Genomic DNA, 56614 nt, shown 5'->3' with positions numbered 1-56614 from the left:
GGCCGGGCATCATGCTGGCGGGTGCCGCGCGCACCTATCTCAACCACTATGGCGTCGCGGTCGGCAGGAATGTCGGCGTCTACACCGCCAATGATTCTGCTTACGCGGCGGCGATCGACCTGAAGAAGGCCGGCGTCAACGTGGCGGCGATCGTCGATCTGCGCGAAAATCCGACCGGACCGGTGATCGACGAGGCGAGGGCGCTCGGCATCGAGATCAATTTCGGCCGCGCGGTGATCCGCGCTGGCGGTAAGCTCAGGGTGTCGTCGATGACCGTGCAGCCGAAGAATGGCGGCGGCGAACGCACCATCGCGGTCGATGCGATCCTGATGTCGGCCGGCTGGACGCCGTCGGTGCATCTGTTCTCGCAGTCGCGCGGAAAGGTCGCCTTCAACGACGAGACCAAGCGCTTCGTGCCGGGCACCTATGCGCAGGACTGCGTCTCGGTGGGCGCCTGCAACGGCACCGACGGGCTGTCGGCGACGGTGGACGAGGCCTATGCGGCGGGCGCCAAGGCGGCGAAAGATGCCGGCGCCAAAGCCGCCAAGAGCAGTAAGCCGAAGGTCGATGCGTCGGAGAGCTGGTCGCGCGGTATGTTGGGCGCGGCGCCCGGCGCCGGGCCGGACACGACTGTGAAGGCGTTCGTCGATTTCCAGAACGACGTCACCGCCAAGGATATCCGCCAGGCGGTGCACGAAGGCATGCGCTCGATCGAGCACGTCAAGCGCTTCACCACCAACGGCATGGCGACCGACCAGGGCAAGACCTCCAACATGCACGGCCTGGCGATTGCCGCCGAGACGCTGGGAAAGCCGATCCCGGAGGTCGGCCTGACCACGTTCCGTGCGCCCTATACGCCGGTCACCTTCGGCGCGATCGTCAGCCATGCGCGCGGTCCGCTGTTCGACCCGACGCGCAGAACCGCGATCCATCCCTGGGCCGAGGCGCAAGGTGCCGTGTTCGAGGATGTCGGCCAGTGGAAGCGCGCCTGGTATTTCCCCAAGGCGGGCGAGGACATGCATGCCGCGGTCGACCGCGAATGCGTCGCGGTGCGCAAGACGGCGGGCCTGTTCGATGCCTCTACGCTGGGCAAGATCGAGGTGGTTGGGCCGGATGCGGCCAAGTTCATGGAACTGCTCTACACCAACCCATGGGAGAAGCTGGAACCCGGCCGCTGCCGCTACGGCATCATGCTGCGCGAGGACGGCTTCATCTATGACGACGGCGTCGTCGGCAGGCTGGCCCCCGACCGTTTCCACGTGACGACGACGACCGGCGGCGCGCCGCGCGTCATGAACCACATGGAGGATTATCTCCAGACCGAGTTCCCGCATCTCAATGTCTGGCTGACCTCGATCACCGAGCAGTGGGCTGTTATCGCCGTGCAGGGGCCCAAGTCGCGCGACATCATCGCGCCACTGGTCGAAGGCATCGACATGTCCGACGAGGCGCTGCCGCATATGTCGGTGCGTGAAGGCAAGATCTGCGGCGTGCCGACGCGGTTGTTTCGCATGTCGTTCACCGGCGAGCGCGGCTTCGAGGTCAATGTGCCGGCCGACTATGGCCAGGCGGTCTGGGAAGCCCTGTGGGCCGAGGGCCAGAAGCATGGTGCGGCCGCCTACGGCACCGAGGCGATGCACGTGCTGCGCGCCGAAAAAGGCTACATCATCGTCGGCCAGGACACGGATGGCACGGTAACGCCGAACGACGCCGGGCTCGACTGGGCGGTCGGCAAGAAGAAGAGCGATTTCGTCGGCATCCGCGGCCTGACGCGGCCGGATCTGGTCGCCAAGGGCCGCAAGCAGCTGGTCGGCCTCAAGACCAGGGACCCCAAAGTGGTTCTGGAAGAAGGCGCGCAGATCGTCGAGGATCCCAAGCAGGCGATCCCGATGAAGATGATCGGCCATGTCAGCTCGAGCTATTGGTCGGAAAATTGCGGCCGCTCGATCGCATTGGCGCTGGTCGCCGGCGGCCGCGACCGGATGGGCGAGACCCTCTATGTGCCGATGCCGAATGGGGTGATCGAAGTGGAGGTTACCGGCATGGTGTTCTTCGACGAGACGGGAGGGCGCCTCAATGGCTAAGGCCGCTGCAAGGAAGACGGCTCCGGCCGCATCGCCTTCGGTCGAACGCCGTCCGGCGCTGGCTGGGCGCAGCACCACTGCCGCCGGCGCCAAGGTCGAGGTATTGCCGCCGGCCGAGCGCATGTCATTGCGTGCGCCGGAAGCCTCGGCCGCAGCGCTTTCGAAGGCGCTCGGCGTGACCTTGCCGAACAAGCCGAAAACCTCTGCCGCGAAGGGCGGGCGCACCGTCTTGTGGCTCGGTCCCGACGAATGGCTTGTGATCGATGAGGCCGGCAACGATCCGCTCGCCGATTGCGCCAAAGTATCCGCGCTGCATTCGGCGGTCGGCGTCTCGCATCGCAACATCGCGATATCGGTGACGGGCACTGGGGCAGCGGCGACGATCAATGCTGGCTGCCCGCAGGACCTGTCGCTCGACGCCTTCCCGGTGGGCGCAGCGTCGCGCACCATCCTGGGCAAGACCGAGATCGTGCTGCTGCGCACAGCCGCCGATGCCTTCCGGGTCGAATGCTGGCGTTCCTTCTCGGACTATGTCTTTACTTTCCTGTCCGAGGGATCGCGCGACGCGGCGGTCTGAACTCGGAACGTTTTGCAGGGCACGCTCGTTCTGCATCCGCACGCCGAGGGAGAATGCCGATGCCGTCGAATTCCGCACCGAAGTCGCCGGTCATAAAGACATCGGCCGTCCGCTCGCTCGAACATGAGCGACATGAAGCCCCGAGCGCCGAAGAGGAACTCGAGGAAGGCCTCGAAGACACGTTCCCGGCCAGCGATCCGATATCCATTACCGGAACCGCCATCCCCGGCGCACCGGCGAAACCGGGCAAGGCCAAGACCGTGCCGGGGCGCAAGAAGCGCAAGACGTAGTATTCCATCGGGCCAGGCGGCATCGGGACCTTCTCAATCCCTTTTGACATGCTATTTAAAGCGCTTTGGGAGATGAAAATGCCGACAAAAGCGATCGTTTGGGGCGAGAATGTCCACGAGCAGACCAATGAAGCCGTGCGCGACCTCTATCCCTTGGGCATGCATGGCACCATTGCCGCCGCCCTCAACCAGGACAAGGGCATCGAGGCGACCACCGCCACCTTGCAGGAGCCCGAGCACGGCCTGAGCGAAAAGCGCCTGGCGGCCACCGACGTGCTTTTGTGGTGGGGCCACGCGGCGCATGGCGAGGTCAAGGACGAGATCGTCGAGCGGGTGCAGAAGCGGGTGTGGGAAGGGATGGGCCTGATCGTGCTCCATTCCGGCCACTACTCGAAGATATTCAAGCGGCTGATGGGCACGCCCTGTTCGCTGAAATGGCGCGAGGCGGGCGAGCGCGAGCGCGTCTGGGCGATCAACCGCGGCCACCCGATCGCGCAAGGCATCGGCGAGTGCCTGGAGATCGGCGAGACCGAAATGTATGGCGAGCCCTTCGCCGTGCCGGAGCCGCTGGAGACGGTGTTCGTCTCCTGGTACGAGGGTGGCGAGGTGTTCCGGTCCGGGCTGACCTACCAGCGCGGCGCGGGACGGATCTTCTACTTCTCGCCCGGTCACGAGACCTATCCGATCTATCACAATGAGGGCGTGCAGCAGGTGCTGCGCAACGCCGTGCACTGGGCGCACAACCCGGCGCCGGCATGGTCCGGCATCACCAATGCGCCGAACGTGCCGACGGATGCGGCCAAGGAGAAGATCGTGCAGAAGGGGCTGCGCCTGCATGCCGACGGCGACAAGGGCCTGAGTTGATTCGGGCCTGAGTTGATTGGGGTGTGAGGTGGCTGGGGGCCTGAACTGATGCATCGAATTCTTCTGCTCGGCACCGGCGGTATCGCCGGGCATCATGTCGAGGAGTTTGCCGGGATCCCGGGCTGCAGCATCGTCGCTTGCGTCGACCAGGTGCCTGGCCGCGCGGCGGCGTTTGCCGCCGTCAGCAAGATCGGCGAATCTTTCGAGAGCCTGGAGGCGGCGATCGCCTGGGGTCAGTTCGATGCCGCCATCAACGCGACGCCGGATGGTGCGCATATGGCAACGACGCTGGCGCTGCTTGCCCAGGGAAAGCATGTGTTTTGCGAAAAGCCGCTGGCGCCGAACCACGCCGACGCGCTTGATATGACCGAAGCGGCCGAGGCTGCAGGGGTGGTCAACATGGTCAACCTGACCTATCGCAACTCACCGGCGATCCATGAAGCGCGGCGCATGGTGCTGGCCGGCGAGATCGGCGTGTTGCGCCATGTCGAGGCAAGTTACCGGCAAAGCTGGCTGGTCAGCCAGTCGTGGGGCGACTGGCGGGTCGAGGACAAATGGCTCTGGCGCTTGTCGAGCCGGCACGGTTCGACCGGTGTGCTGGGCGATGTCGGCATCCATATCCTGGACTTCGCCACCTATGGCGCCGGTCAGGATATCGTCAGCCTGCATGCCGATCTGGTGACGTTTCCGAAGGCCGAGGGCGAGCGCATCGGCGACTATGTGCTGGACGCCAATGACAGCGTGGCAATGACGGCGCGGCTCAGTTCCGGTGCGCTCGCTACGATCGTGGCGAGCCGCTACATGACCGGCCACGCCAACGATCTGTCGCTGGCCCTGCACGGCACCAAGGGCGCCATCAGGGTCGAAACCGACGGCAAGGCATCGAACCTGTCGGCCTGTCTCGGCGGCGATGTCGATCTTCAGCGCTGGCAGATCTTGGCGCTGCCCAGTGTCAAGCGCAATGCGCGACGCTTTGCCGATGCGCTGGATACAGGCCGGAATGGCGATCCGTCGTTCCGGCGTGCCGCGGACATGCAAAAGCTGATCGACGCGGCCTTCGAGAGTTCAGCGGCGAAGCTGCCGGTTTCGGTCGGCTGAAGCTGGCCGGCTTGTGCCGGCCAGACGCGATCTTTGCTGATGTCAAAATGCGCTTGGTACAATCCACGGATTGATGCTGATGCCGAGCCGCGGGCCCTTGCCTTCAGCGGTATTTTGCGTGGCACCCTTCTTCTCGACCGAACCGGTCGAAGCGCAATCGAGCTTCACGTTGGTCCTGGTGTCAACGCAGGCCGCCACCGGCGCATGCTTGACGGGATGGGTGGTGTTGGCGGCGAAGGCCGAGCCCGAAAGTGCCAGCACGGCGGCGAGGGTGAGGAGTGTCTTTTTCATTGTCAGTCTCCGGTTTCCAGGTCGAATTCAATTCGTACCGACGGGTGAATTTCTCTCGTACATGTACGATACGCTGTACATATACGCCCGTCGATCGCGAAGTTCAAGGAAAACCGTACGCGTACAATAAATTTTTGTTAACCAAGACCCCCCAGGTCTGGAGGGGAATACACAAAACCAGGAAACGGCGTTCAGCAGTTGACCGGTGTCTCGGTCAGCGGCGGGACGTTTTGCGTGCTGAGCGTGGCGAGCGTGAAATCGCACATCCGCTTCACGAAGACCTGCGGATCGCCGAAGGGGTAAAACGGAAAGGTGATGAGCAGCGAGATCGTGCCGTGTCCGACCGCCCACAGCATGGTGGCGATGGCGCGCGGATCGCCCTGCAATTTGCCGGCGGCGACGCAGGCCTCGACCCTGCTGATCAGCACCTTCATAGCAGGGTTGCTCTCCTCCATTTCATTGTAGCCTTCCGGCAGCTTGGTCTTTTCGGTCATGAACACGGTGCGGTATTCGTTGGGATTGCCGAGTCCGAAAGCGGCATATTCGGTCATCACCGCCTGCAAGGCCTCGATTGGATCATCGGATGGATGCTCCTCGATGCGGCGGGCCAGCGTCTCGAACGCATCCTCGGCCAGAGCGAACAGGATGTCCTGCTTGTCGGCGAAGTAGGAATAGACAGACATCGGGGCGTAGCCGACCCGTTTGGCCAGCTTGCGGATGGTCAGGCCTTCATAGCCTTCTTCCTGGACGAGCTTGTGCGCGGCCTCGACAAGTTCGGAGCGCAGTTCTGCCTTTTGCTTCTCGCGGCGTGTCTGGACGCTCTGCGGCAAGATCTGGTGCCTTTGGTTGGTTGGTGGCTGGCTAAATTATATACGCTGTACGGAAACGGACAAGGGCACGGGAAGTTCCCAAGCGGTATACTTCGGATCGTGCCGACGCTTGTCGAGGTTGGCGGCACCCGTGGTCAGCACCTTTGCTCCGTCAAAGCGGCCCATCACGCCTCCTTGTCGATCAGCTTCGCGGCAAGGCGCGAAAGCAGCTTTACCGCCTCGCCATAGGTCCGGGCCTTTTCCGGATTGGAGGCGTTTCCGTCCAGCGCCCGCTTGTAGACGCCCTGGCAAATCGCGGCCAGCCGGAAGAAGGAAAAGGCGAGATAGAACGTCCAGTTGCCGATACCGGTGAGCCCGCGCCGCCGGCAGTAGGCGGCGACGTAGTCCTCCTCGGAGGGCAGGCCGAGTGCGGAACGGTCGACGCCGCCCAGGCCGCGAAAGCCGGAAGCGTGCGGCAGCCGCCATTGCATGCATTGATAGGCGATATCGGCGAAGGGGTGGCCTGATGTCGACAATTCCCAGTCGAGCACCGCCAGCACCTTCGGCCGGTCCGGCGCGAAGATCAGATTGTCCAGCCGGTAGTCGCCATGCACCAACGAGATCCGGCCGTCATCGGCGGGCATATGCGTTTCCAACCAGGCAATCAGCCCGTCCATCTCGGCGACTGCGTCAGTCTCCGAGGCGCGGTACTGGCTGGTCCAGCGCGCCAGCTGGCGCTCGAAATAATTTCCCGGCCGCCCGAAATCGCCGAGCCCCACTGTCCCGACATCGATCTCGTGCAGCGCCGCGAGGGTTTCGTTCATGGCATCGTATATACCGGCGCGTTCTTCGTTGTCGCGAGCCTCCGGCAGCGCCGGATCCCAGAAAATGCGGCCGTCCAGGAAATCCATCACGTAAAACATGCGGCCGATGGGCGAGTCTTCCGCCGACAGGTGCAGCATGGCAGGCACGGGCACGGCGGTGCCGGCAAGCGCGCTCATCACCCTGAATTCGCGGTCGACCTGATGCGCCGATTTCAGCAATTGCCCCGGCGGCTTGGCGCGCAGCACGTAACGGCCGCTTGCCGCCGTCAAAAGGTAAGTCGGGTTCGATTGGCCGGATTTGAACTTCTCGACTGCTGCAAGCTCGGAAAAGCCCGGTATGTTCGCCTCGAGGTAAGGCGCAAGCGCTGCCTGGTCGAGTACGGGATCACTCATGCCGTCTCGGGCTGGCGTTCGATCAAGGTCAGCGTCAACCAGCGCGCGGTCAGTGCCGGCTTCTTCGAACCTTCGATTTCGATCGTCACGTCATGCGCGGTCTGCACCCAGCCCGACGGCCGAACCTTGACGTCGGCCAGCACGAAACGCGTGCGGATGCGCGCGCCCGTTTTCACCGGCGCCAGGAAGCGCAGCGAATCGAAGCCGTGGTTGACGCCCATCTTGCCGTTTTCCAGCGGCGGCATGGTCTCGAAGGTCATCGCCGACAACAGCGACAGCGATAGGAAGCCGTGCGCGATGGTGCCGCCGAACGGCGTTTCGCGCATGGCCCGCTCCGGATCGCAGTGGATGAACTGGTGGTCGTCGGTGGCGTCGGCGAACTGGTCGATCATGCGTTGCGTGACCGCCCGCCATGGCGACACGCCAACCTCCTTGCCGACACTGGCCAGAAGCACATCGAGACTGATCGGTTCCACGCTCATGTCCTCCAGTTCACCCCCGGCTTCTGTGGCCGGAAAATGTCATTCCTTGAACAGGGTCAGCCCATGCTGCACCGACTGTCCGCCGTCGATCGGCAGGATGGCGCCGGTGACATAGCTGCCTGCACGGCTGCACAAATAGAGCGTTGCGCCGGCAATGTCATCCGGTGCGCCGATACGGCCGATCGGAACATGGCTGCCGACGTGCCTGGCCTGCTCATCCGTACTGGTGGCGAATGCCGTCATCCGGCTCTGGAAGGGGCCGGGAGCGAAGGCATTGACGGTGATGCGGCGGCCGGCGAACTCGAGCGCAAGGGTGCGGGTCAGATGATGCACGGCTGCCTTGGACGCCGTGTAGGAATAGGCGTCGTCGGCCAGCGGCTGCGTGCCCATCACCGAACCGAGATTGATCACCCTGGCCGGATCGGCGTCGCTGGCGGCGGCATCAAGCAGCGGCAGCAATTCGCGGGTCAGATGGAAGACCGCGGTGACGTTGACGCCAAACACCTTGGCCCATGCCGAATAGGGGAAGCTTTCCAGCGGCGCGCCCCAGGAGACGCCGGCGTTGTTGACCAGAATATGCAGTTTCCCGGTCCGTGCTTTGACCTCGGCGACGAGTGCGGCAATGCCGGTTTCGCTGGAGACATCGCCGGCGAAGCCTTCGGCCCGGCCGGATGCGCCAAGCTCGTTCAGTTCTTCGGCGACTTTGATGCAGTCATCGCCCTTGCGCGACGCGATCATCACGTTGGCGCCGGCCTGCACCAGCGCGGTCGCCGCCATGCGCCCGATGCCGGTCGCGGCACCCGTCACCAGCGCGGTCTTGCCGGCCACCGAAAACAGCTCGTCCAGATAGCTCATCACAATCCTCCGCGCTCGGCATGCGGGCAAACAGTTCGCGTTGACAAGGCTATCCGAAGTACGGTCATCCTTGCCACTGACAAAATGCCTGGCATGCATGAAGGGTTAGCGACCGATGACGGAGATGAATCTCGGCATGACCGAGCGGCTGAAGCCGATCCACGCGCGCGTCGCGGCCATGGTGCGCGACGAGATCATGCCGCTCGACCATGAATTCCTCAGCGAAGTGGGCAAGACAGGCAACCGCTGGGTCTACAGTGCGCGCCAGAGCGAGATCCTCGAAGGGCTGAAAAAGACCGCACGAGAGCGCGGCCTGTGGAATTTCTGGCTGACCGGTTCGGAACGCGGCTACGGCCTCTCCACCGTCGAATACGCCTATCTGGCCGAGGAAATGGGAAAGGCGCATCTTGGTGCGGAGACCTTCAACTGCTCGGCGCCCGACACCGGCAACATGGAGGTGCTGGAGCGGTACGGCTCGGCCGACCTCAAGAAAGCATGGCTCGAGCCACTGCTCGACGGCAAGATCCGCTCGGCCTATCTGATGACCGAGCCGGATGTCGCTTCGTCCGATGCCACCAACATTGCCATGCGCTGCGAACGTCAGGGCGACGACTATGTGCTCAACGGCGAGAAATGGTGGGCTTCGGGCGCAGGCGATCCGCGCTGCGCCATCTACATCGTCATGGTCAGGACCGGCGGCGATGACGAGCCGCAGCACCGCCGTCATTCGATGATCCTGGTGCCATCGGACACAAAAGGCGTGACCAAGGTGCGGGCCATGCAGGTTTATGGCGATGACGACGCGCCGCACGGCCACATGCATCTTCGCTTCGACAATGTGCGGGTACCGGCATCGAACCTGATCCTCGGCGAAGGCAGGGGGTTCGAGATCGCGCAAGGGCGGCTCGGCCCCGGCCGCATCCATCACTGCATGCGCGCCATCGGACAGGCCGAGATGGCGCTCGAGATGCTGTGCCAGCGTTCCTTGCGCCGCGAGGCCTTCGGCCAGAAGCTGGCAAAGCTCGGCGCCAATTTCGACATCATCGCCGAATGCCGCATGGAGATCGAAATGGCCCGGCTGCTCTGCCTCAAGGCGGCGTGGATGATCGACCAGGGCGACGCCCGCGCCGCGGCCCCCTGGATCAGCCAGATCAAGGTGGTGGCACCCCGCGTCGCGCTCAAGGTCACCGACGAAGCGGTGCAGATGTTCGGCGCGCAAGGCATCAGCCAGGACACGCCGCTGGCGCGGTCGTGGACGCATCTGCGGACCTTGCGCCTTGCCGACGGGCCGGACGCCGTGCATCGCCGTCAGGTGGCGCGCACCGAGCTGAAGAAATACACGCAGGAAAAGGTCTGAGCGCCGGCATCGTCATCCGGCGATGCCGACAGCCCAAGCACGGAGTGTTCCAATGGCCGTCCCCTCCGAAATGAAGGCGCTGCTGCCGGTCGGCGACGGCTACACCAGGACGCCGAGCGGCAGCGTGCTGGAGGCGATGGAGCCCTATCTCGAGCCGGGCAACATCGCGGTGCCGACACCCGGACCGACGCAGGTGCTGATCAAGGTCAGTCTCGCCTCGATCAATCCGTCCGATGTCGCCTTCGTCAAGGGCCAGTACGGCCAGCCGCGCGCCAAGGGACAGCCGGCGGGCTTCGAGGGCGTCGGCATTGTCGTCGCCAGCGGGGACGAACCCTATCCCAAAGGCCTGATCGGCAAGCGTGTCGCTTTTGCCACGGGCGTCACCAATTGGGGCTCTTGGGCCGACTATGCCGTAGCCGAGGCCGATGTTTGCATCCCGCTGCTCGACACCGTTCGCGACGAGGATGGCGCGGCGATGATCGTCAACCCGCTCACCGCGCTCGCCATGTTCGACGTCGTCAAGGAGGAAGGCGGAAAGGCCTTTATGATGACCGCCGGCGCCAGCCAGCTCTGCAAGCTGATCATTGGCCTGGCAACGGAGAGGGCTTCCGGCCGATCGTCACCGTGCGCCGCGACGACCAGATCGCGGCGCTGAAAGCGCTCGGCGCGGCGCACGTCCTCAACGAAAAGGCGCCGGATTTCAAGGCGGCGCTACGCGAGGTGGTGAAGGCCGAGCAGCCGCGCATCTTTCTCGACGCGGTGACCGGGCCGCTGGCTTCCGCCATCTTCGACATTATGCCGAAGCGGTCGCGCTGGATCATCTACGGGAAGCTCGATCCCGAAGCCACTGTTATCCGCGAGCCCGGCCAACTGATCTTCCAGCATAAGCATATCGAAGGTTTTTGGCTGAGCGAGTGGATGCGCCAGTTCCGCGATCGCCGCGGCCCGGCGATCCTGGAAGCGCAGAAGCGTTTTTCCAATGGGCGCTGGTCGACCGACGTGACGGCGGTGGTGCCGCTTGCCGAGGCGATGGCGCGGGTGCCAGCGGAACTGGCTAAGCCGAACGGCAAGGTGTTCATCCGGCCTTAGGCCAATTCGAAAGATTCGAGAAGCTTGGACGCGAGGGGGCCTCGGAGTGCTTTGCGTCAGAGATTGCCGGTTATCCGCCGCCTCGGGACCGTCAGGCCGATATCCGCGTCCATCAAGCCCCCTATGCCATGCCGCTGCGTCCGTGATATGCCGCCGCCATCGAATGCCGGGACAGGCTGGACTGAGCTTGTTCCGGGATTGTGTGGGGTGCCTTGATGACGATTTCCAAGCCGGTTTTCGACCGTTTGGGGTTTGGCCTGTGGATCGGAGCGTTCCTGGTCGTTCTTGCCATGGTCCTGAGGTCGCCGTACACGCGGACGGTGTGGAAGGCCTATATAGATGGCAGCGAGGCGCTTCTGGCCGGTCTGCCGCTCTACGACACCCAATCCGAGATGGGGTATCTCTACGCGCCGGCCTTCGCCGCGCTCTACACTCCGATAGTCAAGCTCGGTCCGCATCTGGGCGGCGTGGTGTGGCACTCCCTCGGGTTTGCGGTGCTGACCTTTGCCGCGATGCGGCAGGTGCGCAAGCTCGGTGGTGGCGAGTTGATGTGGCTGCTTTCTTTCGGCCTCTTCCTCGCTTTGCCGATGGCGCTCGGCGCGATCCGCAACGGCCAGGCGACGATCCTTTTGACCGGCGCTTGCTGGCTTCTCACATTGTCGGCGCTGGAAGGGCGACGGGCGGAGACGTTCTTCTGGGCTTCGCTTGCCATCATCGCCAAGCCGACCGCGATCATAATGCTGTTGTTGGTAGGAGCCCTTCGGCTTCGGTTGATACCGGTGCTGGTGCTGGCGGTGCTGTTCGTGCTCGCACTGCCTTACGCTTTTGCTCCCGCCGGCTATCTCAACGATCAGTATCGTGTCTTCGCCCAGATGTTGACCTCCATGGCCGTCGACAATACCAGCCATTTCGTGTCCACCGATTTCACGGCACCGTTCACCACGGTAGGGCTGCCGATACCGGAATTCGGCGCAACGATCGTGCGCATGGTCATGGCCCTCCTTACGCTTTCAGCCGTCATCTGGTTCGACCGCAGGCTCGAAGGGGGAAAGGCAGCGCTGGCGATCTTCCTGACGGCCACCTTCTACATGTGCGTCTTCAACCCGCGCGTCGAGCCCAACACCTTTGCCATGATCGCGGTACCAGCCGGTCTTGCCATCGCCCTGTTGTGGCGCGAAGAACGAGGCGGCGTCCTCGCCTCGGTGCTGTCGATGACGCTGTTCGTGACCGGCCTGAGCGGCGTCGAGCGCCATGTGCACGATTTCCTCTTCCCCTGGTTCCGGCCGGTCGCCATCACTTTCATCGCCGGTTTGCTGATCTGGTGGTTCTGGGCCAAGGCACGGGAAAAGGTGGTGAATGCGGGAGTCGCGAATGGCTGAGTTGCGACAGAGCCTCGATATCGTTGCGCCATTCTTCAACGAGGCGGCTTCGGCATCGGCCTTCGCGCGCCTGCTCGGCGAGCTCGAAGCGGCCGTGGCACAGCGCTTCGGCATGACCGTGCACAAGATCCTGGTCGATGACGGCAGCCGTGACGATGGCGCCGGACGATTTTCGCAGGCGCTGACGGGATCGTGGGAGATCGTCCGCCTCAGCCGCAATTTCGGCAAGGAAGTCGCTGTGCTCGCCGGCCTCGACCAGTCGCGCGGCGACATGGTGCTGATCATGGACGCCGACCTCCAGCATTCCCTGGACATCAGCCTGAAGCTGATCGCCGAGCTGGTGAACCACCCCGACATCGACGTCGTCTACGCCCAGAACGACCGCCGCGAGGCGAGCTGGCGGCGCAGCCAGCTTGCACGGCTTTTCTACAGCCTGATCAACAGCAGCCAGCGTTTCGACATTCCCGAAAATGCCGGCGACTTTCGCGTCATGCGCGGCGCCGTGGCGCGCGCACTGACCAGCCTGCGTGACAAGCGTCGCTTCAACAAGGGCCTGTTTGCCTGGGCGGGCTTTCGCCAGAAAGCATTGCCCTATTCGCCGGAAGGCCGCGCCAGTGGCACATCGAAATGGAGCCGGCTCAACCTGATCGCCTTCTCGCTCGAAGGGTTCACCTCGTTCTCCGTCATTCCGCTGCGCCTGATCAGTCTTAGCGGGCTGCTCGCGGCGTTGGCCGGCGCGCTCTATGGTGCAAAGGTGTTCTTCGAGGTGATCTTCTACGGCATTGCCGTTCCGGGCTACCCCAGCCTGCTGGTTGCCGTCGTTCTGCTCGGCGGCCTCAACCTGACCCTGCTTGGCCTGATCGGCGAATATGTCTGGGTGACGCTCAGCGAGAGCAAGGATCGGCCGGTCTATCTCGTGCGCGATGTCGTGCGCAGCGATGCCCCCGCCGACCGGCCGGAGCCGGGCTCTTCGAACAGATGACGCGGCGCATTCGCCTGATCGCCGACGATTACGGCCTGGCGCCTGGCGTTTCCGCCGGGATTCTCGATCTTCTCGATCGGGGGCGCCTGACCGGCACCAGCTGCATGACCGGCTTTCCCGAGTGGGCAAAGGAGGCAGAGCGCATAAAACCGCTGTGCGGCCGGGCTGCGGTTGGGCTGCACCTCACCTTGACCGACCAGTTGGCCGTCACCGGCCGGTCGGCCCTGGCGCCGGAAGGCCGGCTGCCACCGCTCCGCGCACTGGCCTTGCCTGTTCTGCGCGGCCGCATCGGCGCCCGCCATGTCCATGCCGAGCTTGACGCCCAGTACAGCCGCTTCGTCGAGGCGCTTGGCCGCCGCCCCGATTTCGTCGACGGGCATCAGCATGTGCATTTCCTTCCCGTCGTGCGCACATGGCTGTGCGCACGGTTTCCAGAAGGCGCCGACAGGCCGGCCCTGCGCGGCGCCCCGACGCTGGCCGCGGGAGCGAAAGTCGCTGCGATTGCCGCGCTCGCCGCCGGGTTCAACCGCTCGATGCAGCGCGCGGGCTTCACCGTTTTCCAGCCGCTCGCCGGCATCTATGACTGGCGGCAACCCGAAAAGTTCGCTGCGGTTCTGCAGGCCGCCGTCGAAGGGTTGCCAGAGCGAGGGCTGTTCATGTGTCATCCCGGCCATGTCGACGAGACGCTGCGCGCGCGCGACATGATGCAAGGTGTGCGCGAGGTCGAATTCGCGGCCCTCGCATCGGACGCGTTCGGAGCCAGCCTGGCCCGCGCCGGCGTCGAGATCTTGGACGGCAAGAGATGAGCGACGCCGATCGGCCCCAGCGTTCGGCCGGCAGCAAGATCGTCCGCTTCGCCATTGTCGGACTGGCGAACACGGCCATCGACCTTGCCAGCTTTTTCCTGCTGCTCAAGCTCGGGGTTCCGCCGGTGCCGGCCAACATCGCTGCTTGGTTCGTCGCCGTCACCTTTTCCTTCGCGGCGAACGGCTTGTGGTCGTTTGAGCGCAATCGAGCCATCCGGCTGCATGACGCGTTCCTTCGTTTCGCCACGCTTGGAGCGCTGATTTCGCTCGGTGTCTCCAGCCTCTCGATCGCGCTGTTCGCCGGCATCATCGGGGTGTGGCCGGCGAAAATCGGCGGCGTCGTGGTGGCGGCGGTGCTGAATTTCCTCGCCGCGCGCTGGTCGATCGAAGGCCGGTTCTTGAGATAGGCAGAATTATTTTTCTTACGAAATTCCGGACGAAAAACCGCTACACACTTTTCCTGGGATTTCTATTCAGCCGGCTCCACATTGGTGTAGGCGGCTTCCTCCAACTCGCGCTTCAGTCGGGCTTCCTCGTGGGTCTTCGGCGTGACGAAGCGGCCAAGCAGGAGATAGGCGACCGGCGTCAGGAACAGCGTCGAGACGGTGGCCAGCCCCAGGCCGCCGACGATGACCCAGCCGAGCGCGACGCGCGCCTCGGCACCGGCGCCGCTCGCCAGCACCAGCGGCAGGCCGCCGAGCACGGTGCAGATCATCGTCATCATCACCGGCCGCACGCGGATGATCGAGGCCTGTTCGATCGCCTCGCGCACGCCAAGCCCGCGGTCGCGCAACTGGTTGGCGAATTCGACGATCAGGATGCCGTTCTTGGCCATGACGCCGACCAAAAGCACCAGGCCGATCTGGCTGTAGGCGTTGAGACTGGTGCCCGAGAGGAGAAGCGCGAAAATCGCACAGGCCAGCCCGAGCGGCACCGTCGCCATGATGATGACGGCGCTGACAAAACTTTCGAACTGGGCGGCCAGCACCAAAAGGATGATGACCAGCGCGAAGCCGAAAATGGTGACCATGGCGCTGTTGGTCTCGCCCAGCGTCGCCGCCTCGGCCAGCGGCAGGATGCGGCTGCCTGGCGGCAGCAGCGGCGTGGCGATTTGCTCGGCGCGGGTGAGCGCATCGCCAAGCGCGAAGTCGCCGCTGAGGTTGGACGTGATCGCCACAGAGGGCTGCTGCTGTTCGCGCGACAGCGACGGCGGCACGGCGCGTTCGGTCAGCGTGGCGATGGTCGACATCGGCACGAAACGTCCGTCGGCTGTTTTCAGGAAGATGTTCTCCAGATCCGTCGGATCGTTGATCGGATTGGTGGTCGAGACCAGCTTCACGCCGTAGCTGCGGTCGGCGATGTAGACGTCGACGACGTCGTTGCCGTCGAGCATGGCCTGCAAGGTGTTGGCCAGTCCTGATATGTCGATGCCGAGGTCGGAGGCGCGCTCGCGGTCGATGGCCACGGCGAGCTGCGGCTGCGTCGGGTCGATGGACAGGCGCGGTGTCTGGAAGCGCGGGTCCTTCTGCATCTCGGCGATGATCTTCACGGCGGCATCGCCGAGCGCCTTGCGGTCGTTGCCGACCAATGCGAACTGCAGGCCGTTGCCGGCGCCACGGATACCCAGGCTGTTGGGCTGCACCGGGAAGATACGCACGCTCGGCACCTGCCTGGTCAGCTGGCTGATCTCGGCCATGATCTCCTGCTGGCTGCGGCTGCGCTCGTTCCACGGCGCCAGCGTCATCACCATGAAGCCGGAGTTGTAGGAGCCGTTCTGGCCGGCATTTTCGAAAGTGCTGCGGATCTCGCCGGAATCGCGCATCGGCTGGATCAGTCTCTCGATCTTCTGCATCTGCTGCGTTGTGTAGTCGAGGCTGACGCCTTGCGGGGCGCTGATGCGCAGAAGCACGGCGGCGCGGTCCTCGGTCGGCGTCAGCTCCTGGCGGATGGCGCCGAACAGCGTGAAGGCGGTGCCGGCGAACAGCACCGCGACCAGAAGCACGATCCATGGCGCGTCGAGGCAGGCGTGCAGGCTGCGCTTGTAGGCCGTATTGAGCGCGCCGCCGATGCGGGCGCCGATGCCATGGCCACCTTCGTGGTGGAGCGATGCGCCGGTCAGCATGCGCGAGGCGAGCATCGGGCACAGCGTCAACGCGACCACGCAGGACAAGAGCACCGACATGGCAAGCACGAAGCCGAATTCGCGGAACAAGCCGCCGGTCTGGCCGGGCAGGAACGAAATCGGCACGAAGACGGCGACCAGCGTCAAGGTGGTGGCAATAACGGCAAAGAACACTTCCTGCGCGCCAAGCACAGCGGCCGCACGCGGTCCCATGCCTTCGTTGCGTCGTCGCACGATGTTTTCGAGCACGACGATGGCGTCGTCGACGACCAGGCCGGTCGCCAGCACCAGCGCGAGCAGGGTCAGGATGTTGACCGAGAAGCCGGCCAGATAGATGGCGGCGATGGTGCCGATCATGGCGACCGGCATCGCCAGGCCGGGGATCAGCGTCGCGCGCCAGTCAAGGAGAAACACATAGATGACGATCAGCACCATGGTGACGGACAGGCCGAGCGCGATCTCGACCTCGTGCACCGCGCCCTTGACGAAGACCGCGTCGTCGCTGGTGATCTTGATCGACATGCCCTTGGGCAGGTTTTCCTGCAACTTGGCGACGGCGGACTGGACGCCGGTCGAGATGTCCAACGTGTTCGATTCCGCCTGGCGGATGACGCCGATGCCGATGCCGGTCTTGCCATCCGAACGCAATGTGGTCTGGCCGACATCGGGGCCGAGCGTGACGGTGGCGACGTCGCGGATGCGCGTCGTGCCTCCGACGATGATGTTTTCGAACTCTCCCGGCGTGGTGACGTCGGCAGTCGTGCGGACGATCAGGTCCTGGTTGGTCGTGGTGATCGAACCGGCAGGGGAATCGAAGGCGACCGAGGCAAGGGCGGCCCTGAGGTCGGCAACCGTGAAGCCGAGGCTGGCCAGCTTGTTCTGATCGACGTCAATGCGGAAGATCTTGTCGCGGTCGCCATAGACCTGGACGTCGGCAACACCGGGCACGGCGGCCAACTCGTCCTCGATCTGGTCCTGGACCACCACGGTCATGTCCTGGATCGACATGTTGTCCGAGGTCACCGCCAGCCGCATCACCGGGTCGGAATTGGCGTCGGCCTTGACGATGCGCGGCGGATCGGCGGTGTCCGGCATCTGGTTGGCGACGCGGCCGACGGCATCACGCACGTCCGAGGCGGCGACATTCAGATCGACGCCATCGTTGAACTCGATGGTGACGCGGCTTGAGCCGAATGAGGAAGACGACGAGATCGACTTGACGCCGGAGACGCGGGCGACGGCGCCCTCGATGGTGTCGGTCAGCTCGCGATCGACGGTCTCGGCCGCCGCGCCCTCGAAGGTGGTGGAAACGGTGACGACCGCGCGATCGACATCAGGCAGTTCGCGGATCTCGACGCCGTAGAAGGCGGCCAGGCCGGCGACCGCAATCAGTGTGTTCAGCACGAAGGCCATCACCGGCCTGCGGATGAACAGGGCGGTGAAGCCGGTCTCGCTGGCAGTGTTGGCGGGGCTGGTCATGTGCCTGCGGCGGCGTCCGCGGCGCGCTGCTCTTCACCTGCAAGGCGGACCGCGCCGCCCTCGCTGACGCTCTGGGTGCCCTCTGTGACCACCATGTCGCCATTGTCGATCTCGGCGTCGATCAGCACGGTCTCGGTGTTGCGCTGTATGATGCGCACCGGGACCCGCCTGGCCTTGCCATCCCCGATCTGCCAGACATAGGCGCCGTCCGACCCCCACAGGATCGCCAGCGGGCTGACGGCCGGATAGATTTGCCCCGGAAATTTCATGGTGATGCCGAACGACATGCCGGCGCGCAACGAATCCGCAGGGTTGGCGATCTTGGCCTTGACCAGCAGGGTGCGGCTCTTTTCATCGATGTGGTTGTCGATGGCCGAAACGGTGCCGCTATAAGCGTTGCTGGGATTGGCGATCGGCGTCGCCGTCAATTGTGCGCCGACCTTGACGGCGGCAGCGAAGCGCTCGGGCACCAGGAAATCGACCAGGATCGAGGACCGGTCGTCGAGCGTGGCAATGGCCGACTGGTTGGTGACATAATTGCCGGCCGAGATCGGCAGGATGCCGACAGTGCCAGCGATCGGTGCCAGTATCGACCGGCGCTGCAGCGCCAGTTCCGCATCCTGAAGCGCCAGCTTGGCGCCGGCCAAGACCACTTCGGCATCGGCCACTGCGACTGGTGTCGCGGCATTGGAGGCACGAAGCGACCTGACGCGGTCGAGTTTGGCCTGCGCATCCTGCAAGGCGAGCTTGGCGCGGTCCTGAGAGATCACTTCGGTCTCGGAATCCAGGGTGGCGAGGATCTGTCCCTTATCGACATGGCTGCCGGATGCGACCAGCAGTTCGGCGAGTCGGCCGGAGCTGTAGGGATTAACGGTCACCGAGGCGTTGGCACGGCCGGTGCCGATTGCCTGCAGGCGATCGTTGATAACAGCCGAAGTGGCGGCAAGGGCGACCACGTTCACCCGCTGGTTGCCGCCATTACGGCCGTTTGCCTGCTTCGCGTTGGCGGCGCCGGTCTCAGCCGGGGGCGTTGCCGCGGAGGCCCAGTCGATGCCCCAGCGTGCCAGCACGTCCGGCGCGCCGGGATAAAAGCGCAGCCAGGCGGCTGCCGCCACCACCAGCACCACAAGTCCAAAAAGTATCTGTTTCCAGGCGGCCATCGGCACTCCGTTTGGTAAAACAATCCTTCCGTCTACCGGTTTCCCGAAATGAAGCAGACGCAGCGAGGCTATTGTAAGGCAAAGAAGCCGCCTCGATATCGCGTCTTTATGACAATTCTCCGGGGGCTGCGCACATTAAATATATGTAACCTTTGAGAAAATATGCGTAACGCTTTGGATCGTCGCACAGGCACTAACGCAGACTTTCCATCTCGCGAATGCGTTTGGCGCCTTCTGCTTCCAGTTGCCTGGTGACGGCGCCGATCAGCGTTTCGGCGACAACGAAAAGGGCAGCCGAAGAGTCCCATGCCGACGGCACCGCGGTTCGTCCGGCGATAACATGACGAGCAAAGCGGGCGATCGGCGACAGCCACTGGTCGGTGAACAGCACGATCTGGACGCCACGCTGATGCGCCTTCTCGGCGAAGCGGACGAGGCTGTCCTGGTAGCGCCTGATGTCGAAGATCACCAGCACGTCGCGCTTGCCCATGTCGATCAGCCGGTCGCGCCACATGCTCTCCTGCCCGGCGAGGTGAAAGACATCCGGCTGGATGACGGCGAGGTGGGCGGCCATGTAGCGCGCCAGCGGATCGGTGAAGCGACCGCCGATCAGGAATGTCTTGCCGCGCCGGTCGGCGAGCCGGGCGGCGATGTCGGCAAGCTGCCTGTCGGAGAGGTGCCTGAACGTCTCGCGCATATTGTCGAGCGTCGCTTCCAGCATCGGCGACGCCGTGCCGCCGCCGGGCGAGGGCGGGTTGAGCGTCCTTGTTGCCGGCGATTGCAGTTGCGCCGCCAGTTCGTCCTGCAGGCTCGACTGGAATTCCGGATAGTTCTGAAAACCCAGCCGGGCGACGAAACGCAGGATCGTCGGCGAGGAGACGCCCGCCGCGGCCGAGAATTCAGCGACCGTTTTCAGGCCGATCATCGGATAGTTGGCGATCAGTGTCTGGGCCGCGCGCCGTTCGCCGGCCGGCATCGTGCCGAGGCGATCGGCGATCAGTTCGGCAATGCTGGAAATCATGTTTTCCCCACCCCTGGCTCGGCCGAAGGCCTTTTCCGAGATCGCATTTGACAAAGCCGGACAAACTGTATGAAATCATCCACAGGGACGCAATGAGGCAAAATACGTAACATACGATACAGCGCTCCCCGGGGACGGCAGAGTATGGAGAAAGCACGGCCCGCCAGCCTTGCATCGTCTGATACCGTGAGGGTGACGAACCCCGCCGGATCGAGCCCATTCGTGCTGACCTGCGATCACGCCTCGAACTACCTGCCGGCCGAATTCGGCACGCTCGGCCTTGTCGCCGGGGACCTGTCGCGCCACATCGCCTGGGATCCCGGCGCGCTGCCTGTTGCCCGCCGCATGGCGCAGGCGCTTGACGCGACTCTGGTCGAAACCTGCATTTCGCGTCTCGTTGTCGACTGCAACCGGCCGCTCGACGCGCCCGATCTGGTGCCGCCGGTCAGTGAGACAACGGCCATACCGGGCAATACCGGCCTGTCGGAAAGTGAGCGTGCGGCCCGTGTCGCGCTGTCATGGCAGCCGTTTCATGCCGCCATCGAGCATGTTGTCGACGACAGGCTGGCGCGTGGGCGGGAAACCCGGCTGGTTTCGGTGCATTCCTTCACGCCAATCTACAAGGGCCGCAACCGGCCCTGGCATATCGGCATCATCCATGACGAGGATCGCCGGCTGGCGGCACCACTGATATCAGCGCTGAAGCGGCTTGCCGGCATCGCTGTCGGCGTCAACGAGCCCTATTCGCCGGCCGACCGCGTCTACTTCACGCTGGAACGGCATGCGCGCTCGCGCGGCTTGCTCTGCGCGATGATCGAAATCCGCAACGACGAAATCGCCGGCGAGACCGGGCAGCGGAAATGGGCGGATCTGCTCACGGGCATTTTTCTGGATCTGGAGCCCGAGGAGGCCAGGGGCTCCCGACAACGTGCAATGGGAAAGTCAGTTCAATCGGCCAGCTAAGAACTTAAAAAGGGGACAAAAATGTCAGCGCAAGACTATTCGGATGTCGACAAGAAGGAGGATCTGAAGGTCCTCCACGGAATGGGTTATGCCCAGGAACTGTCGCGAAGCATGAGCCGCTTCTCGAATTTCGCCATCTCATTTTCGATCATCTGCATCCTGTCGGGTGGCATCAATTCATTCGCGCAGGCGACGTCGTCGATCGGCGGCGCGGGCGCCGGCATCGGCTGGATCGTCGGCTGCGCCGTTTCCGGATTTTTTGCGCTCGCCATGGCGCAGATCGCCTCGGCATTCCCGACCGCCGGTGGCCTTTATCATTGGGCGTCGATCCTCGGCAACCGTTTCACCGGCTGGCTCACCGCCTGGCTCAACCTGTTCGGCCTGATCACCGTGCTCGGCGCGATCAATATCGGCACTGCGTTCTTCTTTGTCGGAACGTTCGGCAGCTGGTTTGGCATCACTGGCACGCCGGGCGAAATCGTCGGGTTCGTCGCCTTCATCACCGTGCTGCAGGCGCTGTTCAACCATTTCGGCATCAAACTGACGGCAATGCTCACCGATGCTTCGGGCTTTCTTATTCTAGGCGCAACAGCAGTGCTGATCGTGGCCTGCCTGGTGTTCGCACCGGCAATCGACATCAGCCGGCTGTGGACGTTCACCAACTATTCAGGCGATGCGGGCGGCGGTGTTTTTCCGCAAACCGACTCCATGAGCTACCTGTTCCTGCTCTGCCTGCTGCTGCCGGTGTACACCATCACCGGCTATGACGCGTCGGCACATACCTCCGAAGAGACCCTCAAGGCGGCACACTCGGTTCCGCGCGCGATCGTTTCGTCCGTGCTCTGGTCGTCGCTGATCGGCTGGGTGATGCTGTGTGCGATCGTTCTGGCCATCCCAGACCTGGCGGCCGGCGCCAAGCAGGGCTGGAGCGTGTTCTTCTCGACCATGGACGCGATCCTGCCCGTGTGGCTCAAGGAGCTGCTCTATCTCGCCATCCTGATCTCGCAATTCCTCTGCGGCCTCGCCACAGTGACGTCGGCCTCGCGCATGCTGTTTGCCTTCTCTCGCGACGGCGGCATGCCGATCGGTTCGGCTTCGCTCGCCAAGGTCAACCCGACCTGGCGCACGCCGGTCAATGCGATCTGGACGGCCGCGATCCTCGAAATCCTGTATGTGTTCCTTGCCCAGTTCATTTCGATCGGCGGCACCAACATCTACACCATCGTCGTCAATTCGACGCTGGTGTTCCTGTTCCTGTCGTTCATCATCCCGATCGTGCTCGGCATGCTGGCTTTCGGAACGGCGAAATGGCCGACTCCAGGCCCGTGGAATCTCGGCGCTGGGCTGTTCAAGCTGTTCTGCGCGCTATCGATCGTCGGCATGGTCATCATCTTCTACATCGCCATCCAGCCGCCGAACGACAAGGTGCTTTACATCACCATAGGCTTCATCGTGCTGACCGCCCTGCTTTGGTTCGGTTTCGAGAACCGTCGCTTCCAGGGTCCGCCGATCGGTGACCAGATTGCCAAGCGCCAGGCCGCGATCAAGGCAGCCGAGGTGGCTATCGGCGAAGCTGGCGCCTGATATCGCCCAATATGGCCATGGCCGGCCTCGCGCCGGCCATGGTTGCGTTTTCCCTTTCAATCGACAAGCGCTGGAGTGCCAAAGGAATGGCCGGAAATTTCTCGTTCGATCAGTTGAAGAAAGCGGTCTCCAGCGGTGAGATCGACACCGTGCTGGCCTGCATCGTCGACATGCAGGGACGGCTAGCGGGAAAACGCTTCCTGGCGCAGTACTTCGTCGATTCCGCGCATGACGAAACGCATGGCTGCAATTATCTGCTGGCCGCAGACATCGATATGGAGCCGGTGCCCGGCTACAAGGCGGCGAGCTGGTCGAAGGGCTATGGCGATTTCGTCATGAAGCCGGATCTGGCCACGCTGCGGCGCATTCCCTGGCTGGAAAAGACCGCTCTCGTGATCTGCGACGTGCTCGACCACCACACGCATGACGACCTGCCGCATTCACCGCGCGCCATCTTGAAGAAGCAGGTCAAGCGGCTGAGCGAGCGCGGCTATATCGGCTATTTCGCTTCCGAGCTCGAATTCTATCTGTTCAACGAGACATACGATTCCGCCCGCAAGAAGCACTGGCAAGGTCTCGATACCGCTTCACCCTATATCGGCGACTACCAGATCGGCATCACCACCAAGGAAGAAGGCGTCATGCGCCGGCTTCGCAACGAGATGGAGGCGGCCGGCATCCCGATCGAGAACTCCAAGGGCGAGTGGGGTCCGGGCCAGGAAGAGATCAATGTGCGCTATGCCGAGGCGCTCGACATGGCCGACCGTCACGTCATCCTGAAGAACGGCGCCAAGGAAATCGCGGAGTCCGAGGGCAAGGCGATTTCGTTCATGTCCAAATACAATTACGGGCTCGCCGGCAATTCCAGCCACATCCACAATTCGCTGTGGAGCGCCGATGGCAAGACGCCGCTGTTCTTCGATAAGGCGGCCGACTGGACGCTGTCAACGCTTGGCCAGCAATGGGCCGCCGGCCAGCTCAAATACGCCAAGGAATTCACCTGGTTCCTGGCGCCCTACATCAACTCCTACAAGCGCTTCCAGGCCGGCACCTTCGCGCCGACCAAGATCATGTGGAGCGAGGACAATCGTACCGCCGGCTTCCGCCTGTGCGGCGAGGGCACCAAGGGCATCCGCATGGAATGCCGCATCGGCGGCGCCGATCTGAACCCGTATCTTGCGTTCGCAGCGCTGATCGCCGCCGGCCTTGCCGGCATCGACGAGAAGCTGGAATTGCAGAAGCCGTTCGTCGGCGATGCCTATCAGGCATCGCGCCTGCCGGAGATTCCGAAGACGCTGCGCGATGCCACCGAGACGCTTGCGAAGTCGAAGATGCTCAAGCAGGCGCTCGGCGAGGATGTGCTCGAACACTATGTCCACACCGCAAAGTGGGAGCAGCTCGAATACGACCGCCGCATCACGGATTGGGAACTGCACAGAGGGTTCGAGCGGTACTAGGTATCGACGGTTCGTCGGCGCCCCTTCACTCTTACCCTCTCCCAGTGGGGGAGAGGGTGCCGGCAGGCAGATGAGGGGCAGCGCCAGGCCATACGATTTTGTTATAGAATACGAGGACTTACAAAATGACCGAGACGGTCAAACTGATATCCCCCATCGACGGCTCGATCTATGCCGAGCGGCCGATCGCGACCGACCAGGCGATCAATGCCGCGGTCGAGCGTGCCAAGGCGGCTCAGGAGAAGTGGGGGCTGACGCCAATCGTCGAGCGCGGCAAGTATATGCTCGCCATGCTGGAAGCGCTGGTCGCGATATCAGACGAGATCGTGCCGGAGATCGCCTGGCAGATGGGGCGGCCCGTACGCTACGGCGGCGAGTTCGGCGGCGTCAGGGAACGCACCACCTATATGGTCGAGATCGCCGAGCAGGCGCTCAAGTCGGTGCCTGCCTCCAACCCGAAGGACGGCTTCCGCCGCTATGTGAAGAAGGACCCGCTCGGCGTGGTCATGGTGATCGCGCCGTGGAATTATCCTTACCTCACCGCCGTCAACACCATCGTGCCGGCGCTGATGGCCGGCAACACCGTGATCCTCAAGCATGCGGCGCAGACGCTGCTGGTCGGCGAGCGCTTCCAACAGGCTTTCGACGGAGTGGGTCTGCCCAAGGGCGTGTTCCAGAATGTCGTGCTGAATCACGCCCAGACCGAAAAACTGCTCGGCTCGGGCAAGATCGACCATGTCAATTTCACCGGTTCGGTCGGTGGCGGCCGCGCCATCGAAAAGGCTGCGGCCGGCACCTTCATGACGCTCGGCCTCGAACTCGGCGGCAAGGACCCGGCCTATGTGCTGCCTGACGCCAAGATGGATCATGCCGTCGCCAATCTGGTCGACGGCGCCTTCTACAATTCCGGCCAGTGCTGCTGCGGCATCGAACGCGTCTATGTGCACGAGAAGGTCTATGACGAATTCGTCGAAGGCTTCATCGCCGAGACCAAGAACTATGTCGTCGGCAATCCGCTCGAACAGGCGACGACGATGGGGCCGATGGCGCAGGCGCGCTTCGCCGACCTGATACGTGAACAGAAGGCCGAGGCGCTGCGCAAGGGCGCGGTGGCGCACATCGACATGAAGGTGGCTAACGACAAGGCCGGTTCGCCCTATCTGGCGCCGGAAGTGCTTACCAATGTTGACCATCAGATGAGCGTCATGCGCGAAGAGAGCTTTGGACCGATCGTCGGCATCATGAAGGTGCGTAACGACGAAGAGGCGATCGCGCTGATGAACGACAGTCCTTACGGGCTGACGGCTTCGATCTGGACCCGCGATACCGAGCATGCCGTCGCGATCGGCAACCGGGTCGAGACCGGCACGGTGTTCATGAACCGCTGCGACTACCTCGATCCGGCACTGGTCTGGACCGGCGTCAAGGACACCGGCAAGGGCGCGGGCTTGTCGGCCATCGGCTATGACAATCTCACCAGGCCGAAATCATTCCATCTGCGCGAAGCCATCTGATTTATTGAAAGACAAAAATGTCCAAGCTGATCTCCAAATGGAACTACCCCACCACCGTCCGCTTCGGCGCCGGCCGCATCAAGGAATTGCCTGAGGTGCTGGCGGCCACCGGCATCAAGCGGCCGTTGTTCGTCACCGATCCTGGCCTGGCGAAACTCCCGGTCGTCGCCTCGACCCTAGAGATCCTCGACGATGCGAAGGTCCCTTACGGCGTTTTCTCCGAGGTCAGGCCGAACCCGGTCGAATCCAACCTGACCGCCGGCATCGCCGTGTTCAAGAAGGGCAAGCATGACGGCGTCATCGCCTTCGGCGGCGGCTCGGCGCTCGATCTCGGCAAGCTGATCGCCTTCCAGGCCGGGCAGACGCGGCCGGTGTGGGATTTCGAGGATGTCGACGACTGGTGGACGCGCGCCAATTCGGATGCGATCGCGCCGATCATCGCCGTGCCGACCACCGCAGGCACCGGATCGGAAGTCGGCCGCGCCGGCGTCATCACCAATGAGGCCACGCACACCAAGAAGGTCATCTTCCATCCGAAACTTCTACCGGCAATCGTCATCGCCGATCCGGAACTGTCGGTCGGCATGCCCGGCTTCATCACCGCCGGCACCGGCATGGATGCGCTCGCGCACTGCCTCGAAGCCTATTGCGCGCCCGGCTACCATCCGATGGCCGACGGCATCGCCGTCGAAGGTGTGAGGTTGGTCTTCGAGAACCTGCCGAAGGCCTATGCCAACGGCGGGGATCTCGTTGCGCGCGCCCATATGATGAGCGCCGCCGCCATGGGCGCCACCGCCTTCCAGAAAGGGCTCGGCGCCATCCATTCGCTGTCGCACCCGGTCGGCGCGCTCTACGACACCCATCACGGCATGACCAACGCGGTGTTCATGCCCTATGTTCTGGCCTTCAACCGGGACTCCATCGAGGAGCGTATCGGCCGGCTCGCCGCCTATTGCGGCATCAAGGGCGGCTTTGACGGCTTCGCCAAAGCCATCATCAAGCTTCGCAAGGAACTGAAGGTGCCGCATGCACTGCCCGGCCTTATCAAGGGGCTCGATATGGACAAGAAACGTAAGACGCTGATCGCCGATATGGCGGTGGTCGATCCGACTGCCGGCGGCAACCCGGTCAAGCTGACCAAGAAGGCGGCGCTGACCTTGCTCGAAAACGCCATCGCCGGCACGGTCTGAGGCGTTTTCCGCGCCGCAAAGTGATCTGAAAAGGGGCTATGAAAACAAGGGGGAGGATGACGGGCAAGGCAAAAACTAGTTAGCCGGAAAAAGAATCGCGGAGCGATTGCTACATCAGGTTAAAAAGAGTTTACTTTTTCGCACTGCGAGCAGCCGCTTTCACAAAGCTTTCATCTGGCTGTCACATGAAAACGATACCGCATCGCAGGCGTCCAACGGCGTCAGTTCAACGGAGAGAACACATGTTCAAATTCACGGGGAAAGTGCTTTCCCTTTCGGCCGCGGCGCTTTTCGCGTCGACGGTGATTTCGTCCGCGGATTCGCTGGACGATCTCGTCAAGGCCGCCAAGGCGGAAGGCCAGCTCACCACCATCGCGTTGCCGCATGACTGGTGCGGCTACGGCGACGTCATTGCAGGCTTCAAGGCGAAGTATCCGGAAATCACCGTCAACGAACTCAATCCCGATGCCGGTTCCGGCGACGAGATCGAGGCGATCAAGGCCAACAAGGACAACAAGGGCCCGCAGGCGCCCGACGTCATCGACGTCGGCCTGTCCTTCGGCCCGACCGCCAAGGCTGATGGCCTGATCCAGCCCTACAAGGTGTCGACCTGGGACTCGATCCCCGACAGCGCCAAGGATGCCGAAGGTTTCTGGACCGGCGACTATTACGGCGTGCTTTCCTTCCAGGTGAACAAGGATCTCGTCAAGGAAGCTCCGGCCGACTGGGCCGACCTGCTGAAGCCGGAATTCGCCAACTCGGTGGCCCTTGCCGGTGATCCGCGTGCCTCGAACCAGGCGATCCAGGCGGTTTATGCCGCCGGCCTGTCGTCAGGCGCCGCCGCTGGTGAAGCTGCCGGTACCGCTGGCCTCGACTTCTTCAAGAAGCTCAATGCCGCCGGCAATTTCGTGCCGGTCATCGGAAAGGCCGCGACGCTCGCCCAGGGCCAGACCCCGATCCTCGTCACCTGGGACTACAACGCGCTCGCAGGCCGAGACACGCTGAAGGGCAATCCGCCCGTCGACGTCGTCGTGCCGAAGACCGGTGTTGTCGCCGGTGTCTACGTGCAGGCGATCAGCGCCTACGCGCCGCATCCGAATGCAGCCAAGCTCTGGCTCGAATACCTCTACTCGGACGAAGGCCAGATCGGCTGGCTGAAAGGCTATTGCCACCCGATCCGCTTCAACGATCTCGCCAAGAACGGCAAGATCCCGGCTGACATCCTGGCCAAGCTGCCGCCGGCCGAAGCCTATGCGTCCGCCGTGTTCCCGACACTCGAGGAGCAGGGCAAGTCCAAGGAAGCCATCACCAAGAACTGGGATGCCGTCGTCGGCGCCAACGTGAAGTAACTCACACCATGCCGGGCGGCTTCGCGGCCGCCCGGTCCTTCTCTCGAAGACGGTAGCCGGCGCATGACCGATATCTCATTGTCCGACCACGCTGTTACCGGGAAGACTGCGCCTCCCGCCGAAGCACGCAGCATGCGGCTGCCGACACAATGGCTTGGTGTCGCGCCTTTCTTCATCTTCGCCATCATGTTCCTCATCCTGCCCACGCTCTATCTGATGCTGGGTGCATTCCAGAACGATGCCGGCGAATTCACGCTCGAGAACATCGCAGCGCTGGCGCAACCGTCCATCGTTGCCGCCTACTGGATTTCGATCAAGATCAGTCTTGCGTCATCGCTGATTGGCGCATTTGCGGGCCTGGCGATTGCCATCGCCATCGTGCGCGGTGGCCTGCCGGACTGGATACGTTCGGCGACACTGACCTTTTCCGGCGTGGCCTCCAATTTTGCCGGCGTGCCGCTGGCCTTTGCCTTCCTCGCCACGCTCGGCCGCCTCGGCCTTGCGACGGTGATCCTGAACACCGTGTTCGGCCTTAACATCTACGCGCACGGCTTCAACATCCTGTCATTCTGGGGCCTGACACTGACCTATGTCTATTTCCAGATACCGCTGATGGTGGTGATCATCGTGCCGGCCATCGACGGGCTGAAGAAGGAATGGGGCGAGGCTGCCGCGACGCTGGGCGCGACCATGTCCCAGTACTGGCGCATGGTGGTCATTCCGGTGATCTGGCCGAGTTTCCTCGGCACCGTGATCCTGTTGTTCGCCAACGCCTTCGGCGCCATCGCCACCGCCTATGCGCTGACCGGCTCGTCGCTCAACATCGTGCCGATTTTGCTCTATGCACAGATCCGTGGAGATGTGCTGCACAATGCCCATCTCGGTTATGCCATCGCCTTCGGCATGATCGTCATCACAGGTCTTGCCAATGTGTTCTACATCTGGTTCCGGACCCGTTCCGAGAGGTGGCTGAAATGAAGTCGGGAAAGTTCTGGGCCTGGCTCGTCTTTGCTCTTGGCGCGGCCTACTTTTTCATCCCGCTGATCGCGACCGTGGAGTTCTCGATGCGCATGCGGCGCGGGGAGTACTCCTTCGACGCCTACAAGGTCGTGTTGGGCGATGCCCGCTTCCAGGCCACCTTCGGCTATTCGGTACTGGCCGCCGTTTTCACCATCATTCTCGGCGTGCTGATCGTGGTGCCCGCCGCTTATTGGATTCGGCTTCGGCTGCCGCAATTGCGGCCGATCGTCGAATTCATTACCCTGCTGCCGCTGGTCATTCCGGCCATCGTCATCGTCTTCGGCTACATCAGAATGTACGGGTCGAATTCGCCGCTGCCGTTCCTGGCGACCGATACAGGCACCAATGCCTTGCTGGTCATCGGCTATGCAACACTGGCGCTGCCGTACATGTATCGCGCCGTCGACACCGGGCTTCGCACCATCGACGTGCGCACACTGACGGAGGCGGCACAGATCCTTGGTGCTGGTTGGGGGACGATCATCACCCGTGTCATCCTGCCCAACGTGCTGATCGCGGTGCTCTCGGGCGCCTTCCTCACCTTCGCCATCGTCATCGGCGAATTCACCATGGCCAGCCTGCTCAACCGGCCGGCCTTCGGCCCCTATCTGCAGAATATCGGCGCCAACCGCGCCTATGAGCCGGCGGCACTTGCCATCATCGCCTTCGCCATCACCTGGGGCTGCATGTCGCTGATCCAGATACTGTCCCGCTTCGCGCCGAAATCGGCGAACCGCCCAAATTGATCGAGAGAACCACGCCATGGCCGACCCATTCCTCTCCATCCAGCACGTTCGAAAATCCTTCGGCGCCACAACGGTGGTCGAGGACTTCAATCTTGACGTCGAGCGCGGCGAATTCGTCTCCTTCCTCGGCCCGTCCGGCTGCGGCAAGACCACCGTGCTGCGCATGGTGGCGGGCTTCGAGGAGCCGAGCGCGGGCACGATCGTCGTCGGCGGCAAGGACATTACGAGGTTGAAACCCAACCAGCGCAATGTCGGCATGGTGTTCCAGGCCTATGCGCTGTTTCCGAACCTGACCGTGGCGCAGAATATCGGCTTTGGCCTGAAGGTCGCCGGCATGCCCAGGGCGGACATCGATGCTCGTGTCGCCGAAATGCTCGGCATCATCAAGCTGCCGCAGATGGCGGATCGCTATCCCTACCAGCTCTCGGGCGGCCAGCAGCAGCGTATCGCATTGGCCCGCGCTATCGCGCCGAAGCCGAAGCTGCTGCTGCTCGACGAGCCGCTGTCGGCGCTCGACGCCAAGGTGCGCGTGTCGCTGCGCGAGGAAATCCGCTCGATCCAGAAGAAGCTCGGCATCACCACTATCTTTGTCACGCACGACCAGGAAGAGGCGCTGTCGATCTCCGACCGCATCGCCGTCATGTATGGCGGCAAAGCCGAGCAGGTCGGCACGCCGTTCGAGATCTACAACCGTCCGGCGACCAAGTTCGTCGCCAATTTCGTCGGCACGCTGAACGTGCTGGAAGGCACCGTCACCGATGCGGCTGCAGGCACGGTGCGGGTCAATTCCGAACAGGTTTCGCTCAAGGGCAAGCTCAACGGCTCCAAATCAGGTGACACGCTGTCGCTGGCGCTGCGTCCGGAAGCGATTTCGCTGGGCCGTCAGCCCGGCCGTGACTCCAGCCTTTCGGGAGAAATCTCCGAAGTGCATTTTCTCGGCTCGGTCATCCGGGTTCGCGTCGGCATCGGTGGCAACACGGTCTCGCTCGACACCTTCAACAGCCCGGCAACCCCGCCACCCGCAGTCGGTGAAAAGGCCGAGATCTCGTTCTCGTCGAGCGACATGCTGGTGCTGCACTAGGCTGATGCGCTTGCTCAAAATGAATGGCTGCATCCCGGTCTGCGAAGACGGGAGATGCTTCCGTCCGCGTGGCAATGGGCTGCAATGCAGGGAAGTCCGTGTTTAAGCGAGCCCTCTATCGGTGATTTCGATGTCGGTGCGGTCGGCGCATTTGTCGATTTGGCAGGGCATCGGTGGAAGGCAATTCGGGGCATATTCCCATCGGCTCGAGCTTGCTGGCCAATCAACATTTTCCAGCCGCTTTGCCACTGCCAGCGTCTCGCATCCCGGCTATAACAGGCCATGGCGCTTTTCGAACTGACACTCGTTCTGCTGTTGATCGCCGTTGCGCTGACGGCGCTGTCGCGGCGCGTACAGGTTCCCTATCCCTCTTTGCTGGCGCTGGCCGGGGTGGCCATCGCCTTCGTGCCTGGCGTGCCGACCATAGAGATCGATCCGGAACTGGCGCTAGCCCTGTTCATCGCGCCGGTGCTGCTCGATGCCGCCTATGATACCTCGCTGCGCGATCTCAACCGCTACAGGGTGCCGCTTGTGCTGCTGGCGCTTGGTGCCGTCCTGTTCACGACAGCGACGGTCGCACTTGCCGGCTGGGCGATGGCAGGCCTGCCGATCGCCGCGGCCATAGCGCTTGGCGCCATCGTGGCGCCGCCCGATGCGGTTGCGGCATCGGCCGTGCTTGGCCAGTTCAAGGTGCCGCACCGCATCACTGCCATTCTGCAAGGCGAGAGCCTGCTCAACGACGCCACCGCCTTGCTGATCTACCGGATGGCGATTTCGGCGGCAGCAGGTTCCATTCTGCTGAGCAGCGCCGTTCCGATGATCCTGCTGTCCACGCTCGGCAGCCTTGCCGCCGGCTACCTGCTTGGCCGGGTGTCTCTGATGACGCTGGGCCGGATCGAGGACCCGGCGAGCGGCACTGTGGTGCAATTTGCCGGCACATTCGGGGTCTGGATCCTGGCTGACAGGATCGGACTATCGGCCATCATCACCATAGTCGTCTATGCCATGACGATCGCCCGCACCGCACCGCGCCGCATGCCGGCCAGAAACCGCATCAGCTCCTATTCGGTCTGGGAGACGGCGGTCTTCGTGCTCAATGTTCTGGCTTTCGTGCTGATGGGCCTGCAGGCGCGTACGATCGTCGGCAGGCTTGCCGGGCAGGGGCAGACCGATGCGTTCGTCCTGGCCGGGACAGTGCTTGCCATCGTCATCGTCTCACGCCTCATCTGGGTGCTGGGGTGCGGAGCGATCATCAGGTGGTTTGGCCGTTTCGGCGTGGCTGATCGTCAGCGTGACGCTCCGTCGTTTCGTGGCGGCGTGCTGATCGGCTGGTGCGGGATGCGAGGTTTGGTGACGCTTGCGGCGGCATTCGCCCTGCCGGCTGAATTCCCGGCCCGCGACCCGATCGTGCTCGCTGCTTTCACGGTCGTGCTCGGCACGCTGGTGCTGCAAGGCATGAGCTTGAAGCCGCTGCTGCGCCTGCTGAACCTCGACCCTGACGAAACCGTCGACCGCGAGGTTGCGCAGGCGCGTGTTGTGGTCATGCAGGCCGCCCTCGACATATTGAGCGGCAAGACATCGGACGCGGCGGCCGCGGTGCGCGAGCAATATGCCGCTCAACGCAAGATCGCCAAAAATCCCGACGATGCCCAGGCGGCGACCGAATATGACCGCTTGCGTCTTTATGCGATCAAGAGCCAGCGCGACGCGCTGGAGGAATTGCGCCGCAACGGGACGATTGGCGACGAAGCCTATCATCGCCTGGAGGAAGAGATCGACTGGACCGAACTGGCGGCGTCGCCACCCGGCCGGTTCCAGCCGCTGAATACATAAGGCATCGCACGCCGTTTTCCGGCGCACGGAAGATATCGAAGTGCTTCGGGATCGGTGCATGATCCCAGTGAAGCAAGGCTGGTCCAAGCCACGTCCATTCTCCTGCACATTGCAACCGTGGCATCGAACCGCTACTGCCAACACGAAATTGAGCCGGATAAGCAATGAAGCTGGTCAGCTACAACATCCAGTACGGGTTCGGCGGCGACGGCCGCTACGATCTTTCGCGCGCCGCGCGCATCGTTGCCGGTGCCGACATCATTGCGCTGCAGGAAGTCGAGCGGCACTGGCAACGCAGCAATTACGACGACCAGCCGGAGCTGCTTTCCCGTCTGCTGCCCGAACATCACTGGGTCTACGGCCCGGCCTTCGACATGGACGCCAGCGAAAGGCGCGACGGCCGTCTGGTCAATCGGCGCCGCCAGTTCGGCACCATGGTGCTGTCGAAACTGCCGATCGTCTGGTCGCGGCTGCATGCGCTGCCAATGCGCCGAACGCAGCGGCCGCTCAACACCCGCAACGCCGCGCTGGAATGCATGATCCGCACGCCGGCAGGGCCGGTGCGGGTGTTGTCGCTGCATCTCGCCCATATCGCGGCCGAGGAGCGGCTGGAGCAGATCGACTACCTCATGGCCGAGCATCGCCGGGCACCGTCCGATGGCGGACCGTGGAGCGGCGTCGACGACGAGCCCACGCGCAATTGGACCAGCGGCGAAGCGGAGCCGGAAAACCCGCTGGCGGCGATCTGGATGGGTGATTTCAACATGGAGCCGGACAGCGCCGAGTATCGCCGCATCGTCGGCAGCACGCCCTACCATCGAGGTGCCGCCTATCTCAGCGGTTTCGTCGATGCCGCCGCCGTTGCCGGGGAGCCGGTTCCGGACTTCCACACCCATGTGAAGACCATCGACGGCAGACTGGCAAAGCGCCGGCTCGACCATTGCTTCGTCGGCGGCATGTTCGCCGGGCGGGTGCGTTCGATCAGTGCAGACATCGGCGAGGTTGCCTCGGATCATTTTCCGCTGCGGGTGGACATAGACCTGGAAACGCCGGGCATCGCCACATGAGCCGCGCATGACGCTTTTCGTCTTCTTTGCAGTGCTTGCCGCCGCTGCCATGCACGCGATCTGGAATGCGCTGGTCAAGGTTCATCTCGACCGCTTCCTGTCGATCACGCTGATGACATTAGGCATGGGCGCGGCGGCACTCGTGGTGCTGCCCTTCGTCGAAGTGCCGAAGGCGGAGGTGTGGCCCTACATCATCGCCTCCGTCGTTTTCCACATGGGCTACCGGACCTTCCTGATCGGCGCCTACAAGGCCGGCGATTTCGCCCAGACCTATCCGCTGGCGCGCGGCACCGCACCTCTGCTCTCAGCCTTCGGCGGCATGTTCGTCGTTGCCGAGATTCCCGGCCCGTTCGCCATGCTCGGCATCTTCCTGTTGTCGGCCGGCACGCTGGTGATGTCGTTTCGTGGCGGCGCGCATCTGGAAAAACTCAATCTGCGCGCGGTTGGCTTCGCGCTCGGCACTTCCATCTTCATCGCCAGCTATACGCTGTCGGACGGCAGTGGCGCGCGGCTGGCGGCAACCGCGCAGAGCTATGCCGCCTGGCTGTTCATCTGCGATGCTTTAGGCGCGTTGGTGCTGTGCCTCATCTTCCGCGGGCCGAAGGCGCTGCCGGTGTTGGCGCGCGACTGGAAGGCAGGGCTGTTCACCGGCGTACTCAGCGGCGCCGCCTATTGGATCGTCATGTGGGCGATGACCAAAGCACCGATCGCTTCGGTGGCCTCGCTGCGCGAAACCTCGATCCTGTTTGCCATGATGATCTCGGTCTTCGCTCTCGGCGAAAAAATGACCGGCTGGCGCGGTGCCGCCGCGCTCAGCATCGTGGCCGGCGTCGTCGCGCTGAGGCTTGGTTAGGCGCCGCTCAGGTCAGGACGGTCATCACCTGGCCACGTCGTTCCGGGCTGAAGCGGATGACGACGATGATGCAGACGGCGACCACGCCTGCGAACAGCGCCAGGGCATAGCCATAGCTGCCTCCGGCGCTTTCAGCGATTCCTGCCTGATAGGGGCCGCCATAGGACGCGGCGAGATTGCCCGCCTGATAGATAAAGCCGGGCAAGGTCGCCCGCACCGCTCCGGGCGAAAGCTCGTTGAGGTGCACGGGGATGACGCCCCAGGCACCCTGGACCGCGACCTGCATGACGAAGGCGCCGATGGCGAGCATGAACGGCGTGGTCGAGTAGGCCCATAGCGGGATGGACGGCAAGGCGATCAGGCATGCCAGCGTGATGGCGTTAACGCGGCCGATCTTCTCCGACAGCGCGCCGAAGGCCAGGCCGCCGACGATGGCGCCGATATTGGCGACGATGGTGATCCAGCTCACCGTATGCGGATCGAAGCCGTGCTGCTTCTTCAGGAAGGTAGGGTAGAGGTCCTGCGTGCCATGACTGAAGAAATTGAAGAACATCATCAGCACGACGGCATAGAGCGCGACGCCCCAGTGCTTCTGCAGCGTTTCCCACATGCCAGGTCGAGCCGTCTTCTGCGCTTCGACGAAGGCCGGCGATTCCGGCACATGCGAGCGGATAAAGAGCACGATCAGCGCCGGCACGAAGCTGAGCAGGAACATGGCGCGCCAGCCGATCGTGTAGCCGCCGATCGTCTGCTGATAGAGCAGGCCATAGACCACCGCCGCCAGCAGATAGCCGGCCGGATAGCCGCATTGCAGGATGCCGGAGACCATGCCGCGTGCGCTCGGCGGAATGGATTCCATGGCCAGCGAACTGCCCAGCCCCCATTCGCCGCCCATGGCGATGCCGAACAAAGCACGCAGGGCGAGGAATATGCCGAGATTGGGCGAGAAGGCGGCCAGCGCGCCGATCACCGAATAGCTGACGATGTTGAGCATGAGGATCGGCTTGCGCCCGTATTTGTCGGCAAGCATGCCGAAGAAGAACGCGCCGATGAAGCGTGTCGCCAAGGTCAGGAACAGCGCCTTGGAGACCGCGGGCACGTCGGCGTGGAATTCGGTCGCGATATCGGTGAGCAGGAATGTCAGAAGGAAGAAATCGAAAGCATCGAGCGTCCAGCCCAGGAATGAGGCGAGGACGGTCTTCTTCTGCTGCGAATTAAGGGGCAAATCTTCCTCCATCATCATCGATGGGGGAATTATCGGCCAGTTCAGGGAAGACCGGTGGTCACGTTTTCGCGTGGCTCATTTGATCGAACGCCCGCTGGAATGGCGGAAGGTGCGATGAGGAGCGACCGGTGCGATCTGTCGATGAACTCGATCGTGGCTTGAGAATGAGGTCTAGATTTCGAGATCAAACACCAGCAGTCCGTCCGTGCCGCCTTCCAGGGCAGCGACCAGGCGCGCGCCGGCGCGCTGGTGCGCTTCATGCACAAGATAGGCATCGCGCGCGGCAGCATCGCGGAAATCGATGGTGAAGCCGTGGGTGAAGCCGCGTGCGAACGGCTCCGGGCTGACATTGGCGCTGAATTTTACGGCGTCCATGCCGTCGATCACCTGTCGAAGCGCCTCGAGATCGGAATGGATCGCCTTGCGCTCGGCGGCGGCAACATCGTTGCGAAACTTGGCGAAAACACAGTGCCTGATCATGTCTTACCCCTCAGTGGCTGAGCAGCCCGGTTTCCGGAAAACACCGCCGGCGGCAGCGGCTCGCGGCCAAGGACCAGGTCGGCGCCCTTTTCACCGACCATGATGGTCGGTGCATTGGTGTTGGATGAAGGCACGCGCGGCATCACCGAGGCGTCGCAGACGCGCAGGCCCTCGATGCCGCGCAGCCGCAGATCCGGCGTCACGACAGCCATCTCGTCATGGCCCATGCGGCAGGTGCCGACCGGATGGTGGTCGGTCTTGGAACTGCGGCAGGCATAGTCGAACAGCTCGTCGTCGCTGGCGAGTGACGGGCCGGGCAGCACCTCGCGCAGCACGTAAGGGGCAAGCGCCTTCTGCCGCATGATCTCGCGGGCCAGCCGCAGCCCCTTGATCGACATGGCGCGGTCATAGGGATCGGACCAGTAGTTCGGATCAATCAGCGGGTGGTCGGCCGGGTCGGCGCTCTTCAGCCGCACCGTGCCGCGCGAGCGCGGCCGCAGGAAGGCCGAGTTCAAAGTGACGCCGGGATTGTTCAGCTTCTCGACGCCGGCCTCGATACCCGAGCCCAGACCGAGATGGAACTGGATGTCGGGCGAGGCGGCTGTCGGGTCGGCGTACCAGAAGCCGCCGGTCTCGAACAGGCTGGAGGCCGCCGGCCCCTTCTTCAGCAGCAGATATTGCAGGCCGGCCCAGGCCGTGCGGTGCAGCTTGGCGTAGTTGTCATAGGTGTGATCGCCTGTGCATTCGGCGATGACGAACAGATCGAGATGGTCCTGCATGTTGGAGCCGACGCCGGGCAGGTCGTGCACCGGTGTGATGCCGACCGACTTCAGATGGTCCGCGGGGCCGATGCCCGACTGCATCAGAAGTTTCGGCGAGCCGATGGCGCCGGACGAGACGATCACCTCGCGTTCGGCGCGCAGGATTTTCTTCTCGCCGCCCGGCCTGTCGACCACCTCGACGCCGATGGCGCGGCCCTTCTCGACGACGATGCGCGTCACCAGCACGTCGGTTCGGACGGTCAGGTTCTTGCGGGCGCGGATCGGCTTCAAATAGGCGACTGAAGCGGACGAGCGCCGGGCATCCTTCTGGGTCAGCTGGTAGTAGCCGACGCCTTCTTGGGCAGCGCCGTTGAAGTCCGGGTTGAAGGGGATGCCCATCTCCTGGCCGGCACGGAAATAGGCCTCGCAGATAGGCAGCGGCGCGATCGGGTTGGACACGCCGAGCGGGCCCTGGTCGCCGTGAAAATCGTTGGCGTAGCGCTGGTTGTTTTCGGCTCGCTTGAAGTAGGGCAGCACGTCGCGATAGCCCCAGCCGGCGAGGCCTTCTTCCTTCTCCCAGGCATCATAGTCGCGGGCATTGCCGCGCGTGTAGATTTGGGCGTTGATGGAGGAGCCGCCGCCGACAACCTTGGCCTGCGTGTACCAGAAGACGCGATCCTTCATGTGCTTCTGCGGCACGGTCGACCAGCCCCAGGAGGCGATCCCCTTCGTCATCTTGGCGAACCCGGCCGGCATGTGGATGTAGGGATGCCAGTCCTTGCCGCCAGCCTCCAGCAGCAGGACCGAATTTGCCGGATTCTCGCTCAGCCGGTTGGCCAGAACGCAGCCGGCCGGACCGGCGCCCACGATGATGTAGTCGGTCATGACACTGTCCACTTACAGCCGCGGCACGGAGAGCGCACCGTCGACATTGATGATCGAGCCGGTCGAAAAGCCGAGTTTTCCGCCAGCGAGTGTTGCCACCACCGCGCCGATGTCTGATGCTTCGCCCCAGCGCTTTGCCGGCACCAGACCGCCGTCGATGAGGGCGTCATATTTGGCGGTCACGCCTGATGTCATATCGGTGCGGATGATGCCTGGCCGGACCTCGAACACGCCGATATTTTCGGGCGCAAGCCTAAGCGCCAGGTTCTTCACCCACATCGAAAGCCCGGCTTTCGAGATGCAGTAGTCCGGCCGCTCCGGCGATGCCATTTCAGCGCTGACCGAGGTGATGGTGATGATCGACCTCTGGTGATGGCCTGGCGCAGCCAGCATCGCCTTGGCCACGGCCTGGCTGAGGAACACGGTGCCGCGCAGATTGATGCCGAGCGTGCGGTCGAAATTCTCCGGCTTGAGGTCCAAGAGGTCACCGCGCACCACGGCGCCGACGCCGGCATTGTTGACCAGGCAGTCGATGCGACCGAAGGCGCGCATCGCGGCATCGACAAGTACGGTGTGGCTGGCGAGATCGGCGATGTCGGACTGGACGTAGGCGAATTTTGCGCGGCGCTTGGTGATGTCGGTGGCAAGTCTGTCAGCGGCCGTTTCGGCAAGGTCGACGACCAGAATATCGAAGCCGGCATCCGCCAGTGCCTGGGCGCAGGCAAGCCCAATGCCGCGCGCGCCGCCGGTGACGATGGCGGAGGGGCGGGTCATTGGAAGCTAGCCTTGCGGATGTGGTCGGCAACGCGCAGCGCCTGTGCGGCGATCGACAGCGCCGGGTTCACCGCCGCCGAACTGGGCAAAAAACTGGCGTCGACGACGAAGAGGTTCCTGTGGTCGAAGGAGCGGCAGTAAGGGTCGAGCGCCGCCGTCGCCGGATCGTCGCCCATCTTTATCGTGCCGCATTGGTGCGACGGCGTGCGCTTGTCGAAGGGGCGTGAGAGAACGATGGGATAGCCGCAGGCGCGGAAATTCTCGCGCATCACCTTGGTCAACCCGTCGAGCGACTGCATGTTCGAGCGCCGCCATTGCATAACGATGTCCTTGCCGTCGACCATGATGCGGCTTTCCGGATCGGGCAGGTCCTCGCACATCAGGTACCAGTCGACGGCGTGGCCGGCCATGAAGTCGAGCGCGAATCCGGGCGTGTATTTGACATTGGCCCGCAGCATGTTGCCGTCGATCTTTCCCAGAAGCTGGACATTGCCGAGCGGCTTGCCGCCCTTGCCGTCGGACAGGTAATAGTCGTTCAGCATCAAGGTCTTCTGATAGACGGCATCGTTGCGGCGGCGCGGGTCGATCGCCAGCATGGCGCTTGAATTGTGGTTCATGAAATTGCGGCCGACCTGGTCGGAGCGGTTGGCTAGGCCTTTGCCATCCGATGTCGGCGAGCGCAGCAGGATGACGGCGGAATTGACCGCGCCGGCCGACAGGATGACCAGCTTCGGTGATACTTTCTTCAGCTCGCCGTTCTGCCGGTAGTGAATGGCTGATATCGTCGTGCCGTCTGGCGAGGCTTCAAGATATTCGACGTAAGCGCCGGTCTCGAGCTTGATGTTCTGATCGGTCAGCGCAGCCGTCAGCGGACCCGTCTGCGCGTCGACCTTGCCCTGGCCGGTGTTCGGGAAAGCATCCCAGCCGGTCTTGCCCTCTTTCAGCCAGGTGTCGATGTCGACGCCGAGCGGCAGCGAGGCCGGATTCAGGCCGAGGTTTTTCAGCTCGGCGCGGGCGCGGGCGATCGGTGCCTCGTCGGGCACCGGCTTGTAGGCGTAGGGGATCGAATGGAACGGCTCGGTCGGATCCTCGCCCAGTGCACCGCGCACGCGGAACAGCTGCTCGGCTTTCGAATACCAGGGCTCGAATTCGTCATAGGTGAACGGCCAGGCCGGAGAGACGCCGCCGAAATGCTCCATGGCCGCAAAGTCCTCCTTGCGGTAGCGGATCAGCACCGCGCCATAGAACTTCGAATTGCCGCCGACATAGTAATAATTGCCGGGATTGAAGGCGGCGCCGCCGGCCTCACGCCACATCTCCTTCGGCCTGTAATGGCCGTCGACGAAGATCGAGCGCGTGTCGCGCGCGTGCGGCGTCGCCGGCAACGGCTCGCCGCGCTCCAGCATCAGGATCGAGGCGCCGCTGCCGGCAAGGCCGGAAGCGATCGTGGCGCCGCCAATGCCGGAGCCGATGATGACGATGTCCGGATTTGTCATGGCCTAAATCGCGTCCCGACGCGCTTTAGTTTTTTGTTTTGATGCATGTCGTTGCCCCAAAACCGGATCCACTTTTGGGCGACATACATTAGCGAATACGGGTCTCGGTCGCCGGATCGAAGAACACCGCCTTGGTCAAGTTGAAGGCAAGCGGCGTGTTGGTACCCGGCTGGATGTTGGCGTCGGCGCGCAGCCGCGCCACCACGCCCTTGCCGCCGAGATTGGTGACGGCGAAAGTGTCCGAGCCGGCCGGTTCGACGACCTCGATGTGACAGTCGGCGGTGGCGATGTGCGAGGCGTTGCGCTCGGCACCTTCCGGATCGGTCAGGGCTTCGGGGCGGACACCGAAGATGATCGGCTTGCCCTGGAATGCCGACAGGCCGGCCGGTGCATTGGCCATCGGCAGCGAGATCGGCTCTCGCGCTTCGCGCTGCAGCACGACGGACAGCGCGTTGCCTGACGTGCCGATCGTCGCCGGGATCAGGTTCATCGCAGGCGAGCCCATGAAGTCGGCGACGAAGAGGTTGGTCGGGTTGTTGTAGATTTCGGCCGGGGTGCCGAACTGCTGCACCTCGCCATCGCGCATGACCGCGATCTTGGTCGCCAGCGTCATCGCCTCGATCTGGTCGTGGGTAACGTAGACGATGGTGGTGCCAGTGGTGGCATGCAGGCGCTTGATCTCGATGCGCATGTCGACGCGCAGCTTGGCATCGAGGTTGGACAGCGGCTCGTCGAACAGGAACAGTTTGGGATCGCGCACCAGCGCCCGGCCCATGGCGACGCGCTGGCGCTGGCCGCCGGATAGTTGGCTCGGCTTGCGCTGCAAGAGGTGGCCGATCTGCAGCACCTTGGCCACCTTGTCGATGGCCTTCTGGCGCTCCGCCGCCGGCACGCCGCGCATCTCCATGCCGAACGAGATGTTCCCGGCCACCGTCATGTTCGGGTAGAGCGCATAGCTCTGGAACACCATGGCGATGTCGCGCTTGGAGGGGTGCAGATCGTTGATGGTCCGGCCGTCGACCCGGATTTCGCCCGAGGTGATCGTCTCCAGGCCGGCGATGGTGCTGAGCAAGGTCGACTTGCCGCAGCCGGAAGGGCCGACCAGCACCAGGAAGCCGCCTTTCTCGAGCTCGACATCGATCCCCTTCAGGATCTCGACCTGGCCGAAGCGCTTCCTCAAACCATCAATTTCCAGAAAAGCCATCGGATTATCCTTTGACGGCGCCCGCCATCAGACCGCGCACGAAATAGCGGCCGGCGAGCACATAGACGAGAAGGGTGGGCAGTGCCGCGATCATCGCGGCGGCCATGTTGACGTTGTATTCGACGACGCCGGTCGACGTGTTGACGACGTTGTTGAGCGCCACCGTCATAGGCATCGCGTCGCCGGTGCCGGCGTAAGCCGAGGCGAACAGGAAGTCGTTCCAGATGTTGGTGAACTGGTAGATCACCGTGACGACGAAGATCGGCATCGAGTTCGGCAGCATGATGCGGCGGAAGATCTGGAAGAAGGACGCGCCGTCGACCTGTGCCGCTTTGACCAGTTCGGTGGGGAACGCCTCGTAGTAGTTGCGGAAGAACAGCGTGGTGAAGCCGATGCCGTAGACGACGTGGACGAAGACGAGGTTGACCGTCGGGTTGCCGAGGCCAAAGCTGGTTCCCGTTGCATTCTGCAGCGTGACGCCGAAGCGGCCAAGGCTGCCGAGGATGGTCGCCATCGGCAGCAGCACCGACTGGAACGGAATGAAGCAGGCGAACAGCATCAGCCCGAACACCAGCGTTGCCCCGCGGAAACGCCATTTGGTCAGCACGTAGCCATTCAGCGCTCCGAGCATCGTCGAGATCAGCACGGCCGGGACCACCATCTTGATGGAGTTCCAGAAATAGCCCTTGATGCCGGCGCAGGTGAGGCCGACGCAGGTCTCGCCCCAGGCCTTCAGCCAGGGATCGAAGGTCGGTGCCCTGGGCAGCGCCAGCATGTTGCCGTTCTGGATCTCGTCCATGGTCTTGAACGAGGTCACCAGCATGACGAACAGCGGCATCAGATAAAATAGCGCAAACAGCGCCAGCAGCCCGTAGATGACGATGCGGTTGATAACCTTGACGTTGACGCCGCCAGAGGCCTGGCGGGCGGGAGTGGTGACGGCGCTCATCGCGGCTTCTCCCGCAGTTCCGAATAGAGATAGGGCACGATGATTGCGACGATGGTCATCAGCATGATCACCGCACTGGCCGAGCCGACGGCCATTTCGTTGCGCTTGAACGTGTACTCATACATGAAGTTGGAGGGCAGCCAGGCCGAGCCGCCGGGGCCGCCGCTGGTCAGCGCAACGACCAGATCGTAGGACTTGATGGCGAGGTGCGCGAGTACGATGAAAGCCGACAGGAAGATCGGCCGCAGCAGCGGGATGACGATGCGGCGGTAGAGCTGGAAGGTGGTGGCGCCGTCGATCTGCGCCGCCTTCATGATCTCGCCGTCGATGCCGCGCAGGCCGGCCAGGAACATCGCCATGATGAAGCCGGAGGCCTGCCAGACGCCGGCAATGACCACCGTGTAGATGACGAAATCCTTGTTCTTGATCCAGTCGAAATGGAAGCTCGTCCAGCCCCATTGATGCAAGGTCTGCTCGAGGCCGAGGCCGGGATCGAGGAACCATTTCCAGGCGACGCCGGTGACGATGAAGGACAGCGCCATCGGGTAGAGATAGATCGGCCTCAGCACGCCTTCGCCGCGGATCTTCTGGTCGAGCAGGATGGCCAGGAACAGGCCGAGCGCCAGGCAGATTGCGATGTAGAGGAAACCGAAAATACCCATATTGGTGATCGACGTGTACCAACTCGAGGGCGGGTCTGTGTCGAAGGTCCAGCCCCACAGCCGCTGATAGGCGCGCGAGCCGGTCAGGACATAGGATGGAAAGGTCTTGGAGTTGGTGAAGGACAGATAGATCGTCCACAGGATGAAGCCGTAGACGAAGACGATGGTGATGGCGAAGCTCGGCGCCAGCACGATCTTCGGCAATGCGTCCTGCAGGCGTGAGCGCACCGAGGCGCGTGGCCGCGCATGCTCCGGCGTCAGCTTGATCTGGCTTGTCGCTACCGTGCTCATGGGGCTTCCTCCCGTCGACTCGCGGCCAACCAGCTTCGCGGATCTAAGTTCGCGGATCTGGGCCTTCCCCGCCGGAGCGGGGAAGGCGTTTTGGCGCGTGGCGCTTACTTGGCGTCGTCGATCGCCTTGACCAGCTCGGTCACGGCTTCGTCCGAGGTCTTGATCTGACCATGGACGAATTTGGAGACGACATCCTTGTAGGCATTGGCGACCGCCGGAGGCGCGCCATAGCCCTGGGCCAGCGAGCCGAACAGCGTGCCGCCTTCGTTGGCTGCCTTCAGGTCGGCGATGCCCTTCTTGCCGCAAGCGTCGAAGTCGGTGTCCGGAACGTCGGTACGGGCCGGGACCGAACCCTTGACGACGTTGAAGGCCGACTGGAAGCTCTTCGACAGGGTGGCGGTGGCCAGCGCAACCTGGGCGGCCTTGCGGTCGTCCGGAACGTTGAACATGCCGAACATGTCGGAGTTGTAGATCACCGAGCCGTCGGTGCCCGGGAAGCGATAGCACAGGAAGTCGGTGCCCGGCGTTTTCTTGGCGGCGTTGAACTCGCCCTTGGCCCAGTCGCCCATGACCTGCACCAGGGCGTCGCCCTTGATGACCATGGCGGTGGCAAGGTTCCAGTCGCGGCCGGAGAAGTTGGGGTCGACATAGGTGACGAGCTTGGCCAAATTGTCGAACGACTTCTTCATCGTGTCGGACTTCAGGGATGCGTCATCGAGGTCGTTGAAGGCCTTCTTGTAGAACTCAGGTCCGCCGGTCGACAGCACGACCGAGTCGAACATGGTGGCTTCCTGCCAGTTCTGGCCGCCGAGAGCGAGCGGGATCACCCCTGCCGCCTTGGCCTTGTCGAGCAGGGCAACGAAGTCGTCGAAGGTCTTCGGCTCGGTGCCGCCGATCTTGTCCAGGACGGCCTTGTTGATCCACAGCCAGTTGACCGAGTGAACGTTGACCGGCGCCGCGACCCACTTGCCGTCATAGACCGAAAACTTCTGCAGGGCTGCCGGAACGGACTTGTCCCAGCCTTCCTTCTTCGCCGTTTCGGTCAGGTCGCCCATGACGCCGGCAGCGGCGTAGTCGAGCACGGTATAGCCGAGCATCTGCGAGGCGGTCGGATAATTGCCGGCCGCGACCATCGCCTTCAGCGCGGTCATGGCGGCATCGCCGCCGCCGCCGGCCACCGGCACGTCCTTCCAGGCATAGCCTTCCTTGGCCAGGTCGCCCTTAAGGACGTTGAGAGCAGCCGCTTCGCCGCCCGACGTCCACCAATGCAGCATCTGCACTTCCTTGACGTCCTCGGCGTGGGCCGCGAAAGCCAGGCCGGATGCGAGAGCGGTTCCGATAAGCAGTTTGCGCAACATGTACTACCTCCCTTGTTGCATTACACGACCGGTGAAGCCCACCGGGTTCTTCTCAACTCAGCCGACCCACCACCCGGTGCGCAGGCCGCGATGAAACTGGATTGTCTTTTCCTCGGTATAGTCCTCGACGGCGCGTTTGCCGAGTTCGCGTCCGAGACCGGACTGCTTGTAGCCTCCGAACGGCAGCTCGGGATAACCTTCCATGAATGTGTTCACCCAAACGGTTCCCGAACGCACTCCACGCGCCACCGACATGCAAGTGTCGATGCTGGCGCTCCACACGCCCGCCGACAAACCATAGGGCGTGTTGTTGGCGATGTGCAACGCCTTTTCAATCGATTCAAAAGTCAGCACCGAGAGCACCGGACCGAACACTTCCTCGCGCGCTATGGCCATCTCCTCGGTAACGCCGCGGATGATGGTGGGATCGAGGTATTGGCCGACATTGGAGGCCAATTGCTTGCCTCCGCTGTAAACCTGGCTGCCGTCGCCTTCAGCGGCAGAAACATAGCCCGCCACCTTCTTCAGATGGTCGGACGAGATCATCGCGCCGACCTTGGTTTGGTCATCGAGCGGATCGCCGACCGTGACCCTGGCGGTAAGCGCCTTGACGGTGCTGAGAAAATCGTCGGCGATCGCCTCGTGAACGATCAGCCGGCTCCCGGCATTGCAGCACTCGCCGGCATTGAAGAAGCCGCCGAACACCGCCGCATCGGCGGCCGCTTCGAGGTCGGCGTCCGGGAAGACGATCTGGCCGTTCTTGCCGCCGAGCTCCATCGAGACTTTCTTCAGCGACTGCGCGGCGGACGCCATCGTCATCTTGCCAACGCGGGTGGAGCCGGTGAACGAGACCATCTCGACCAGCGGGTGGCTGACCATCGGCGCACCGACATCGGCGCCAAGCCCGGCCAGGATATTGACGACGCCGGCGGGCAGGCCGGCCTGCATCAGGATATCGCCGAGCACGAAGGTCGAGGCCGAGGTCATTTCGCTAGGCTTGACCACCGCCGTGCAGCCGGCGGCGAGCGCGAAGGGCAGTTTCTGGCTGACGATCAGGAACGGGAAATTCCATGGGGTGATGATCGAGACGACGCCAATCGGCTCGCGCAGGACGACGCCCAGCATGGCATCGCCGAGATTGGCGTAGGATTCACCATGCAGCGTGCGGGCAAGCGAGGCGGCATAGCGCCAAATGTCGACGGCGCCGCCGATCTCGCCGCGCGCCTGGGCGATCGGCTTGCCCGATTCCAGTGCATCGAGCCGGGCGATCTCTTCCAGCCGCGCCTCGATCAAGTCGGCCGCCTTGAGCAGGATCGCGGCACGCTCGGCCGCCTTCATCCGGGGCCATGGACCGGTCTCGAACGCCTTGTGGGCGGCCTGCACAGCGGCTTCCACTTCGGCCACGCCGGCCTGTGCGTAGTGCGAGACGGTGAAGCCGTGGCCGGGACTATTTCGAGCAATCGTGCGGCCGTCGCGGGCATCGACATGCTTGCCGTCGATCAGCAGTCTGTACGCTTTCGGCGCCGCGGACGCCTCGGCCGGCATGGCGATCTTGAGTGGGGCGTTCATCTGTTTTCCTCTAGGATCTCGAAAAGGCCGGCTTCTGCTTGGCCTTGAAGGCGTCGACGCCGGCCTTGAGATCTCCGGTCAGGGCGATGAAGCCGCTGGCCAGCGCTTCGGTGGCGGCGGCACTTTCCTCGCCTTCGGCGACCGCGATCATCAGCTTGGCGGCTTCGGTCGCCAGCGGGCCGCGCTCGGCGATCTTTTCCGCCCACGCCCTTGTTTCGTCGTATGCCTTGCCAGTCGCGACCACCCGGTCGACGATGCCCAGAGCGAGTGCCTCGGGGGCGAGAAAGATCTCGCCGCCGAGCGCCATGCGGCGCACCGTCTGCGCGCCGAAGCGGCGCACGGCGCGCTGCGTGCCTGACCAGCCGGGTACGACACCGATCGAGGTTTCGGGGAAGCCCAGTTTCACCTGTGTTTCCGCCACGCGAAAATCACAAGCCACAGCCAGCTCCAGCCCGCCGCCCAGTGCATGGCCCGACAAAACGGCGATGGTCGGCTGCCTGAGCCGCGCCAGCCGGTCGAAGACGCGGTGGCCGTAGCGTACCCATTGCACCTGGAAATCGGCGGCACTCATCCGCGCCCACGCTTCAACATCGCCACCGGCGCAAAATCCCTTGCCCTCGCCGCGCAGCAGCACGACGCGGACGCCCTCGGCCATCTCGGCCGCGTCGAGCGCCGTCTCCAGCGCGCGCAGCATCGGAATGTCCAGCGCGTTGAATTTCTCCGGCCGGCGCAGCGTGACGACGCCGATGGCGCCGTCGGTTTCAAAGGTGACGAGGTGCTCAGCCATGCGCGCCTCCAAGCGAGGCGCCGCCATTCAGCGACAGGCCTATCGGTTGCTCCTGATAGAGGGCTGCCGGTGTCGTCTTGAGGTCCTTGGCAATGCCCAACGGAATTTCCGACTGCGCCAGCACATCGCGCTGCAGATCGATGCCGGGTGCGAGTTCTGTGACGACCAGGCCCTCCGGCGTCAGCTTCATCACGCAGCGCTCGGTGACATAGGTGATGTCCTGTCCCTGCGCGACCGCGCGTTTGCCTGAAAACGAGATGTGCTCGACTTCGTTGACCACCTTCTTGACCTTGCCCTCCGCCTCGATGCGGATGCCGCCATCGGCCAGAGACAGCTTGGCGCCGGCATTGAACAAGCCGGAGAAGACGATCTTCTTCGCCCGTGCGGTGATGTCGACAAAGCCGCCGGCGCCAGCCGTGACATGCGGGCGCGCCGAAAGCTTCGAGACATTGACCGAGCCATGGCGATCGATCTGCAGGAAGGACAGCAGCGAGGCGTCGAAGCCGCCGGCCTGGAAATAGATGAACTGGTGCGGCGAGGGCATGAAGGCGTCGGCGTTCGACGAACAGCCGAATTTGAAGTCGAGCAGCGGCACGCCGCCGACCGCGCCCTGTTCGATCACCCAGGTAATCTTGCCGTGCTGTCCTTCCTCGAGAAGGATGCGCGGCACATTGGCGGAAATGCCGAAGCCGATGTTGACGGCCATGCCGTCGCGCAACTCCATGGCGACGCGGCGCGCGATCACTTTCTGGACGTTCATCTCCGGCGTGCGGAAGCTCGACAGCGGCCGGAAGATTTCTCCGGAGATCGCCGGGTCATAGGGTGTCAGCGTCGTCTGCAACTGGTCGGGCGCGACGACGATATGGTCGACCAGGACGCCCGGCACGCGCACATCATGCGGTTTCAGCGTGCCGTTCTCGACGACGCGCTTGACCTGCGCGATAACGATGCCGCCATTGTTGCGGGCGGCGAGTGCCTGTTCGAGGCCGCCGAGATAGGCACCCTCATGCTCATAGGTGAGGTTGCCGCGCTCGTCGGCCGACGTGGCGCGGATGATCGAGACCTGCGGCACGATGGAGCGGAAATAGAGCCATTCCTCGCCGTCGAACTGCTGCACCGAAACGATCGGCTCGCTGGCGGCGGCGTTCATGGCGCAGCCCTGGTGGCGCGGGTCGGCGAAGGTGTCGAGGCCGACCTTGGTCAGCACGCCCGGCCGCTTGGCGGCCGCTTCGCGGTGCATGTCGAACAGGATGCCGGACGGCACGTTGTAGGCGGCGACCGAATTGTCGCCGATCATCTTCCAGATCTGCGGCGGTTCGGAAGAGGAGGGGCCGGACGGGTAGGAGCCGCACAAAGTACGCTTCAGCAGGCCGGGCTTGGCCAGATGGTCGATGCCTTTGATGCCGTACATGTCCCCGGCTGCGATCGGGTGCAGCGTCGTGATGTTCTTCGGATGGCCTTCCCCGTCGAAGCGTTCGCCGATCGCGGCAAGCACGGCGTCGGGGCAGCCGAGGCCGCTCGACGACGACACGGATACGACCATGCCGTCCTTGATCAGGCCCGCTGCCTGCGCTGCCGAAACGACCTTGCTCAATTCGTGCTCCCCGAACCGGCCGTCCTGTTTCGGGTGCGGCGATCCGGGCCACAGCTTTCCCTGACGACCAGATTGACCGCGCCGATATGGTCTTCGGCGCGTGTGGTGCGCGACTGGATCATTTTCAGCATGACATGGGCGGCGCGTTCGCCGAGGCCGGCCGAATCCACCGCGACGCTGGTCAGAGCCGGCATGTAATGTTCGGCCTCGGCCACATCGTCGAAACCGACGATGGCGAAATCAGTTCCCGGCTCAAGCCCGCGCTTGCGCAGCGCCAGCATGGCGCCAAAGGCGACAGCGTCGTTGAAGCAGAGCGCCGCGGTCGGCGGTTCAGCCATAGCGAGAGCGGTTTCGAGGCACGCGATACCGCCTCTGCGGCTGGTTTCTCCCTCGACGACCAGTGCGTCGCGGTCGGAGATGCCCTGCGTCTCGCAGGCTTCGCGAAATCCGCCAAGCCGATCGTGATAGACCACCAGGTCGGACGAACCGCCGAAGAAGACCAGCCTGCGATGTCCCTTGCCGATCAGATGGGCGGTGGCGAGATAGGCGCCGCGATGATTGTCGGGCGCGATAACCGGAATACGGCTCTCGGGAAGCCGGCGCATGGCGAAGACCACCGGCAGACCTGCCGTCTCGATCCGCCTGAAGGCGCCCGGCGTCGTGCCGCGAGCCGGCGACACGATGAGGCCGGCGACGCCTTGCTCCATCAACGACTTCAGCACTTCTTCCTGGCGTACCGGATTTTCCGCCGTGTTGGCGATGAACGGCACGATGCCCGCCGACTGGAAGACCCGCTCCATGCCAACCGCCAGCTCTGCGAAGAAAGGATTGGTGAGATCGTTGATGACCATGCCGATGACATTGGAGTGCGCCTTGCGCAGATTGGCGGCGCCGCGGTTGTAGACGTAACCGACATCCTCGATCGCCTTGCGCACCTTGCTCGCTGTTTCGGGCCGGATCAGCCCGCTGCCCTGGAGCACGAGCGATACCGTCGATTTGGACACGCCTGCTTCGCGGGCGATGTCGAATATTGTCGCCTTGGCCCGGTTGGCCATCCAGATGCATCCTCCCCGAGTGCAGGCCCAAAGTTATTGGAACGTTCTAATCTCTGCTCCGCTCGTAAGTCAATCGGGATTTTTCCCGCGCCTCGAACGCCGATTGTGCGTACTCAAATGGCTTGCCCCACAAGGATTTGTGTTGCAATGCAGCATTCTTCCTGCCGTGGAGCCGGAATCTTAAAGGTTCTTGATTTATTGGAACGTTCCATTTAGTAGCGTTGAGAAGGGAGAGATCGATGGACATTTCCTTGCCTGGTGAGGGTGGCGGCAGCACCCGGTACACGCTGGTTGGCGAGCCCGTGCAGCCTGACATCGGCGCGCGATTTTCGCGTATCGCCTATGCCGCCGCGCACGTCGTTGCCGATCCGCTCGCCATGACCGATCCATGGTCCCGGCCGGTGGTCGACTGGGACAGGACGATGGCGTTCCGTCACCATCTGTGGCGGCTGGGATTCCGCATCGCCGAAGCGATGGACACGTCGCAGCGCGGCATGGGTTTCGACTGGGCAAACGCGCAGGAATTGATTCGCCGTTCGATCGCCGAGGCGCGTACCGTCGATGGCGCCGATCTCGCCTCGGGTGCCGGGACCGACCATCTGGCGCCCGCCGCCGCCAGGACACTGGACGATGTGGTCACCGCCTATGAGCGGCAATTCGCTTTCATCGAAGGCTTGGGCGGCAAGGCGATCATGATGGCCAGCCGGGCACTGGCGGCAGTTGCCAAGGGGCCGGACGACTATGTCAGCGTCTACGACCGCATCCTGTCCCAGGCATCCGGCAAGGTCATCCTGCACTGGCTGGGCGACATGTTCGATCCGGCGCTCAGGGGCTATTGGGGCAGCGAGAATTTCGAGACTGCTCTCGATACAGTTGTTGCCATCATCGAACGCCATATTGGCAAGGTGGAGGGGATAAAAATCTCACTGCTCGATGCCGGCAAGGAGGTCGCGCTGAGGAACCGTCTGCCGGACGGCGTCGTCATGTTCACCGGCGACGATTTCAATTATCCCGAACTGATCGCCGGCGACGAGAAAAGACACTCGCACGCACTGCTCGGTATTTTCGACGCGATTGCGCCGGTCGCCAATGCAGCGCTGGCGAAACTGGGGGAGGGTGACCGCGCCGGCTATGACACATTGATGGCGCCGACCGTGCCGCTATCGCGAAAAATCTTCGAGGCGCCGACCGAGTACTACAAGGCCGGCATCGTCTTCATGGCCTGGCTGAATGGCCATCAGGACCATTTTGCGATGGTCGGCGGCATGCAGTCGGCGCGCGGCATCCGTCACTATGCCGACGTGTTCCGCCTTGCCGACCAGGCAGGATTGCTCGCTGATCCCGATCTGGCGGTGGCCAGAATGAAGAGCCTTTGCACCGTCGCGGGCGTTTGATTTCGGGAAAGTGGTTCTCATCATCGACGTGACAGGCCAGGAATGCCGGACGTCCCTAGAGCAATTCCAGGAAAAGTGTGAAACGGTTTTCCGTCCGGAATTGCGTAAAAACAAGGAGTTAGAGCGGGTCGCCGTTTCCGTGAAACGGTGAACTGCTCTAACGTCTTCGCCACAGCCAAAAAGGCGCGATTGCCTCGTCTGGATGAAAAATGGGCTTGGCCGCCCTTCCCAGATCGGCAGGTGGCATCCCTGCGGGATCATGATGCGTCAGGTCGAGAAGCAGCGGCCCAAGCCGATCCGGATCGACAGTTTCGGCCGACATGGTGTGTCGCTTGTTCTCGTGCGCAACAAGCCAGTGCAGCGCCTGGACCAGTCCCAGTCCCTCGGCTGTCTTGTGCTGCCAGAGATTGTCACCAACCGAAGACAGGACACGGGCCAGCGACGTCCAGCCTTGCAAGGTAAACATGGCGTAGTGCCTGGGGCGCGTGCGGGACAGTTCCCTGGGCAAGGAGCCGTCGGCTGCGATCTGGGTCGCCAATCTCTCCCGAGCATAGAGCCTGATCTTGGCCAGGGTGGCGCTGTCGCCAAGAAATGTGGCGATCGATGCCCGCTGCAAATCGTAGTACGTTCCTTGGTTGCTGCTGCTGCAGAAGGCCGTCGCGGCTGCCGGCGCGGTGTCCAGCCATTCACAGTAGGAACCGAGCCAGGCTCTGAACGCCTCGCGATCCTCGTCGCCCAGTACTCCTGTTCGCTCGATCAAGCGTACGGCATCCAGGAAGAAATAGAAATCCTTCAGCTCGATGATGCCGTAGCCGGCCCCTTCATTGTTGTCGTGGCCCGACCGCACCTGCGCATAGCGCAAATGCGGGTTCATTCTTGTCTTGGGATCGACAAACCATGCGCGAATGAGCCTCGCGGCGTGGACGGCGTAATGACGTCCATCAAGCACGGTTGCGGCGAGCGCAAGCACGGTTGTGTCGTCGAAGACGCGCTGTAAGCGTGTGCGATCGTAGGTTTCGCTTCCTGCTGCATACAATGCCGTGCCGGGCACGCGTTCGCCATCGCGCCTGATATAGGGCAGGCCATCGGGTCTGTCGGGGTCGGGCCACCAGTAAGGCGCCGGGCGAAAATAGTCCTGGGGATCCCCGCTGGGGGCTCGGCCAGTCTTGTCGAGCACGCTGAACGGACCGCGGGCGAGTGCCTGACCGGCCGCGGTTTCGAGATAGCGCAGGATGGGTCCGTCCTTTACCGCGTGGGCGAGGGCGTCTTCGTCATAGAAAGCCAGGCGGGAGGTATCAAGCCGAGCGGCGACTGCCTTGGCGTCACATTGATCGACCATATCGACGATCGCCTGGTCGCGGCTGACCAGACGCGCGACGAAGCCGGCCTTGCCGATCTCCAGATGCGAACGTCCTGAATCCAGGCGCGCCACCCAGCCCGCTTTCTGGAGCAGCCCGGCATCCGCTGCCCGGACCGGGCGTGGAAAATCCCAGGCGTCGTCGCGGTAGCGATCCCAGGGGCCGGGAACTGCCAACCGCCACAGCATCTCGATTTTTGGCCGCCTTCCGTAGCCATAGTTTTCGTCGAACAGTTGCGTGGTATCGGCTCGAAATATGATCTGCGGCTCTTCCTCGGCCGGCGGCTGGAAGCTCTGGTCCAGCAGAAGCGCATTGTCGACAATACGCGCCATGGGCACCACAGCGTAGGGAAGGTGCGGGTTTCTCTCGATCGCGGACCGTATCCGCTGGAACGCAGAGCCTGTCAGGTAGCAGTTCCCGTCCCAGGGCATCAGCCATTTTGCCCTGCCGCGGGCAATCGCGAGCGCGGCGTTGCGAGCCCCATTGTTGTTCATCACATAGAGGTTCTTGCTGCGGCGGATGTGCGTTTCGTAACGCGCGGACTTTCCGCTCGCCCGGCCCTTCTCTGAGAATCTGAGGTCGCCGGCAACAAGCTGGTCGACGTCCCAGGATATCTTCCGGTACGCATCGAGTTCGAAGGGGATTGTGTGAAAATTCTGGCGGCGGCTTTCGAGCAGGCCGATGATCCGGGCTTCCTCGTCGGTGTCGACTATCCGATTGACGATCCAGAATTTTTCGCAGGCGTCGAAGACCGGTTCGTTGTCCAGAATGAACAGCACGTTGTCGAATGACTGGCCCTTGCGGTGTCGCGGTTCCAGATCATTGCCGATGATCCGGACGAGCATGAAGCTGTCGGCAATCTGCGAGATCGGCGACGCCGTGTAAGTCTCGCGGGCGGCTTCGATCCGCTTGCCGAGTTCGCGTCGGTATTCAGCGTTCTGCTTTGCGGAAATGAGCGCGTTGCCCAATGTCGACCACGGCGACTGCAATTGCGTGCGCACACGGTTCAGTTCGCGATGTATCTTCGGCCAAGGCGACAGTTTTTCCCTTCTGGACTGTGAACTCATGACGGCACGCAAGGAGACCCGATCACCGCCTCGGGAATGCGCGCAGTTTCGCCAACCATTCCGGCTTCGATCCTGGACCATTTCTGAGTGTGAGGCGACCAAGCCCTGAATTGTCCAACGCGATCAATCATGGAAAACGTCTCTCGCCTGCAATGTTGCGAATGTCCTGTTACGGTTCTGCTGCATCGGTCACGGCAGGTTGCAGGCAACGCCGACAAGACAATGCGATAAATCAAATCCGAAAACCACATAGCATGGCAAATGCCCCGGCATCGGCGATGCGCCTTCACGCGAAGGCAAGCTCGCAAAAAGATTCCGCCGGTGATCGCAATTTTCTTGTGAACCAATTTCTCCCGAGGCGCGACCAAGCGATGTGTCCAAACATGGTCCATCAAGGAGAACGTCTGATGTTTACTGTTTCAAGAAACGTCCTTTTGGCCGCCATCGCCGTTTCGGTGCTGGCCGGCTGCAAGACAACCGCTCCCAGGGAATGCGACAAGCTGAAGCCCGGCGTCACCTACAACGGCAAATGCTGCGGCATCGGCGAGCCTTGCCGTGAAGGCAAGGGCGGCGGCGACAGGCCGGGAAATACGCCTGATCCAGAGCCGCAATGATCTGATTGCCTGTCGCCCGTCCCGGTCAGCACCGGGACGGGCGCACAGCTTTCCGCGACGGCGTTTGCGTCCGGCGTCCGGTCTGTCAGGACCGGGTTGCGAAAACTCGCCGGCGCCGCCCACGACAATGGCGAAACGGCAAATCTCAACGTCAGCTTGTGGCGGCCATTCCCCGCACATCACCCCACGGCCCCAGCCTCGTCCGTCCTGCGTTGTTGAACCCGACAAACCTTTGCTTACTATACGGTTTTTCGGTGCTTGTCGGCTGCCCCCATGCGTGCTTACTTGTGGTTGTTTTCATTCCGGGGATACAATCATGCGTTTTCTACTTGCTGGCGTCGCCATGCTGTCGTTCGCCGCCACCGCGGCTCTGGCTGATCCAGCTTCGGACTTCAAAAGAGCCGATCAGGCGTTGAACCAAACCTTCAAGCAAATCCAGAAGCGGCTTACGGACGATTCCGACGGCAAGGCGCGGTTGGTGAAAGCGCAGAGAGCGTGGATTGCGTTCCGCAACGCCGAATGCACATTTCAATCCAGCGGTGACGATGGTGGCTCCGCGGCGCCGATGGTTGCCGCTGCTTGTCAGGCTGAACTGACCAAGGCTCGCACCAGGCAGTTGAGGGCCTACCTGAACTGCCAGGAGGGTGACCTCTCTTGCCCGGTGCCATCAGAATAATCTGGAGCGACAAAATGCCGAATTTCAAGATGAGATATGTGCTGATCGCGCTTGCGCCGTTGGCGGTTGCTGGTTGCGTCAGCGCTGAGGATCAGCGCGCAATGGATCAGCAACAGTGCGCTTCTTACGGCTACAGGCCTGGAACCAACAGGTTTGCCGACTGCATGATGCAACAGACTTCACAACGTTCAGAAGACGAGCAGCGCTCATTGGATCGCATGGCTGCGCAGGAACAGAGAGACAAGGATCGCAAGGAAGCGCGTCGAAAGAACGACAGCTACATCGACCCAAGGCCGAGTTACGACAAGGACGGCAATCCGAATTTCGACACTCAAGGCAATTACCAAGGGTGTCACGGCGCGGGATGTTTGGTCGACAATCCAGACAATGGCGATGACGATGACCAGTAGGCTGGCTTCGCAAGGGTTGCCCCGATAGTCCGGCCTCGACCCAATCGAGAACCGTTCGCCAAGCTCAAGCACTGCATGCGGCGTTGCGCCAGGTGCAGGCTATAAGTCAACCTATGCGAACTTCTCTACCTCTGGGGAACCAGCCGGGAAATGCCGATGCAAGATCTGCTTGTCTGGTTGGATGGTGGGCGTGACAGGGATTGAACCTGTGACCCCTGCAATGTCAATGCAGTGCTTTGTTTGTTTTCATTGACTAATATACGCGAACAGAGCGTGAACAGAGCAAAAACATCCAGACATATCTGTGCCGTTTCTGTGCCAGCAGTTCGCTTGCTTCCCGTAGGGTTACCCGACCAGCAGATCATTGCAAATAGCCAGCATGTTGCGCTTCCATTAGCTTGAGCGCATATTTCGTCGGCCGGTAACCTACCGAGTACGCTGGTTAGGCGGCGACCCTGGAGGCGAACCATGCCCATGTATCTTTCCCGATTCAGCTATACGCCCGAGACCTGGGCGCGTTTGATCCAAAACCCCGAGGATCGACGTGAGGCGGCCCGTTCTTACATCGAGTCAGTGGGCGGAAAGCTGCACGGTTTCTGGTATGCCTTCGGAGAGCACGATGGCTGGAACCTGTGGGAGGCGCCAGACAACGTGTCGATGGCATCCGTCGTGCTTGCCATCGGTGCGGGGGGAGCGCTCAACTCGTACGAGACCACCGTCCTCCTAAGCGTCGAAGAGACGATGGAAGCCCTTGGGAAGGCGAAGTCGATCCGGTATCGCCCGCCGGCATCGTAGAGGGCGTCCCAGAGTCTCGCAGACCGCAACCCCCGCCGTCTGTCGCCGGTCTCTTCGCCAGATCCAAGGCCATTTAGCTTTGTCCTCGGCGGTCAACCTCTCACGCCTTCTTCGCAAACGCCCAGACCATCAGCGGGTATTCCTCGTCATTGCTCAGATCCCGCCACAGGCCGTAGGCGCGGACGGGGCCGCCGATATGGGCCCTGGCGCAGGCCTTGTTGCCCCAGCCGTGGACCTTGACATTGGCTTCCGCGAAGCCGCCCTCGACCATCAGCTGCTTGAGGCCGGCCGGGGTCCACCTGTTGTAGTCGTGCGGCCTGGCGTGAACGCGAAACAGGAAAGGTGTCGCCACCATCGCCCAGCCGCCGGGCCGGGTCATGGTGTGGATGTTTTGCACTGCCGCGTGAGGCCGCCGCACATGTTCCAGCACCTGGTCGGCGATGACGATCGAATATTGCTCGTCGGTGCGATCCCTGCAGATGTCGAAGGCGGGGAAATCGACCGAGCGGTAATTGGGGCACATTGCCCGCCAATAGCGGTTCCAGCCGGGCGAGATCTCGATCACGTCGGCGGCCTTGCGGTTGCCGGCTT

50 protein-coding genes and 1 pseudogene (2 of these 51 running past the window's edge) are annotated in these 56614 nt (G+C 63.1%); 28 read left to right on the top strand and 23 right to left on the bottom strand.

Going from position 1 to position 56614, the window contains the following annotated elements:
• The 5 genes from AC0L2U_RS07520 to AC0L2U_RS07500 all read left to right on the top strand — a co-directional run.
• Positions 1–2084, top strand: partial view of a sarcosine oxidase subunit alpha gene (locus AC0L2U_RS07520; RefSeq protein WP_128288337.1) — the 3' portion only. It extends 910 nt beyond the left edge of the window; 2084 of the gene's 2994 nt are visible here — the last part of the coding sequence; its start codon lies beyond the left edge, outside the window; it ends in the stop codon at positions 2082–2084.
• On the top strand, positions 2077–2661 hold the full coding sequence (locus AC0L2U_RS07515) for a sarcosine oxidase subunit gamma (protein WP_127398119.1): 585 nt from the start codon (positions 2077–2079) through the stop codon (positions 2659–2661). The genes AC0L2U_RS07520 and AC0L2U_RS07515 overlap by 8 nt, the downstream gene beginning before the upstream one ends.
• A gap of 59 nt (positions 2662–2720) precedes the next feature.
• Entirely contained in the window at positions 2721–2951 is a 231-nt protein-coding gene (locus tag AC0L2U_RS07510; protein ID WP_127398121.1) for a hypothetical protein, read from the top strand.
• Between the two features lie 78 nt (positions 2952–3029).
• Positions 3030–3815, top strand: coding sequence for a ThuA domain-containing protein (locus AC0L2U_RS07505; RefSeq protein WP_127329423.1), 786 nt, complete (start codon positions 3030–3032; stop codon positions 3813–3815).
• Positions 3816–3863: 48 nt separating this feature from the next.
• A complete protein-coding gene (locus AC0L2U_RS07500; RefSeq protein WP_127329421.1) occupies positions 3864–4913 on the top strand; it encodes a Gfo/Idh/MocA family protein in 1050 nt (349 codons plus the stop codon).
• A 42-nt stretch (positions 4914–4955) separates the two neighbouring features.
• Here the strand turns inward: AC0L2U_RS07500 and AC0L2U_RS07495 are convergent, their stop codons facing one another.
• The 5 genes from AC0L2U_RS07495 to AC0L2U_RS07475 all read right to left on the bottom strand — a co-directional run bounded on the left by AC0L2U_RS07495 (position 4956) and on the right by AC0L2U_RS07475 (position 8567).
• Complete coding sequence (locus AC0L2U_RS07495; RefSeq protein WP_127268964.1) at positions 4956–5204, bottom strand: DUF680 domain-containing protein; 249 nt, start codon at positions 5202–5204, stop codon at positions 4956–4958.
• 191 nt (positions 5205–5395) lie between these two features.
• Positions 5396–6034: a TetR/AcrR family transcriptional regulator gene (locus AC0L2U_RS07490; protein WP_128290218.1), complete on the bottom strand. Its 639-nt coding sequence runs from the start codon at positions 6032–6034 to the stop codon at positions 5396–5398.
• Positions 6035–6198: 164 nt separating this feature from the next.
• Positions 6199–7230 (bottom strand): phosphotransferase family protein, encoded by a 1032-nt coding sequence (locus tag AC0L2U_RS07485; protein WP_292631952.1) that lies wholly within the window; start codon positions 7228–7230, stop codon positions 6199–6201.
• A complete protein-coding gene (locus tag AC0L2U_RS07480; protein ID WP_023810115.1) occupies positions 7227–7712 on the bottom strand; it encodes a MaoC family dehydratase in 486 nt (161 codons plus the stop codon). Before AC0L2U_RS07480 ends, AC0L2U_RS07485 begins: the two co-directional genes overlap by 4 nt.
• A gap of 39 nt (positions 7713–7751) precedes the next feature.
• Positions 7752–8567: an SDR family oxidoreductase gene (locus AC0L2U_RS07475; RefSeq protein ID WP_127398842.1), complete on the bottom strand. Its 816-nt coding sequence runs from the start codon at positions 8565–8567 to the stop codon at positions 7752–7754.
• A gap of 115 nt (positions 8568–8682) precedes the next feature.
• Here AC0L2U_RS07475 and AC0L2U_RS07470 point away from each other — a divergent pair, with 115 nt between their 5' ends.
• The 6 genes and pseudogenes from AC0L2U_RS07470 to AC0L2U_RS07445 all read left to right on the top strand — a co-directional run bounded on the left by AC0L2U_RS07470 (position 8683) and on the right by AC0L2U_RS07445 (position 14587).
• Positions 8683–9924, top strand: coding sequence for an acyl-CoA dehydrogenase family protein (locus AC0L2U_RS07470; RefSeq protein WP_128289366.1), 1242 nt, complete (start codon positions 8683–8685; stop codon positions 9922–9924).
• A gap of 52 nt (positions 9925–9976) precedes the next feature.
• A pseudogene (locus AC0L2U_RS07465) lies at positions 9977–11013 on the top strand (zinc-binding dehydrogenase).
• A 215-nt stretch (positions 11014–11228) separates the two neighbouring features.
• Positions 11229–12392, top strand: coding sequence for a glycosyltransferase 87 family protein (locus AC0L2U_RS07460; protein ID WP_127809361.1), 1164 nt, complete (start codon positions 11229–11231; stop codon positions 12390–12392).
• Positions 12385–13374, top strand: a complete 990-nt coding sequence (locus tag AC0L2U_RS07455; protein WP_127329411.1) for a glycosyltransferase family 2 protein — start codon at positions 12385–12387, stop codon at positions 13372–13374. Before AC0L2U_RS07460 ends, AC0L2U_RS07455 begins: the two co-directional genes overlap by 8 nt.
• The gene (locus AC0L2U_RS07450; RefSeq protein ID WP_127269059.1) at positions 13371–14180 is read left to right on the top strand and encodes a ChbG/HpnK family deacetylase; all 810 of its coding nucleotides are present in this window, start codon (positions 13371–13373) and stop codon (positions 14178–14180) included. Before AC0L2U_RS07455 ends, AC0L2U_RS07450 begins: the two co-directional genes overlap by 4 nt.
• Entirely contained in the window at positions 14177–14587 is a 411-nt protein-coding gene (locus tag AC0L2U_RS07445; protein WP_127269060.1) for a GtrA family protein, read from the top strand. Before AC0L2U_RS07450 ends, AC0L2U_RS07445 begins: the two co-directional genes overlap by 4 nt.
• 62 nt (positions 14588–14649) lie before the next feature.
• Here the strand turns inward: AC0L2U_RS07445 and AC0L2U_RS07440 are convergent, their stop codons facing one another.
• The 3 genes from AC0L2U_RS07440 to AC0L2U_RS07430 form a co-directional block, all read right to left on the bottom strand.
• Entirely contained in the window at positions 14650–17781 is a 3132-nt protein-coding gene (locus tag AC0L2U_RS07440) for an efflux RND transporter permease subunit (protein ID WP_473601679.1), read from the bottom strand.
• Positions 17778–18941, bottom strand: coding sequence for an efflux RND transporter periplasmic adaptor subunit (locus AC0L2U_RS07435; RefSeq protein WP_473601678.1), 1164 nt, complete (start codon positions 18939–18941; stop codon positions 17778–17780). The genes AC0L2U_RS07440 and AC0L2U_RS07435 overlap by 4 nt, the downstream gene beginning before the upstream one ends.
• 193 nt (positions 18942–19134) lie before the next feature.
• Positions 19135–19962 (bottom strand): MurR/RpiR family transcriptional regulator, encoded by an 828-nt coding sequence (locus AC0L2U_RS07430; RefSeq protein WP_127318706.1) that lies wholly within the window; start codon positions 19960–19962, stop codon positions 19135–19137.
• Positions 19963–20106: 144 nt separating this feature from the next.
• On the opposite strand from AC0L2U_RS07430, the gene AC0L2U_RS07425 reads away from it, so the two are divergent.
• From AC0L2U_RS07425 to AC0L2U_RS07370, 12 genes are all read left to right on the top strand, one after another.
• Positions 20107–20925, top strand: coding sequence for an N-formylglutamate amidohydrolase (locus AC0L2U_RS07425; protein WP_473601677.1), 819 nt, complete (start codon positions 20107–20109; stop codon positions 20923–20925).
• A gap of 21 nt (positions 20926–20946) precedes the next feature.
• Entirely contained in the window at positions 20947–22509 is a 1563-nt protein-coding gene (locus AC0L2U_RS07420) for an amino acid permease (RefSeq protein WP_127809367.1), read from the top strand.
• 86 nt (positions 22510–22595) lie between these two features.
• Complete coding sequence (locus AC0L2U_RS07415; protein ID WP_473601676.1) at positions 22596–23966, top strand: glutamine synthetase family protein; 1371 nt, start codon at positions 22596–22598, stop codon at positions 23964–23966.
• A gap of 125 nt (positions 23967–24091) precedes the next feature.
• Positions 24092–25480, top strand: a complete 1389-nt coding sequence (locus AC0L2U_RS07410) for an aldehyde dehydrogenase family protein (protein ID WP_473601675.1) — start codon at positions 24092–24094, stop codon at positions 25478–25480.
• A 17-nt stretch (positions 25481–25497) separates the two neighbouring features.
• Complete coding sequence (locus AC0L2U_RS07405; protein WP_352581062.1) at positions 25498–26670, top strand: iron-containing alcohol dehydrogenase; 1173 nt, start codon at positions 25498–25500, stop codon at positions 26668–26670.
• Positions 26671–26912: 242 nt separating this feature from the next.
• Positions 26913–28019 (top strand): ABC transporter substrate-binding protein, encoded by a 1107-nt coding sequence (locus AC0L2U_RS07400; RefSeq protein WP_127809372.1) that lies wholly within the window; start codon positions 26913–26915, stop codon positions 28017–28019.
• 63 nt (positions 28020–28082) lie between these two features.
• On the top strand, positions 28083–28997 hold the full coding sequence (locus AC0L2U_RS07395) for an ABC transporter permease (RefSeq protein WP_023810098.1): 915 nt from the start codon (positions 28083–28085) through the stop codon (positions 28995–28997).
• The gene (locus AC0L2U_RS07390; protein WP_027037623.1) at positions 28994–29785 is read left to right on the top strand and encodes an ABC transporter permease; all 792 of its coding nucleotides are present in this window, start codon (positions 28994–28996) and stop codon (positions 29783–29785) included. Before AC0L2U_RS07395 ends, AC0L2U_RS07390 begins: the two co-directional genes overlap by 4 nt.
• Before the next feature lie 16 nt (positions 29786–29801).
• Positions 29802–30866, top strand: a complete 1065-nt coding sequence (locus AC0L2U_RS07385) for an ABC transporter ATP-binding protein (RefSeq protein WP_023810097.1) — start codon at positions 29802–29804, stop codon at positions 30864–30866.
• Positions 30867–31148: 282 nt separating this feature from the next.
• Positions 31149–32699: a cation:proton antiporter gene (locus AC0L2U_RS07380; RefSeq protein ID WP_127809373.1), complete on the top strand. Its 1551-nt coding sequence runs from the start codon at positions 31149–31151 to the stop codon at positions 32697–32699.
• A gap of 164 nt (positions 32700–32863) precedes the next feature.
• Entirely contained in the window at positions 32864–33766 is a 903-nt protein-coding gene (locus tag AC0L2U_RS07375) for an endonuclease/exonuclease/phosphatase family protein (RefSeq protein ID WP_128363341.1), read from the top strand.
• Between the two features lie 7 nt (positions 33767–33773).
• Entirely contained in the window at positions 33774–34619 is an 846-nt protein-coding gene (locus AC0L2U_RS07370; RefSeq protein ID WP_127329389.1) for an EamA family transporter, read from the top strand.
• A 7-nt stretch (positions 34620–34626) separates the two neighbouring features.
• Here the strand turns inward: AC0L2U_RS07370 and AC0L2U_RS07365 are convergent, their stop codons facing one another.
• The 13 genes from AC0L2U_RS07365 to AC0L2U_RS07305 form a co-directional block, all read right to left on the bottom strand.
• Complete coding sequence (locus AC0L2U_RS07365) at positions 34627–35862, bottom strand: MFS transporter (RefSeq protein WP_081738768.1); 1236 nt, start codon at positions 35860–35862, stop codon at positions 34627–34629.
• A gap of 153 nt (positions 35863–36015) precedes the next feature.
• Positions 36016–36324 carry a Dabb family protein gene (locus tag AC0L2U_RS07360; RefSeq protein ID WP_127809375.1) on the bottom strand — a complete coding sequence of 103 codons (309 nt, stop codon included), beginning with the start codon at positions 36322–36324 and terminating at the stop codon, positions 36016–36018.
• A complete protein-coding gene (locus AC0L2U_RS07355) occupies positions 36321–37970 on the bottom strand; it encodes a GMC family oxidoreductase (protein ID WP_473601674.1) in 1650 nt (549 codons plus the stop codon). Before AC0L2U_RS07355 ends, AC0L2U_RS07360 begins: the two co-directional genes overlap by 4 nt.
• Before the next feature lie 12 nt (positions 37971–37982).
• A complete protein-coding gene (locus AC0L2U_RS07350; RefSeq protein WP_473601673.1) occupies positions 37983–38744 on the bottom strand; it encodes a 3-ketoacyl-ACP reductase in 762 nt (253 codons plus the stop codon).
• Positions 38741–40240: a GMC oxidoreductase gene (locus AC0L2U_RS07345; protein ID WP_292701352.1), complete on the bottom strand. Its 1500-nt coding sequence runs from the start codon at positions 40238–40240 to the stop codon at positions 38741–38743. The genes AC0L2U_RS07350 and AC0L2U_RS07345 overlap by 4 nt, the downstream gene beginning before the upstream one ends.
• An 88-nt stretch (positions 40241–40328) precedes the next feature.
• Entirely contained in the window at positions 40329–41444 is a 1116-nt protein-coding gene (locus tag AC0L2U_RS07340) for an ABC transporter ATP-binding protein (RefSeq protein ID WP_292701354.1), read from the bottom strand.
• Between the two features lie 4 nt (positions 41445–41448).
• Positions 41449–42393: a carbohydrate ABC transporter permease gene (locus tag AC0L2U_RS07335; protein WP_023810088.1), complete on the bottom strand. Its 945-nt coding sequence runs from the start codon at positions 42391–42393 to the stop codon at positions 41449–41451.
• Positions 42390–43346, bottom strand: a complete 957-nt coding sequence (locus AC0L2U_RS07330) for a carbohydrate ABC transporter permease (RefSeq protein ID WP_024502750.1) — start codon at positions 43344–43346, stop codon at positions 42390–42392. Before AC0L2U_RS07330 ends, AC0L2U_RS07335 begins: the two co-directional genes overlap by 4 nt.
• Positions 43347–43450: 104 nt before the next feature.
• Positions 43451–44704: an ABC transporter substrate-binding protein gene (locus tag AC0L2U_RS07325; protein WP_032900903.1), complete on the bottom strand. Its 1254-nt coding sequence runs from the start codon at positions 44702–44704 to the stop codon at positions 43451–43453.
• A 57-nt stretch (positions 44705–44761) separates the two neighbouring features.
• On the bottom strand, positions 44762–46273 hold the full coding sequence (locus AC0L2U_RS07320; RefSeq protein WP_127396617.1) for an aldehyde dehydrogenase family protein: 1512 nt from the start codon (positions 46271–46273) through the stop codon (positions 44762–44764).
• 10 nt (positions 46274–46283) lie between these two features.
• Entirely contained in the window at positions 46284–47060 is a 777-nt protein-coding gene (locus tag AC0L2U_RS07315; RefSeq protein ID WP_127809380.1) for an enoyl-CoA hydratase/isomerase family protein, read from the bottom strand.
• Positions 47053–48654 (bottom strand): acyl CoA:acetate/3-ketoacid CoA transferase, encoded by a 1602-nt coding sequence (locus tag AC0L2U_RS07310; protein WP_473601672.1) that lies wholly within the window; start codon positions 48652–48654, stop codon positions 47053–47055. The genes AC0L2U_RS07315 and AC0L2U_RS07310 overlap by 8 nt, the downstream gene beginning before the upstream one ends.
• The gene (locus AC0L2U_RS07305; protein ID WP_027037607.1) at positions 48651–49709 is read right to left on the bottom strand and encodes a LacI family DNA-binding transcriptional regulator; all 1059 of its coding nucleotides are present in this window, start codon (positions 49707–49709) and stop codon (positions 48651–48653) included. Before AC0L2U_RS07305 ends, AC0L2U_RS07310 begins: the two co-directional genes overlap by 4 nt.
• A gap of 239 nt (positions 49710–49948) precedes the next feature.
• On the opposite strand from AC0L2U_RS07305, the gene AC0L2U_RS07300 reads away from it, so the two are divergent.
• On the top strand, positions 49949–51103 hold the full coding sequence (locus AC0L2U_RS07300; protein ID WP_292660239.1) for a dihydrodipicolinate synthase family protein: 1155 nt from the start codon (positions 49949–49951) through the stop codon (positions 51101–51103).
• A 157-nt stretch (positions 51104–51260) separates the two neighbouring features.
• Here the strand turns inward: AC0L2U_RS07300 and AC0L2U_RS07295 are convergent, their stop codons facing one another.
• Positions 51261–53528 (bottom strand): alginate lyase family protein, encoded by a 2268-nt coding sequence (locus AC0L2U_RS07295; protein ID WP_473601671.1) that lies wholly within the window; start codon positions 53526–53528, stop codon positions 51261–51263.
• Positions 53529–53935: 407 nt separating this feature from the next.
• On the opposite strand from AC0L2U_RS07295, the gene AC0L2U_RS07290 reads away from it, so the two are divergent.
• The 4 genes from AC0L2U_RS07290 to AC0L2U_RS07275 all read left to right on the top strand — a co-directional run bounded on the left by AC0L2U_RS07290 (position 53936) and on the right by AC0L2U_RS07275 (position 56023).
• Positions 53936–54142: a hypothetical protein gene (locus AC0L2U_RS07290; protein WP_127267240.1), complete on the top strand. Its 207-nt coding sequence runs from the start codon at positions 53936–53938 to the stop codon at positions 54140–54142.
• Positions 54143–54485: 343 nt separating this feature from the next.
• Positions 54486–54818, top strand: coding sequence for a lysozyme inhibitor LprI family protein (locus AC0L2U_RS07285; protein WP_245490817.1), 333 nt, complete (start codon positions 54486–54488; stop codon positions 54816–54818).
• A 14-nt stretch (positions 54819–54832) separates the two neighbouring features.
• Positions 54833–55228: a hypothetical protein gene (locus AC0L2U_RS07280; RefSeq protein WP_292680867.1), complete on the top strand. Its 396-nt coding sequence runs from the start codon at positions 54833–54835 to the stop codon at positions 55226–55228.
• Between the two features lie 468 nt (positions 55229–55696).
• Positions 55697–56023 (top strand): GYD domain-containing protein, encoded by a 327-nt coding sequence (locus AC0L2U_RS07275; protein ID WP_127383530.1) that lies wholly within the window; start codon positions 55697–55699, stop codon positions 56021–56023.
• 100 nt (positions 56024–56123) lie between these two features.
• Here the strand turns inward: AC0L2U_RS07275 and AC0L2U_RS07270 are convergent, their stop codons facing one another.
• Positions 56124–56614: the 3' portion of a class I SAM-dependent methyltransferase gene (locus tag AC0L2U_RS07270; protein WP_473601670.1), read on the bottom strand. Its footprint extends 121 nt past the window's final position; 491 of the gene's 612 nt are visible here — the last part of the coding sequence; the start codon falls outside the window, past its right edge; it ends in the stop codon at positions 56124–56126.

Source organism: Mesorhizobium sp. WSM4808, from assembly GCF_055811675.1.
Note: the sequence above shows the minus strand (reverse complement) of the source record. Positions and strands in the feature narration are given on the sequence as shown.

What these genes read in the sequence shown, in the direction of transcription:
- AC0L2U_RS07515 (WP_127398119.1), top strand. Translation starts at nt 2,077, where the DNA reads ATGGCTAAGGCCGCTGCAAGGAAGACGGCTCCGGCCGCATCGCCTTCG.
- AC0L2U_RS07510 (WP_127398121.1), top strand. Translation starts at nt 2,721, where the DNA reads ATGCCGTCGAATTCCGCACCGAAGTCGCCGGTCATAAAGACATCGGCC.
- AC0L2U_RS07505 (WP_127329423.1), top strand. Translation starts at nt 3,030, where the DNA reads ATGCCGACAAAAGCGATCGTTTGGGGCGAGAATGTCCACGAGCAGACC.
- AC0L2U_RS07500 (WP_127329421.1), top strand. Translation starts at nt 3,864, where the DNA reads ATGCATCGAATTCTTCTGCTCGGCACCGGCGGTATCGCCGGGCATCAT.
- AC0L2U_RS07495 (WP_127268964.1), bottom strand. Translation starts at nt 5,204, where the DNA reads ATGAAAAAGACACTCCTCACCCTCGCCGCCGTGCTGGCACTTTCGGGC.
- AC0L2U_RS07485 (WP_292631952.1), bottom strand. Translation starts at nt 7,230, where the DNA reads ATGAGTGATCCCGTACTCGACCAGGCAGCGCTTGCGCCTTACCTCGAG.
- AC0L2U_RS07480 (WP_023810115.1), bottom strand. Translation starts at nt 7,712, where the DNA reads ATGAGCGTGGAACCGATCAGTCTCGATGTGCTTCTGGCCAGTGTCGGC.
- AC0L2U_RS07475 (WP_127398842.1), bottom strand. Translation starts at nt 8,567, where the DNA reads ATGAGCTATCTGGACGAGCTGTTTTCGGTGGCCGGCAAGACCGCGCTG.
- AC0L2U_RS07470 (WP_128289366.1), top strand. Translation starts at nt 8,683, where the DNA reads ATGACGGAGATGAATCTCGGCATGACCGAGCGGCTGAAGCCGATCCAC.
- AC0L2U_RS07460 (WP_127809361.1), top strand. Translation starts at nt 11,229, where the DNA reads ATGACGATTTCCAAGCCGGTTTTCGACCGTTTGGGGTTTGGCCTGTGG.
- AC0L2U_RS07455 (WP_127329411.1), top strand. Translation starts at nt 12,385, where the DNA reads ATGGCTGAGTTGCGACAGAGCCTCGATATCGTTGCGCCATTCTTCAAC.
- AC0L2U_RS07450 (WP_127269059.1), top strand. Translation starts at nt 13,371, where the DNA reads ATGACGCGGCGCATTCGCCTGATCGCCGACGATTACGGCCTGGCGCCT.
- AC0L2U_RS07445 (WP_127269060.1), top strand. Translation starts at nt 14,177, where the DNA reads ATGAGCGACGCCGATCGGCCCCAGCGTTCGGCCGGCAGCAAGATCGTC.
- AC0L2U_RS07440 (WP_473601679.1), bottom strand. Translation starts at nt 17,781, where the DNA reads ATGACCAGCCCCGCCAACACTGCCAGCGAGACCGGCTTCACCGCCCTG.
- AC0L2U_RS07435 (WP_473601678.1), bottom strand. Translation starts at nt 18,941, where the DNA reads ATGGCCGCCTGGAAACAGATACTTTTTGGACTTGTGGTGCTGGTGGTG.
- AC0L2U_RS07430 (WP_127318706.1), bottom strand. Translation starts at nt 19,962, where the DNA reads ATGATTTCCAGCATTGCCGAACTGATCGCCGATCGCCTCGGCACGATG.
- AC0L2U_RS07425 (WP_473601677.1), top strand. Translation starts at nt 20,107, where the DNA reads ATGGAGAAAGCACGGCCCGCCAGCCTTGCATCGTCTGATACCGTGAGG.
- AC0L2U_RS07420 (WP_127809367.1), top strand. Translation starts at nt 20,947, where the DNA reads ATGTCAGCGCAAGACTATTCGGATGTCGACAAGAAGGAGGATCTGAAG.
- AC0L2U_RS07415 (WP_473601676.1), top strand. Translation starts at nt 22,596, where the DNA reads ATGGCCGGAAATTTCTCGTTCGATCAGTTGAAGAAAGCGGTCTCCAGC.
- AC0L2U_RS07410 (WP_473601675.1), top strand. Translation starts at nt 24,092, where the DNA reads ATGACCGAGACGGTCAAACTGATATCCCCCATCGACGGCTCGATCTAT.
- AC0L2U_RS07405 (WP_352581062.1), top strand. Translation starts at nt 25,498, where the DNA reads ATGTCCAAGCTGATCTCCAAATGGAACTACCCCACCACCGTCCGCTTC.
- AC0L2U_RS07400 (WP_127809372.1), top strand. Translation starts at nt 26,913, where the DNA reads ATGTTCAAATTCACGGGGAAAGTGCTTTCCCTTTCGGCCGCGGCGCTT.
- AC0L2U_RS07395 (WP_023810098.1), top strand. Translation starts at nt 28,083, where the DNA reads ATGACCGATATCTCATTGTCCGACCACGCTGTTACCGGGAAGACTGCG.
- AC0L2U_RS07390 (WP_027037623.1), top strand. Translation starts at nt 28,994, where the DNA reads ATGAAGTCGGGAAAGTTCTGGGCCTGGCTCGTCTTTGCTCTTGGCGCG.
- AC0L2U_RS07385 (WP_023810097.1), top strand. Translation starts at nt 29,802, where the DNA reads ATGGCCGACCCATTCCTCTCCATCCAGCACGTTCGAAAATCCTTCGGC.
- AC0L2U_RS07380 (WP_127809373.1), top strand. Translation starts at nt 31,149, where the DNA reads ATGGCGCTTTTCGAACTGACACTCGTTCTGCTGTTGATCGCCGTTGCG.
- AC0L2U_RS07375 (WP_128363341.1), top strand. Translation starts at nt 32,864, where the DNA reads ATGAAGCTGGTCAGCTACAACATCCAGTACGGGTTCGGCGGCGACGGC.
- AC0L2U_RS07370 (WP_127329389.1), top strand. Translation starts at nt 33,774, where the DNA reads ATGACGCTTTTCGTCTTCTTTGCAGTGCTTGCCGCCGCTGCCATGCAC.
- AC0L2U_RS07365 (WP_081738768.1), bottom strand. Translation starts at nt 35,862, where the DNA reads ATGATGATGGAGGAAGATTTGCCCCTTAATTCGCAGCAGAAGAAGACC.
- AC0L2U_RS07360 (WP_127809375.1), bottom strand. Translation starts at nt 36,324, where the DNA reads ATGATCAGGCACTGTGTTTTCGCCAAGTTTCGCAACGATGTTGCCGCC.
- AC0L2U_RS07355 (WP_473601674.1), bottom strand. Translation starts at nt 37,970, where the DNA reads ATGACCGACTACATCATCGTGGGCGCCGGTCCGGCCGGCTGCGTTCTG.
- AC0L2U_RS07350 (WP_473601673.1), bottom strand. Translation starts at nt 38,744, where the DNA reads ATGACCCGCCCCTCCGCCATCGTCACCGGCGGCGCGCGCGGCATTGGG.
- AC0L2U_RS07345 (WP_292701352.1), bottom strand. Translation starts at nt 40,240, where the DNA reads ATGACAAATCCGGACATCGTCATCATCGGCTCCGGCATTGGCGGCGCC.
- AC0L2U_RS07340 (WP_292701354.1), bottom strand. Translation starts at nt 41,444, where the DNA reads ATGGCTTTTCTGGAAATTGATGGTTTGAGGAAGCGCTTCGGCCAGGTC.
- AC0L2U_RS07335 (WP_023810088.1), bottom strand. Translation starts at nt 42,393, where the DNA reads ATGAGCGCCGTCACCACTCCCGCCCGCCAGGCCTCTGGCGGCGTCAAC.
- AC0L2U_RS07330 (WP_024502750.1), bottom strand. Translation starts at nt 43,346, where the DNA reads ATGAGCACGGTAGCGACAAGCCAGATCAAGCTGACGCCGGAGCATGCG.
- AC0L2U_RS07325 (WP_032900903.1), bottom strand. Translation starts at nt 44,704, where the DNA reads ATGTTGCGCAAACTGCTTATCGGAACCGCTCTCGCATCCGGCCTGGCT.
- AC0L2U_RS07320 (WP_127396617.1), bottom strand. Translation starts at nt 46,273, where the DNA reads ATGAACGCCCCACTCAAGATCGCCATGCCGGCCGAGGCGTCCGCGGCG.
- AC0L2U_RS07315 (WP_127809380.1), bottom strand. Translation starts at nt 47,060, where the DNA reads ATGGCTGAGCACCTCGTCACCTTTGAAACCGACGGCGCCATCGGCGTC.
- AC0L2U_RS07305 (WP_027037607.1), bottom strand. Translation starts at nt 49,709, where the DNA reads ATGGCCAACCGGGCCAAGGCGACAATATTCGACATCGCCCGCGAAGCA.
- AC0L2U_RS07300 (WP_292660239.1), top strand. Translation starts at nt 49,949, where the DNA reads ATGGACATTTCCTTGCCTGGTGAGGGTGGCGGCAGCACCCGGTACACG.
- AC0L2U_RS07295 (WP_473601671.1), bottom strand. Translation starts at nt 53,528, where the DNA reads ATGAGTTCACAGTCCAGAAGGGAAAAACTGTCGCCTTGGCCGAAGATA.
- AC0L2U_RS07290 (WP_127267240.1), top strand. Translation starts at nt 53,936, where the DNA reads ATGTTTACTGTTTCAAGAAACGTCCTTTTGGCCGCCATCGCCGTTTCG.
- AC0L2U_RS07285 (WP_245490817.1), top strand. Translation starts at nt 54,486, where the DNA reads ATGCTGTCGTTCGCCGCCACCGCGGCTCTGGCTGATCCAGCTTCGGAC.
- AC0L2U_RS07280 (WP_292680867.1), top strand. Translation starts at nt 54,833, where the DNA reads ATGCCGAATTTCAAGATGAGATATGTGCTGATCGCGCTTGCGCCGTTG.
- AC0L2U_RS07275 (WP_127383530.1), top strand. Translation starts at nt 55,697, where the DNA reads ATGCCCATGTATCTTTCCCGATTCAGCTATACGCCCGAGACCTGGGCG.